Source organism: Mesorhizobium calcicola (assembly GCF_042682105.1).
GTDB classification, from domain to species: domain Bacteria; phylum Pseudomonadota; class Alphaproteobacteria; order Rhizobiales; family Rhizobiaceae; genus Mesorhizobium; species Mesorhizobium calcicola.
In genome coordinates this window covers 1-55,928 of record NZ_JBHUGY010000037.1, presented here as the reverse complement: position 1 = coordinate 55,928, position 55,928 = coordinate 1, and the positions used below count along the sequence as shown (strand labels likewise).

General features: G+C 63.6%; 54 protein-coding genes, 1 pseudogene and 1 riboswitch (1 of these 56 running past the window's edge). Of the genes and pseudogenes, 31 read left to right on the top strand and 24 right to left on the bottom strand.

The window, feature by feature from the left end; translation table 11 throughout:
- On the bottom strand, positions 1-63 hold the 5' end (the start) of the coding sequence (locus tag ACFSQT_RS24555) for a TRAP transporter substrate-binding protein (protein ID WP_379022993.1). 1,047 nt of this gene lie to the left of the window's left edge; the window shows 63 of its 1,110 coding nt (coding positions 1-63); the start codon lies at positions 61-63; its stop codon lies beyond the left edge, outside the window.
- A 244-nt stretch (positions 64-307) separates the two neighbouring features.
- Here ACFSQT_RS24555 and ACFSQT_RS24550 point away from each other — a divergent pair, with 244 nt between their 5' ends.
- A complete protein-coding gene (locus ACFSQT_RS24550) occupies positions 308-1,099 on the top strand; it encodes a gamma-glutamyl-gamma-aminobutyrate hydrolase family protein (protein WP_379022991.1) in 792 nt (263 codons plus the stop codon).
- Here the strand turns inward: ACFSQT_RS24550 and ACFSQT_RS24545 are convergent, their stop codons facing one another.
- From ACFSQT_RS24545 to ACFSQT_RS24525, 5 genes are all read right to left on the bottom strand, one after another.
- Positions 1,100-1,504 carry a hypothetical protein gene (locus ACFSQT_RS24545; protein ID WP_379022989.1) on the bottom strand — a complete coding sequence of 135 codons (405 nt, stop codon included), beginning with the start codon at positions 1,502-1,504 and terminating at the stop codon, positions 1,100-1,102. It abuts the gene before it with no gap.
- Between the two features lie 162 nt (positions 1,505-1,666).
- The gene (locus ACFSQT_RS24540) at positions 1,667-2,665 is read right to left on the bottom strand and encodes a 2-hydroxyacid dehydrogenase (protein ID WP_379022987.1); all 999 of its coding nucleotides are present in this window, start codon (positions 2,663-2,665) and stop codon (positions 1,667-1,669) included.
- Positions 2,662-3,684: a LacI family DNA-binding transcriptional regulator gene (locus ACFSQT_RS24535; RefSeq protein WP_379023185.1), complete on the bottom strand. Its 1,023-nt coding sequence runs from the start codon at positions 3,682-3,684 to the stop codon at positions 2,662-2,664. The genes ACFSQT_RS24540 and ACFSQT_RS24535 overlap by 4 nt, the downstream gene beginning before the upstream one ends.
- Before the next feature lie 125 nt (positions 3,685-3,809).
- Positions 3,810-4,694, bottom strand: coding sequence for a DMT family transporter (locus ACFSQT_RS24530; protein WP_379022985.1), 885 nt, complete (start codon positions 4,692-4,694; stop codon positions 3,810-3,812).
- 200 nt (positions 4,695-4,894) lie between these two features.
- Positions 4,895-5,302: a DUF2000 family protein gene (locus ACFSQT_RS24525; RefSeq protein ID WP_379022983.1), complete on the bottom strand. Its 408-nt coding sequence runs from the start codon at positions 5,300-5,302 to the stop codon at positions 4,895-4,897.
- 52 nt (positions 5,303-5,354) lie between these two features.
- Between ACFSQT_RS24525 and ACFSQT_RS24520 the strand changes: the two genes are divergently transcribed.
- Positions 5,355-6,227: an AraC family transcriptional regulator gene (locus ACFSQT_RS24520; protein ID WP_379022981.1), complete on the top strand. Its 873-nt coding sequence runs from the start codon at positions 5,355-5,357 to the stop codon at positions 6,225-6,227.
- Between the two features lie 14 nt (positions 6,228-6,241).
- Here the strand turns inward: ACFSQT_RS24520 and ACFSQT_RS24515 are convergent, their stop codons facing one another.
- On the bottom strand, positions 6,242-6,715 hold the full coding sequence (locus ACFSQT_RS24515; RefSeq protein WP_379022979.1) for a MarR family winged helix-turn-helix transcriptional regulator: 474 nt from the start codon (positions 6,713-6,715) through the stop codon (positions 6,242-6,244).
- 217 nt (positions 6,716-6,932) lie between these two features.
- A complete protein-coding gene (locus tag ACFSQT_RS24510; protein ID WP_379022977.1) occupies positions 6,933-7,694 on the bottom strand; it encodes an intradiol ring-cleavage dioxygenase in 762 nt (253 codons plus the stop codon).
- Between the two features lie 204 nt (positions 7,695-7,898).
- On the opposite strand from ACFSQT_RS24510, the gene ACFSQT_RS24505 reads away from it, so the two are divergent.
- Both ACFSQT_RS24505 and ACFSQT_RS24500 read left to right on the top strand, forming a co-directional pair.
- A complete protein-coding gene (locus tag ACFSQT_RS24505; protein WP_379022975.1) occupies positions 7,899-8,957 on the top strand; it encodes a CobW family GTP-binding protein in 1,059 nt (352 codons plus the stop codon).
- 249 nt (positions 8,958-9,206) lie between these two features.
- Positions 9,207-10,181: a WD40 repeat domain-containing protein gene (locus ACFSQT_RS24500; RefSeq protein WP_379022973.1), complete on the top strand. Its 975-nt coding sequence runs from the start codon at positions 9,207-9,209 to the stop codon at positions 10,179-10,181.
- A 154-nt stretch (positions 10,182-10,335) separates the two neighbouring features.
- On the opposite strand, the gene ACFSQT_RS24495 is transcribed toward ACFSQT_RS24500, so the two are convergent.
- Positions 10,336-10,788 (bottom strand): hypothetical protein, encoded by a 453-nt coding sequence (locus ACFSQT_RS24495; RefSeq protein WP_379022971.1) that lies wholly within the window; start codon positions 10,786-10,788, stop codon positions 10,336-10,338.
- 283 nt (positions 10,789-11,071) lie between these two features.
- Here ACFSQT_RS24495 and ACFSQT_RS24490 point away from each other — a divergent pair, with 283 nt between their 5' ends.
- From ACFSQT_RS24490 to ACFSQT_RS24480, 3 genes are read left to right on the top strand one after another with little or no spacing between them, the layout of a single operon-like run.
- Entirely contained in the window at positions 11,072-12,454 is a 1,383-nt protein-coding gene (locus tag ACFSQT_RS24490) for an aspartate aminotransferase family protein (protein WP_379022969.1), read from the top strand.
- 46 nt (positions 12,455-12,500) lie between these two features.
- Entirely contained in the window at positions 12,501-13,886 is a 1,386-nt protein-coding gene (locus ACFSQT_RS24485; protein WP_379022967.1) for a glutamine synthetase family protein, read from the top strand.
- 58 nt (positions 13,887-13,944) lie between these two features.
- Positions 13,945-14,625, top strand: coding sequence for a UdgX family uracil-DNA binding protein (locus ACFSQT_RS24480; protein ID WP_379023183.1), 681 nt, complete (start codon positions 13,945-13,947; stop codon positions 14,623-14,625).
- A 96-nt stretch (positions 14,626-14,721) separates the two neighbouring features.
- On the opposite strand, the pseudogene ACFSQT_RS24475 reads toward ACFSQT_RS24480, so the two are convergent.
- Positions 14,722-14,941: pseudogene (locus ACFSQT_RS24475) on the bottom strand (DUF4147 domain-containing protein); the annotation flags it as partial.
- 84 nt (positions 14,942-15,025) lie between these two features.
- On the opposite strand from ACFSQT_RS24475, the gene ACFSQT_RS24470 reads away from it, so the two are divergent.
- On the top strand, positions 15,026-15,883 hold the full coding sequence (locus ACFSQT_RS24470) for a hypothetical protein (RefSeq protein ID WP_379022965.1): 858 nt from the start codon (positions 15,026-15,028) through the stop codon (positions 15,881-15,883).
- 100 nt (positions 15,884-15,983) lie between these two features.
- Here the strand turns inward: ACFSQT_RS24470 and ACFSQT_RS24465 are convergent, their stop codons facing one another.
- The 4 genes from ACFSQT_RS24465 to ACFSQT_RS24450 all read right to left on the bottom strand — a co-directional run bounded on the left by ACFSQT_RS24465 (position 15,984) and on the right by ACFSQT_RS24450 (position 20,370).
- Entirely contained in the window at positions 15,984-17,258 is a 1,275-nt protein-coding gene (locus ACFSQT_RS24465) for a glycerate kinase type-2 family protein (RefSeq protein WP_379022963.1), read from the bottom strand.
- Positions 17,255-17,758 carry a heme-degrading domain-containing protein gene (locus ACFSQT_RS24460; RefSeq protein WP_379022961.1) on the bottom strand — a complete coding sequence of 168 codons (504 nt, stop codon included), beginning with the start codon at positions 17,756-17,758 and terminating at the stop codon, positions 17,255-17,257. Before ACFSQT_RS24460 ends, ACFSQT_RS24465 begins: the two co-directional genes overlap by 4 nt.
- A gap of 79 nt (positions 17,759-17,837) precedes the next feature.
- On the bottom strand, positions 17,838-19,151 hold the full coding sequence (guaD, locus tag ACFSQT_RS24455; protein WP_379022959.1) for a guanine deaminase: 1,314 nt from the start codon (positions 19,149-19,151) through the stop codon (positions 17,838-17,840).
- Position 19,152: 1 nt separating this feature from the next.
- On the bottom strand, positions 19,153-20,370 hold the full coding sequence (locus ACFSQT_RS24450; protein WP_379022957.1) for a urate hydroxylase PuuD: 1,218 nt from the start codon (positions 20,368-20,370) through the stop codon (positions 19,153-19,155).
- A gap of 136 nt (positions 20,371-20,506) precedes the next feature.
- Here ACFSQT_RS24450 and ACFSQT_RS24445 point away from each other — a divergent pair, with 136 nt between their 5' ends.
- From ACFSQT_RS24445 to ACFSQT_RS24435, 3 genes are all read left to right on the top strand, one after another.
- Positions 20,507-21,427 (top strand): LysR family transcriptional regulator, encoded by a 921-nt coding sequence (locus ACFSQT_RS24445; RefSeq protein WP_379022955.1) that lies wholly within the window; start codon positions 20,507-20,509, stop codon positions 21,425-21,427.
- 140 nt (positions 21,428-21,567) lie between these two features.
- Positions 21,568-22,572 (top strand): LLM class flavin-dependent oxidoreductase, encoded by a 1,005-nt coding sequence (locus ACFSQT_RS24440; RefSeq protein WP_379022953.1) that lies wholly within the window; start codon positions 21,568-21,570, stop codon positions 22,570-22,572.
- Positions 22,573-22,589: 17 nt separating this feature from the next.
- The gene (locus ACFSQT_RS24435; RefSeq protein ID WP_379023181.1) at positions 22,590-23,852 is read left to right on the top strand and encodes an LLM class flavin-dependent oxidoreductase; all 1,263 of its coding nucleotides are present in this window, start codon (positions 22,590-22,592) and stop codon (positions 23,850-23,852) included.
- On the opposite strand, the gene xdhC is transcribed toward ACFSQT_RS24435, so the two are convergent.
- The 4 genes from xdhC to uraH form a co-directional block, all read right to left on the bottom strand.
- Positions 23,849-24,736 carry a xanthine dehydrogenase accessory protein XdhC gene (gene xdhC / locus ACFSQT_RS24430; RefSeq protein ID WP_379022951.1) on the bottom strand — a complete coding sequence of 296 codons (888 nt, stop codon included), beginning with the start codon at positions 24,734-24,736 and terminating at the stop codon, positions 23,849-23,851. The two genes, ACFSQT_RS24435 and xdhC, sit on opposite strands and share 4 nt — an antisense overlap.
- 63 nt (positions 24,737-24,799) lie before the next feature.
- Positions 24,800-27,151 (bottom strand): xanthine dehydrogenase molybdopterin binding subunit, encoded by a 2,352-nt coding sequence (gene xdhB / locus ACFSQT_RS24425; RefSeq protein WP_379023179.1) that lies wholly within the window; start codon positions 27,149-27,151, stop codon positions 24,800-24,802.
- Entirely contained in the window at positions 27,151-28,632 is a 1,482-nt protein-coding gene (gene xdhA, locus ACFSQT_RS24420) for a xanthine dehydrogenase small subunit (protein WP_379022949.1), read from the bottom strand. The genes xdhB and xdhA overlap by 1 nt, the downstream gene beginning before the upstream one ends.
- 3 nt (positions 28,633-28,635) lie before the next feature.
- Positions 28,636-29,010, bottom strand: coding sequence for a hydroxyisourate hydrolase (uraH, locus tag ACFSQT_RS24415; RefSeq protein WP_379022947.1), 375 nt, complete (start codon positions 29,008-29,010; stop codon positions 28,636-28,638).
- A gap of 203 nt (positions 29,011-29,213) precedes the next feature.
- On the opposite strand from uraH, the gene puuE reads away from it, so the two are divergent.
- The 13 genes from puuE (at position 29,214) to ACFSQT_RS24350 (ending at position 43,722) form a co-directional block, all read left to right on the top strand.
- Positions 29,214-30,632, top strand: coding sequence for an allantoinase PuuE (puuE, locus tag ACFSQT_RS24410; protein WP_379022945.1), 1,419 nt, complete (start codon positions 29,214-29,216; stop codon positions 30,630-30,632).
- A gap of 10 nt (positions 30,633-30,642) precedes the next feature.
- The gene (locus ACFSQT_RS24405) at positions 30,643-31,506 is read left to right on the top strand and encodes a bifunctional allantoicase/(S)-ureidoglycine aminohydrolase (protein ID WP_379022943.1); all 864 of its coding nucleotides are present in this window, start codon (positions 30,643-30,645) and stop codon (positions 31,504-31,506) included.
- A complete protein-coding gene (locus tag ACFSQT_RS24400; protein ID WP_379022941.1) occupies positions 31,503-32,006 on the top strand; it encodes an ureidoglycolate lyase in 504 nt (167 codons plus the stop codon). The genes ACFSQT_RS24405 and ACFSQT_RS24400 overlap by 4 nt, the downstream gene beginning before the upstream one ends.
- Positions 32,006-32,599, top strand: a complete 594-nt coding sequence (locus ACFSQT_RS24395) for a nucleoside deaminase (RefSeq protein WP_379022939.1) — start codon at positions 32,006-32,008, stop codon at positions 32,597-32,599. Before ACFSQT_RS24400 ends, ACFSQT_RS24395 begins: the two co-directional genes overlap by 1 nt.
- Before the next feature lie 82 nt (positions 32,600-32,681).
- Positions 32,682-34,667, top strand: coding sequence for a CocE/NonD family hydrolase (locus tag ACFSQT_RS24390; protein WP_379022937.1), 1,986 nt, complete (start codon positions 32,682-32,684; stop codon positions 34,665-34,667).
- Positions 34,668-34,821: 154 nt separating this feature from the next.
- A complete protein-coding gene (locus tag ACFSQT_RS24385) occupies positions 34,822-36,408 on the top strand; it encodes an ABC transporter substrate-binding protein (RefSeq protein ID WP_379022935.1) in 1,587 nt (528 codons plus the stop codon).
- 16 nt (positions 36,409-36,424) lie between these two features.
- Positions 36,425-37,384 (top strand): ABC transporter permease, encoded by a 960-nt coding sequence (locus tag ACFSQT_RS24380; RefSeq protein ID WP_379022933.1) that lies wholly within the window; start codon positions 36,425-36,427, stop codon positions 37,382-37,384.
- 12 nt (positions 37,385-37,396) lie between these two features.
- Complete coding sequence (locus ACFSQT_RS24375) at positions 37,397-38,224, top strand: ABC transporter permease (RefSeq protein ID WP_379022931.1); 828 nt, start codon at positions 37,397-37,399, stop codon at positions 38,222-38,224.
- Entirely contained in the window at positions 38,224-39,879 is a 1,656-nt protein-coding gene (locus tag ACFSQT_RS24370) for an ABC transporter ATP-binding protein (RefSeq protein WP_379022929.1), read from the top strand. Before ACFSQT_RS24375 ends, ACFSQT_RS24370 begins: the two co-directional genes overlap by 1 nt.
- Positions 39,880-39,944: 65 nt before the next feature.
- Positions 39,945-40,784, top strand: a complete 840-nt coding sequence (locus tag ACFSQT_RS24365; protein WP_379022927.1) for an alkaline phosphatase family protein — start codon at positions 39,945-39,947, stop codon at positions 40,782-40,784.
- 277 nt (positions 40,785-41,061) lie between these two features.
- A complete protein-coding gene (locus ACFSQT_RS24360; RefSeq protein ID WP_379022925.1) occupies positions 41,062-41,628 on the top strand; it encodes a sigma-70 family RNA polymerase sigma factor in 567 nt (188 codons plus the stop codon).
- The gene (locus ACFSQT_RS24355; protein ID WP_379022923.1) at positions 41,625-42,293 is read left to right on the top strand and encodes an anti-sigma factor; all 669 of its coding nucleotides are present in this window, start codon (positions 41,625-41,627) and stop codon (positions 42,291-42,293) included. The genes ACFSQT_RS24360 and ACFSQT_RS24355 overlap by 4 nt, the downstream gene beginning before the upstream one ends.
- A complete protein-coding gene (locus tag ACFSQT_RS24350) occupies positions 42,283-43,722 on the top strand; it encodes a S8 family serine peptidase (protein WP_379022921.1) in 1,440 nt (479 codons plus the stop codon). The genes ACFSQT_RS24355 and ACFSQT_RS24350 overlap by 11 nt, the downstream gene beginning before the upstream one ends.
- Before the next feature lie 148 nt (positions 43,723-43,870).
- Here the strand turns inward: ACFSQT_RS24350 and ACFSQT_RS24345 are convergent, their stop codons facing one another.
- A complete protein-coding gene (locus tag ACFSQT_RS24345) occupies positions 43,871-44,371 on the bottom strand; it encodes a hypothetical protein (RefSeq protein WP_379022919.1) in 501 nt (166 codons plus the stop codon).
- Positions 44,372-44,597: 226 nt separating this feature from the next.
- Here ACFSQT_RS24345 and ACFSQT_RS24340 point away from each other — a divergent pair, with 226 nt between their 5' ends.
- Positions 44,598-45,506, top strand: coding sequence for a LysR family transcriptional regulator (locus tag ACFSQT_RS24340; protein WP_379022917.1), 909 nt, complete (start codon positions 44,598-44,600; stop codon positions 45,504-45,506).
- Between the two features lie 58 nt (positions 45,507-45,564).
- Here the strand turns inward: ACFSQT_RS24340 and ACFSQT_RS24335 are convergent, their stop codons facing one another.
- Positions 45,565-46,587, bottom strand: a complete 1,023-nt coding sequence (locus ACFSQT_RS24335; protein ID WP_379022915.1) for a LacI family DNA-binding transcriptional regulator — start codon at positions 46,585-46,587, stop codon at positions 45,565-45,567.
- A 363-nt stretch (positions 46,588-46,950) separates the two neighbouring features.
- Between ACFSQT_RS24335 and ACFSQT_RS24330 the strand changes: the two genes are divergently transcribed.
- From ACFSQT_RS24330 to ACFSQT_RS24310, 5 genes are all read left to right on the top strand, one after another.
- A complete protein-coding gene (locus ACFSQT_RS24330; protein ID WP_379022913.1) occupies positions 46,951-48,306 on the top strand; it encodes an ABC transporter substrate-binding protein in 1,356 nt (451 codons plus the stop codon).
- Between the two features lie 250 nt (positions 48,307-48,556).
- Positions 48,557-49,570, top strand: a complete 1,014-nt coding sequence (locus ACFSQT_RS24325; protein ID WP_379022911.1) for a carbohydrate ABC transporter permease — start codon at positions 48,557-48,559, stop codon at positions 49,568-49,570.
- A gap of 1 nt (position 49,571) precedes the next feature.
- Positions 49,572-50,726: a carbohydrate ABC transporter permease gene (locus ACFSQT_RS24320; RefSeq protein WP_379022909.1), complete on the top strand. Its 1,155-nt coding sequence runs from the start codon at positions 49,572-49,574 to the stop codon at positions 50,724-50,726.
- 4 nt (positions 50,727-50,730) lie between these two features.
- Entirely contained in the window at positions 50,731-52,395 is a 1,665-nt protein-coding gene (bglA, locus tag ACFSQT_RS24315) for a beta-galactosidase BglA (RefSeq protein ID WP_379022907.1), read from the top strand.
- A gap of 41 nt (positions 52,396-52,436) precedes the next feature.
- On the top strand, positions 52,437-53,549 hold the full coding sequence (locus ACFSQT_RS24310; protein WP_379022905.1) for an ABC transporter ATP-binding protein: 1,113 nt from the start codon (positions 52,437-52,439) through the stop codon (positions 53,547-53,549).
- Between the two features lie 82 nt (positions 53,550-53,631).
- Here ACFSQT_RS24310 and ACFSQT_RS24305 read toward each other — a convergent pair whose 3' ends face one another.
- The 4 genes from ACFSQT_RS24305 to ACFSQT_RS24290 all read right to left on the bottom strand — a co-directional run bounded on the left by ACFSQT_RS24305 (position 53,632) and on the right by ACFSQT_RS24290 (position 54,695).
- A complete protein-coding gene (locus ACFSQT_RS24305) occupies positions 53,632-53,868 on the bottom strand; it encodes a DUF680 domain-containing protein (RefSeq protein WP_379022903.1) in 237 nt (78 codons plus the stop codon).
- A gap of 78 nt (positions 53,869-53,946) precedes the next feature.
- Entirely contained in the window at positions 53,947-54,153 is a 207-nt protein-coding gene (locus tag ACFSQT_RS24300) for a DUF680 domain-containing protein (protein WP_379022901.1), read from the bottom strand.
- Between the two features lie 70 nt (positions 54,154-54,223).
- Positions 54,224-54,424, bottom strand: coding sequence for a DUF680 domain-containing protein (locus ACFSQT_RS24295; RefSeq protein WP_379022899.1), 201 nt, complete (start codon positions 54,422-54,424; stop codon positions 54,224-54,226).
- Between the two features lie 70 nt (positions 54,425-54,494).
- Positions 54,495-54,695, bottom strand: coding sequence for a DUF680 domain-containing protein (locus ACFSQT_RS24290; protein WP_379022897.1), 201 nt, complete (start codon positions 54,693-54,695; stop codon positions 54,495-54,497).
- Between the two features lie 504 nt (positions 54,696-55,199).
- Positions 55,200-55,401, top strand: a riboswitch (cobalamin riboswitch).
- Between the two features lie 114 nt (positions 55,402-55,515).
- Here ACFSQT_RS24290 and ACFSQT_RS24285 point away from each other — a divergent pair.
- Positions 55,516-55,928 (top strand): aromatic ring-hydroxylating oxygenase subunit alpha (locus tag ACFSQT_RS24285; protein ID WP_379022895.1); only part of this gene is annotated, 413 nt, incomplete at its 3' end.

The window sequence follows — 55,928 nt, the reverse complement described above, 5'->3', positions numbered from 1 at the left end:
CGCCGCCGCCGCGACACCGACGCCTGTAACACCAGCCTTGCGAATGAATGAACGACGATCCATGAAGCTCCTCCCTTTTGGACCCAGACCGATGTTCGGGAAATCCTCGATTCCCGTATCGGTTCGCGCGAAACAATACACGGGCAAGAAGTCGAGTCCAGCGCCGCGGCGCGATTTGACGGCGAAGCCCAGCTGCCCTGCAACTATAGTCTAACGGACGATTGCGTGGCCCATGCGACACGCTGAAACTTGCCATGGAAAAATACTGGCGGATCGCCTATTTTGTGGGCAGGAACCCCTTGCCCACATGGAAACCAGAGCCAAAATGCATCAGCCGCTCGTCGCCATATCGACCGACGTCCGTCAGTTCGACAACTACACCTGGCATGCCGCCCCGCAGCAATATCTGGAGGCTGCGATTGTCGGCGCCGGTGTGTTCCCGGTGCTGGTGCCATCGTTCGGCGACCGGCTCGACTTCGATGAACTCCTGTCGTCGGTCGACGGCGTCATGGTCACCGGCTCGAAATCCAATGTGCACCCCTCGCGCTATGGCGGCGACGCCAGCGAGGCCAATGGCCCCTATGACCAGGCGCGCGACGCCACCATGCTGCCGCTGATCCGCAGGGCGATCGAGCGCGGCGTGCCGCTGCTCGCCATCTGCCGCGGCATCCAGGAGATGAACGTGGCGCTGGGCGGCACGCTGGGCACCGAGATCCAGGAGCGCGAGGGTTCGTTCGATCACCGCGCGCCGGTGAGCGACGATCAGGACGAACGCTTCGCCATCCACCAGACCGTTTCGATCAAGCCAGGCAGCTGCCTGGCCGGCGTGTTCGGCGCCGGCGACATCAAGGTCAATTCGTTGCACCGCCAGGCGATCGACCGGCTCGGCTCGAAACTGCAGATCGAGGCGGTCGCCGGCGACGGCACGGTCGAGGCGGTTTCGGTGCGCGACTCACGCGCCTTCGCCGTCGGCGTGCAATGGCATCCGGAATATTGGGTGAAGTCGGACAGCAACTCGGTCAAGATTTTCCGTGCCTTCGGCGATGCCGTGCGGCTGCACGCCGCGGCGAAAGCCGGTGTGCGCGCCGCAGCCGAGTAATCAGTCAGCAGGCTTCCCGTCACCGGCGGCCGCCAGCGACAGCAATGGCGCGGCCGGGGCATAGGATTCGTAACCGTCACCATCCGCGACAGCGAAGGTGACGATCGGATCGACACCATTGGCGCTGAAGGTGACAGTGCCATCCTGTTTTTCGCGCCAGAACTTTGCTCGCTCGATGCCGGGCAGCAGCCGGCGGCAGTTCGGCGCCACCGTCAACAGCGACAGGTCGTCCGAAACCGAAGCACCGCGCGTGACCGCGCAGTTGCCTTCGTCGCCATTGGCCACCAGCCTGAAGCTGTTGGACGGCGCGACCTCATCGGCGGCACTTTCCCAACTGCCGTCATGAAGCAGCTGAAAGCCGCCAAACAGCGCGGCGGCGGCGATCACCAGGGAAAGCGTTTTCATCATTCTTCATTCCCGAACACGGACAGGATGAAGAATGATTTCGAAGGGTTAAGCGGGCGTTAATAAGTGTGGCGACCTGCCACTCTATCGGGACGGAAAAGCGCTTCACACTTCCCTGGAATTGCCGCTTCTTCTTGGCGCAATTCCGGACGGAAAACCGTTTCACACTTTTCCTGGAATTGCTTTGGCCTTCACATTCACCGTCTCCGGCACCGGCGTCAGCGGCCGCCGCCCGGTGAACCAGGAGACCAGATTGTCGACGCACAGATCCGCCATGGCGCGGCGTGTATGGTCCGAGGCCGAGCCGACATGCGGCAACAGCGAGGCGTTCGGCGCGTCGAGCAGCGCCTTGGGCACGTTCGGCTCGTCGGCGAAGACATCAAGCCCGGCAGCGGCGATGGTGCCGTTGGCAAGCGCTGCCGCGAGCGCGGCCTCGTCGACCGTGCTGCCGCGACCGATGTTGACGAACACGCCGTTGGCGCCAAGTGCCGACAGGATTTCGGCATTGACCGCCCTCTCCGTCGAGGCACCGCCTGGCGCCACCGAAATCAGCGTATCGACCGCTTCGGCGAGACCTTTCAGCGTCGGATGGTACTGATAGCCCAGGCCTTCGACCTGGCGCCGGTTGTGATAGGCGACCGGCAGGCCAAAAGCCTCCAGCCGACGGGCAATGGCTTTTCCGATGCGGCCCATGCCGAAAATGCCGACGCGGCGCCCGCGCAGGGTCAGCCGGCTCAGCGGATAGTTGCCCTTGCGCACCCAGCTGCCGTCACGCAGCCATCTCTCGGCGTTGTACAACTCGCGCACGGTGTTGATCAAAAGGCCGATCGCGGTGTCGGCGACCTCCTCGGTCAGCACGTCGGGCGTGTTGGTGACCATGATGTTTTTCGCCGCCGCATGGCCGACATCGACCGAATCATAGCCAACGCCGAAGGAGGCGACGAGTTCGAGATTGGGCAATGCATCCATCATCGCCGCATTGATGCCGGCGAACGAAGCGATGGCGCGCACGTTGCTGCGCATCTCGTCGGTGACCAGCGTCGGATCGGCACGTTCGATTTTGATCCGCCTGAAAGTGTGTTCGATGCGGTCGACCGCATGATCATTGAAATCGCCCGGCACCAGTATGGCGACGGTCTGCAAGTGTTCGGCCTTGGTCATGCACGCTCCACAGGCTTGCCGGTCGACTGGCGCACGTGCAGTTCCGGCTTGATCAATTCCTGCGAGGGCCGCACCGTCTGTCCGTTGAGCTTGTCCAGCAGCGCGCTGGCGGCGCGGCGGCCAACCTCGCGCTGGCCATTCCAGACTGTGGTGAGCGCCGGTGTTGCGATTGCCGCCTCCTCGAGATCGTCATAGCCGGTGACCGAAATGTCGGTGCCCGGCACCAGGCCGGCACGGGCAATGCCGTTCATCAGGCCGATGGCGACCAGATCATTCCAGCAGCAGGCGGCGGTCGGCTTGTCTTTCAGCGCCAAAAACTGTCCAGCCGCCTCGAATCCGCCCTGCTTCGTGCGCGGCCCGGCAATGCGCCAGGACGGCCTGACCTCAAGCCCGGCAGCCTCCATGGCGTTGACGTAACCCTGGTAGCGATCGCGGCCGGTCGAGGTCTGGTCGGTGCCGCCGATCATGGCGATGCGCTTGTGGCCGAGCGAAATCAGATGGTTGGTGGCGAGCCCGGTGCCATAGGCATCGTCGCCGCGAAACACCGGCACGTCGGCGCCCTCGACGGTGCGCGCGATCAGCACCGCCGGCAGCCCGTTCTCCTCGGCCATCAGGATGTCGGAAGCCGGTGTGCCGATGGCCGGCGACATGATGACGCCGTCGGCGCCGAGCTGCAAAAGCGTGTCGATGAAGGTCCGCTGCTTCTCGAGCTGGTCGTAGTGGTTGGACAGGATGAAGGTCTGCCGGCTGCGGTCGAGCTCGCTTTCGATCGAGCGCAGGATCTCGGCGAAGAACGGGTTCATGATGTCGTGGACGACGACACCGACAATGCCCGAACGCGAGGTGCGCAGGCTGGCGGCGCGGCGGTTGTAGATATAGCCGATGGCGCGCGCATGTTCCTTGATGCGGTCGCGGGTGGCGCCGGCGACCAGCGGGCTGTCGCGCAGCGCCAGCGACACCGTGGCCGTCGACACGCCGAGCGCGTCCGCGATCGTCGATAGCTTGATCTTCTGTGCCAGCGACCTGTGCTCCCCGACCGGCTTCAACCCTTATGCATGTCGTTGTCCCGAAACCGGTTCCCACTTTTGGGGCGACATGCATTAAACAGTTTAAAGGCGGCGTTATGCCACCGATCGAGGGCAAATCAAAGTTTTTTTGCCAGAGCTTCCGCCTCGACATCCGAGGCCGCACGGCTCTGCAGCCGAAGCTGGTGCTCGCGATGGACGATGTAGAGGCCGCTGGCGACGATGATTGCGGCTCCGACCAGTGTCCAGCGGTCGGGAAACTGCTTGAAGACGATCCAGCCGGAAATGATCATCCACACCATCTGTGAATAGGGGTATGGCGCCAATGCCGTGGTCGTCGCCAGTCGGTAGGCCTGGACCAGCAGCCAGTGACCGACGCCGCCGAACACGCCGAGCATGAGCAGGACGAACCAGTGCCAGCCGTCATGCGGCAGGGAGAACGAAAACGGCAGCAAGGGCAAAAGCAGCACCGCCGGCGCCAGCGCCGCAAACAGGATGAGGCTTTCCGACGTCTCGCTCGCCGACATGCGGCGCGTCATGATGACGTAGAAGCAGTTCGACAACATCGAGCCGAGCGCGAAGAGATGCCCGATGCCGAAGACACCGACGCCTGGCCGGGTGATGATCAGAACCCCGGCGAAGGCAGCCAGGATCGCCAGCCAGCGCCGCCAGCCGGCCCATTCGCCAAGCAACGGTCCGGCGAGCGCCGTGATCACCATCGGCCCGAAGAAATAGATCGAGGTGGTCTCGGCCAGTTGCAGGGACCTGAGCGCCAGGATGTTGAACATGGTCGATCCGAACAGGAACAGGCCGCGCAGGACATGTGCCGGCAGGTTGACTGGGCGAAACCGCACCGGTTGGCGCCAGCCGCGCAAAAGCGTGCCGACCAGCACGACATGCACGGCAAAGCGCACCCAGGCGACGATCAGTACGGATACGCCGGCAAGGACGAGATATTTGCTTGAGGTGTCGAGGAAGGTGAAGAAGACGTAGGTGGAAAGCATGCAGAGAATCGCCACCGGGGGCGTCGCGCTTTCTGGATGTCGTTGGGGAGCACTCACTTGCAGGCCGGGTGGGAAGCTGGGCTGGAGCCCACCTTTGCGGGAAATGCCGCTTGCCGGCAAGCCAATTGTCGCCGGCCGCCACGCCAAAGCCGGCTGGCATAACAACAGCCGCCGGCAGGCTTAGTCCATGCTCCTGGATGCTAGGCGTGCATGCGGGCACCCTTGGTGATCTTGTCGACCACCTTCTTTTCGGCGCGAAGCGCGATACCGACCACCTTGGCGTCTTCAGGCGCGAATTCGGCGAAGACGGCGCGGTTGGCCGCATCAAAGCCGGTCGAAAACATCTCCTCGACATAGAGCGAAGTCGTCACGCCGCGCTCCAGCGTGCGCCGGTGGATCGTGCCCAGCATTGCTTGGTCGGTGGACAGCACGATGACCGGCTGGACCGACAGCGGATTGTAGAGATTGCCGGCGCGATCGCGATAAGGTTCGCCGATGATGTCTGGAGACTGGGCGACGATGCCGCTGGTGAGGAAGGCGGTGACATTGAGTTTCTGCCAGACCGGCAGATCCTCCCTGAGCACGATTGCAAATTTCGTATCGAACATGAGAAAATAGCCCATTCGAGGTTGCGCCCCGGTTTCGAGGCTGAAGGAGACAATGTCGCTCGAATTAGACCGCCAGGCCTTCGAGGGTCTTGGACGTTTGTGCGTCGACGCGGCGGAGAACTGCATCATCTCCGCCTCCGACCCCGCCGGCATGGAGCGGATCGAGGCGCGCTTCCATGGCAGCGCCTTCGATCTGCATCGCCACGACACCTACGCCATCGGGGTGACGCTGCACGGCGTGCAGACGTTCCGCTACCTCGGCGCGACACGCCACAGCCTGCCCGGCCAGGTCATCGTGCTGCATCCCGACGAATTGCATGACGGCGGTGCCGGCACCGAGGAGGGGTTGCGCTACAGGATGCTCTATCTGGAACCGTCGCTGATGCTCGACTGCCTTGGCGGCGTGTCGCTGCCGTTCGTCAGGGACGGCGTGCTGACGGACGACAGCTTCTGCGCAACGCTGCTTTCGGCGCTGGGGCCGCTGGAGGAGGAACTCGACGAGCTGTTCGTTGCCGACTTCCTCGCCCAGCTGATGCAAAGCCTGGCGCGGCATGCCGGCCAGCCGGCGAAGCCGATTGCCAGAACGGCATGGCGAGCGGCGGCGCTGGCGCGCGATTATCTCACGGAGAATTCCGGCCGCCTCGTCCGTTCGGGCGAATTGGAGGCGATCACCGGGCTCGACCGCTATGCCCTGTCACGACATTTCCGCGCCGCCTTCTGCACCAGCCCGCATCGCTTCGTGGTGATGCGCCGGCTTCAGAGCGCGCGGCGGATGATCGCTGCCGGCGAGCCCCTGGCGCAGATCGCCATCGAGGCCGGCTTCAGCGACCAAAGCCATTTTATCAGGCAATTCAAGAAGGCGTTCGGCATGACGCCGGGGCGCTGGTCGTCGCTGATCCAACGCGCTGCCGCGGCGGCGGCTTGATCGTTGCGCCGGGATCAGGCGTCGTCCGTCTCGGCGTCGTCGTCGATCAACACCAATTCCTCGTTCGAGAGATTGGCCTCGATGCGGGCAAGCAGCTTGAACAGCGCCTTCTGGTCCTTCTTGTCGAGGCCCTTCAGCGCCTGCTTTTCGGTCTTCTTCACCGATTTCTCGATGGCGTGGATGATGTCGCGGCCTGTATCGGTGAGGAAAATATGCGCCTGGCGTGCATCGGCCGACGAGGCGCGCTTTTCCAGAAAGCCCTGCGCCTGCAGCCGGTTGATGGTCTTGGTGATGGTCGGCGGGCGCACGCCGAGGCGGCCGGCCAGATTGCCCGGTGTCTGGCCGTCTTCACGGTCGAGCGCCAGCATGATCTGGTCCTGGCCGGCATAGAAGCCGTGCGCCAGAAGCCGCGCCGCGAGCGCGGTTCTTGCCAGCCTTGCCGCCGAATGCAGCCGGCTCATTGTCGCAGTCTTGTCCGCCTTGGCCATGGTCATCCCTCTTCGGCCGTACCGGTGCGGTCAGCATAGACACAGCCGGCCGGTTGGCAATCGACGATCAAAAAGATTCCGGCATTCCAAACAGCTTTGCCGGCAAGCATTGCGGTGTCCGCCGTGGCTAATGCCAGATGTTTATTTCAGTTAGATGACAAACGACTTTTCGCGAGCGGAGTTTTCGCCGCGGGCCGCGTGCGTGAGGGAATGTCGCTCAGCCGGGCTTCACCGCGACGATCATCAGCGCCTGGTAGGCATCCTCCACCTCACGCAGTGCGGCCTGCGACAACGCTCCCGCCTGCCTGGCGATACCGTCGCTGGCGTTCGAGGTGTCGCGTTTGCCGGGTCGGTCATTGTATGGCGCGACTGTCGTGAATATCTGCTCGCTGAGACTGTCGGGGAAAAACAACTGGCCGGTCATCACCGAACTGTCGTCGGGGAAGACCTTGAAATGGATATGGGTGGTGCGGCCACGATACCAGCCGGGATAGATGGTGGCGAAGGAAACGATGCCGCTTGCATCGGTCTTCTGCCAGCCACGCAGGAAGGTCTGGCCCGACGTGTCGACATCGCGGCCGTCACCTTGTCTTGGATAGCCCGAATAGGCACCTTGCGCGTCGCAATGCCAGATGTCGACGCGGGCGCCGACAAGCGGGCGGCAGGCCGCGTCGACAACCTGCAGCCTTACATCGAGGGCAAGGCCCTTCTTGCCTTCGGTGACATCGGCACGTTCGAGTTTCGGGTCGAAATAGAATGGCCCTTCGGTCACCTCGGGTGTGATGGAGCAGACGCCGGCGCCAGTTTCAAACAGGGCCAGTCCGGCATAGGACGAGGTCTTGGCAGCCGAAGACCTGGTGGCCGAAGATTGGGCGGCCATTGCGGCGGCCGGCAGGAAGGCACCACCGCCGGCTGTCACCGCGATCAAGCCGAGCGCCTTGCGCCGGCTCAACGGGAATGAGGATGGCTTGCCGGACATGTCATGCCTCGCGAATTGGCCTCCCGCGTCCTGATCCAGGCCGTGATGGCGGCTCTCGCCAGTGAAAATCCGGTCATGCCGGCGAGCCGGTTTGGACCATCGGTTTGCCTCGTGCAAAAGCCCGGCACACATCCTATATGGAGCCGACAATCCCTTTTTCGAGGCCCTGGATTCTTCAAAGGCCCATATTCTTCGAGGCAAGTGATGAGCGACGCACAGATGCAGATCCCCGTAACCGTTCTGACCGGCTATCTCGGCGCCGGCAAGACGACGCTGCTCAACCGCATCCTGTCGGAAAACCACGGCAAGCGTTACGCCGTCATCGTCAACGAGTTCGGCGAAATCGGCATCGACAATGAGCTGATCGTGGAATCCGACGAGGAGATCTACGAGATGAACAATGGCTGCGTCTGCTGCACGGTGCGCGGCGACCTGATCCGTGTCGTCGAGGGCCTGATGCGCCGGCCGGGCCGTTTCGACGCCATCGTGGTCGAGACCACCGGCCTCGCCGATCCGGTGCCGGTGGCGCAGACCTTCTTCATGGACGACGACGTGCGCTCCAAGACCAGGCTCGACGCGGTGGTGGCGCTGGTCGATGCCAAGCATCTGCCGCTGCGGCTCAAGGATTCCAGGGAAGCCGAGGACCAGATCGCCTTCGCCGATGTCGTCGTGCTCAACAAGACCGATCTCGTCACCTCCGAAGAGCTCGCCAAGGTCGAAGCGACGATCCGCGCCATCAATCCGGCGGCGAAGATCCATCGCACCACCCGCGCCGGCGTCGCCCTGTCGGAAGTGCTCGACCGCGGCGCCTTCGATCTTTCAAGGGCGCTGGAGAACGACCCGCATTTCCTCGAAGGTCATGACGATCACGACCATCATGACCACGACCACCACGATCACGATGGCCACCATCACCATGATCATGACGGGCACGACCATCACGACCATCCTTCCGACATCCATGACGTGACGGTGCAGTCGGTGTCGCTGCGCGGCGGCGAGATGGACCCGAAAAAATTCTTCCCTTGGATCGAGAAGATCACCCAGATGGAAGGCCCCAACATCCTGCGGCTGAAGGGCATCATCGCGCTCAAGGGCGATGACGAGCGCTATGTTATCCAGGGCGTGCACATGATCATCGAGGGCGACCACCAGCGCGCCTGGAAGGACGGCGAAAAGCATGAGAGCCGGCTGGTGTTCATCGGCCGCGAACTCGACGCCGAACGGCTGAAGAAGAGTTTTGAGGCCTGCCAGGCGGCTTGATTTCCCAATCAATTTATGGCGCTAGCGCTGGCCTTCCTTCTCCCCTTGTGGGAGAAGGTGGCCAAGCGAAGCTCAGTCGGATGAGGGGTGTTCCAGCTTGGCAAACCGCATTCCGTCCAGCACCCCTCAACTGTCTTGGCGCTGCGCGCCAATCCACCTTCTCCCACAAGGGGAGAAGGAAACGAGCGCGGCCGCCTCTGATGAGACGCTGAGAGGCGCAAGCAGAAATCTCGAATGGAATGGTCTTATATGCCCACAGTCGCCCCGCTTGATCTCGAAGGCCATTGCGTCGCCGCCGTCTTCCTCGGCGACGTGCCGCATTTCGCGATGGCCGACGGCACCGTCCATCGGCTCGACCATGGCCACAAGACGGTGCAGGCCAATGACGGGCTGCTCGCGGCTTTCCACGATGCGGCCAATGACCGGCTGATCACCGGCGGCGAGGATGGCAAGATTTTCTCCGTCACCGCAGGCGGCAACGTCAAGGAGCTGGCGAGCGCCGGCAAAAAATGGATCACCAGCGTCGCCGGCGGACCGCAGGGTGCCATCGCCTATGCGACGGGCAAGACAGCCTTCGTGCGCTTCGCCGACGGCAAGACCAGGGAATTTGTCCATCCGCGTTCGGTCGAGGGGCTGGCGTTCTCGCCCAAGGGCATGCGCTTCGGTGTTGCCCGCTACAATGGCGCGACGCTGCATTTCCCGGCCGCCGAGGGCAAGCCGGTCGAGCTCGAATGGGCCGGCGCCCATACCGGCATCACCTTCTCGCCCGACGGCGCCTTCCTCGTCACCACCATGCAGGAAAACGCCCTGCATGGCTGGAAGCTCGCCGACGGCAAGCACATGCGCATGACGGGCTATCCCGGCAAGGTCAAAAGCCTGTCGTGGAGCGTGAAAGGCAAGTGGCTGGCGAGTTCCGGCGCACCGGCGGCGATCGTCTGGCCGTTTTCAGGCAAGGACGGGCCGATGGGCAAGGCGCCGCTGGAACTCGGCACGCGCGGCAACGCCATGGCGACGGCGGTCGCCTGCCACCCGAGCCAGGATGTCGTCGCCGTCGGCTATGACGACGGCATGGTGATGGCCGTACGCTTCTCGGACGCCAAGGAAGTGCTGCTGCGGCGACCGGGCAAGGGCGCCGTCACCTCGATGATGTGGGACAAGGAAGAACGCCGCGTCGCCTTCGGCAGCGCGGCCGGCGACTGCGGCGTCATCGACATCACGGCGTAAGGTGTGTTGATATTCAGGTGAGGCCGGCCTGCAAACGACGGCTCTGAGCGCTTCCGGTGCTCACGGACCCGAATGTCCGCTCCGCTCCGGTTCTCGAAAGCCATCATTTTCGGCTCGGCCTGACCTGAATCTCAGCACAGCTTTAGTCTGGGATTTATTCGGCGCCGCAGGAAACCTTGCCGGTCAGATCGGCGGTCTTGCCATCGCCATCCTTGTCGGCCGTGCTGTCATAGACGGCAAGCGTATACTGCCCGTCATAGATGCCTTCGTCGCTGGCCTTGGTCAGGATCGTCAGTTCGACATAGTTATAGGCATTTGCGACCTGATTCTCGTGGTAGATGTTCAGCCGCAGCTCCTTGTCGTCGAGCCAGTACTGGGTCAGGTTGGAATCCTCGAACGCGGTCTTGTGCAGATGGTCGTCAACGGGCCTTGCCTTGATTTCAAGGTCGCCGCGAAAGTTGAAAGTCGGGCCGCCCATGCCTCTGGTGACGCCGGCACCGACATCGAATGTGACAGCCGCATCGTCGACGTTGCACCAGATGCCGCCGGAGGCGACGGCTGTGCCGGCCGACAGGAACAGCGCCGCTGCGCCGATGATCGTCCGCATTTTTTCCCCCACGTCGCCCATTGCCGTCCGCATTGGCGCTGACTTCGGTATCTGCGTCAAGCATTGCAATTCGCGGCTGAGCCAATGCAGGGCAGACGCGCGGCCGATTGCAGTCGCGGACATGGATTGGCTAAGAGGGACCAACCAGAGCGGTTCATCGTTTCACGGAAACGCAGAACCGCTCTGTCTCTTTGTCTTGCGCAATTCCCTGAGGGAAAGCGCTATGCGCTTTCCCGGGAAAACCGTTTCGCACTTTTCCTTGGAATTGCTCTAGGGGGTTTTCATGCACAGTAGCGACACTTCAAGGACGTCCATCGGCGGCATTGATCGCGACCGCATTGCCGATCTGCGCGAGACCGAGGCGGCAGCCTTCCGCAAGGCGCGGCCGCAATCGCAAGCCAAGGTCGGCAATGGCCTGCCCGGCTTCTTCGGCGGTGTGCCGATGCACTGGATGAACGACTGGCCGACGCCGTTTCCGATCCTGGTCGACAGCGCCAGGGGCGCCACCATCACCGACATCGACGGTATCAGGCTCGACGATTTCTGCCTTGGCGACACCGGCTCGATGTTCGGCCATTCGCCGCCGCCGGTAGCGCGCGCCATACGCCGCCAGGCCGGACGCGGCCTGACCTATATGCTGCCTTCGGAAGACGCGCTCGCCATCGGGCCGCTGTTGCAGCAGCGTTTCGGCCTGCCGTTCTGGCAGATCGCGACGACGGCGACAGATGCCAACCGCTTTGCGCTGCGGGTTGCCCGCGCCGTCACCTCCAGGGAAAAGATCCTGGTCTTCAACGGCTGCTATCACGGCTCGGTCGACGAGACGATGGTGCGGCTGGTCGACGGTATCCCTGTCAACCGGCCGGGGCTGGCGGGCGAATTCCGCGACCTGACCCGTACGGCCAAGGTCATCGAGTTCAACGACGTCGCCGCCCTGGAGGCCGCGCTTAGGGACAAGGATGTCGCCTGTGTCATCGCCGAGCCGGTGCTGACCAATTCCTGCATGGTGCTGGCCGATCCAGGCTTCCATGACGCGCTGCGCAGGCTGACGCGGGAAGCCGGTACGATGCTTCTGATCGACGAGACGCATACGATCTCGACCGGCCAGGGCGGCTACACCAGGACACACGGCCTGGAGCCGGACTTCTTCGTGCTGGGCAAGCCGATCGCCGGCGGTGTGCCGGCAAGTGTGTGGGGCATGAGCGACGATGTCGCCTCGCGCTACGCCGCCTACAACAGGGAGAAGGAGCCGGGTTATTCCGGCATGGGCACGACATTGTCGGCCAATCCGCTGCAGTTCGCGGCGATGCGCGCCACGCTCGAAGAGGTGATGACCGAGGACAATTATGCCCGCATGGATCATCTGGCGCGGCGGCTCGACGCCGGACTGACCGGCGTGATCGACCGCTACCGCTTGCCCTGGCATGTTGCCCGCGTCGGCGCCCGCGTCGAGTTCATCTGTGCACCCGGCCCCTTGAGAAATGGCGCCGAGGCGGAAACGGCGCATGCGCCGGAACTGGAGGCAGCCATCCATGTCGCGCTGGTCAATCGCGGCGTGCTGATCGCACCTTTCCACAACATGATGCTGATCTCGCCGGCGACCACCGGAGCCCAGGTCAACCGGCTGATCACCGCCTTCGGCGTGGTTGCGGCAAAGCTTGCGGCATGAGACAAGCGGCTAACAAATGGGCGCGCCAAGCAAAGCCGGACAGATCATGACCTCACCTTCGGGCTCGACGCCCACCGAGGCGCAAGCCTTTCTCGACGCCCACCCCGAGATCGAAGCCTTCGATATCGTGCTGACCGACGCCAATGGCGTCGGCCGCGGCAAGATCGTGCGCCGGCATGAGCTGAAAGGCATCTTCGAGGGCGGCCGCCATATGCCGATCTCGATTCTGGGCCTCGATATCACCGGCGAGGACGTGCACGAGACCGGGCTGATCTGGACCACCGGTGACGGCGACCTCAGGGCATGGCCGATCCCCGGCACGCTGGTGCCGCTCTACGGCACAAACCCGCCGCGCGGCCAACTGCTGATGGCGATGCATCACCTCGACGGCCAGCCAATGTCGTCGGATCCGCGGCTGGCGCTGGCCCGGCAAGTGGAGATACTGGCGGCCAAGGGTCTTTATCCCGCCGGCGCCTTCGAGCTGGAGTTCTTTCTGCTGGCCAATGAGCGCGACGCCGAAGGCAAGGTGCAGCCGGCGCGCGCCGTGCTCGACGGCCGCGTCTCCGGCAAGACGGAAGTCTATTCCGTCGATCATCTACACGGCATGGAGCCGCTGTTCTCCGACATCTATGCGGCGGCCAAGGCGCAAGGCATTCCTGCCGAGACGGTGATTTCCGAATACGCGCCCGGCCAGTACGAATTGACGCTGAACTACCGCAAGGACGTGATGCGGGCGGCCGACGATCTCGTCATGCTGAAACGGCTGGTGCGAGCACAGGCACGCCGCCATGGCGTCACCGCTTGTTTCATGGCCAAGCCGATCGAGAAATATGCCGGCTCGGGCATGCATTTCCATGTCTCGCTGCTGGACAAGGCGGGCCGAAACGTCTTTGCCGAAGCCGGTGGCGAGAGCTGGTCGCTGCCGCTGTTGCGCGGTCTCGGCGGCCTCATCCAGACGATGGCCGAATCCATGCTGGTGTTTGCGCCGCACGCCAACTCCTGGCGGCGCTTCGTTTCGCAATCCTATGCACCGGTGGCGCCGACCTGGGGCGTCAACAACCGCTCGGTAGCACTGCGAATACCGGCGGGCGACGCGAAGAACCGGCGCATCGAGCACCGGCCGTCGGGCGTCGATGCCAACCCCTATCTGATCGCCGCGACCGTGCTTGCCGGCATCGTCAAAGGCCTCGACGAAGGTCTCGACCCCGGCCCGGAAACCACCGGCAACGGCTATGAAGCGGCGGTGACGCGCACGACGATGCCGGTCGACTGGCGCGCCGCCATCGAGGCCGCGCGGGCATCGAGCTTCCTGAAGGGCGCGCTCGGCGAAGACCTGCACCGGACCTTCGTGGCGATCAAGCAGGCCGAATATCTGCGCGTGGCGCGCACGGTCAGCGAGCTGGACTACCACCTCTATCTGCACGAGGTTTGAGGAAAGGAACCATCGTTCGCCTCGTCCATTTCAATATCGAACCGGACGAGGCAGGATGATGGCGACCACGGGCCTTCCGCGTGAGGCGAAGATGCCAGACCGGCGCGTTTCTGTGCCACGCGCCGAGTTGATATCAGCCGAGACCAATGCCAACTCGGTCACGGAACTGCGCGAGGCGGCACAAGGTTGCCGTCGCTGTCCCCTGTGGGGCAATGCAACACAGACCGTCTTCGGTGAAGGGCCCGATAACGCCAAGGTGATCTTCGTCGGCGAACAGCCGGGTGATCAGGAGGATCTCGCCGGAAAACCGTTCGTTGGCCCGGCGGGCAAGGTCTTCGATGCCATACTGGACGACGCAGGGGTCGACCGGCAGAAAGTCTACGTCACCAACGCGGTCAAGCACTTCAAGTTCGAACCGCGCGGCAAGCGTCGCATTCATTCCAAGCCGAATGCCGGCGAGGTTCAGGCCTGCCGCTGGTGGCTCGACAAGGAGTTCGAGTTGATCAAGCCAAATCTTGCTGTCGCGCTTGGCGCAACGGCGGCGTTGTCGCTGCTGGGCAAGGCAACACCGGTGATGAAGATGCGCGGCGAGGTGATCAAGCGCGACGACGGACTGCGCGTGTTCATTACCATCCATCCCTCCTTCATCCTGCGCGTCCGTGAAGCCGCAGACAAGGAAGCCGAACGCGAGCGGTTCCTGCACGACATGAAACAGGTGAAACGGCTGATGGCGGCTTAAGGTTACTTAACGAGGATTGCTCTCAGGTCGTTGACATTCTTGCCTGTCGAGCCGGGCGCGAAAAGATCGCCGACGGCATTGAACGCCGCGACTGCCGCTGTATGGAACGGTCGGTCCGGAGGCGACCAGCGCTGGGATTGTCGCCGGGAATATCGGAGACAACCAGCGACACCACTTTGGCCGGCCAGGCGGCTGCCGCCAGCCGGCCACCCTTGATGGTGGAGACATGCTTGCGGATGGTGTTCATCGCCGCGATCGGTGCGCCGGAAGCGAGCAGCGCCTCGTTGACGGCGATCTCGTCGGCCAGCGTCAGGCCGGCGGCTACTCCGCGCCTGAGATTTCATTGGACAGACCATAGTGACTGTATGAGTGTGAACGCATGATCCATGTGGGGGGCATCATGGTGCTGGTTCGGTCGTTGGTGTCGCGTTTTGTACCTGTGCTTTGCGCGCTTCTGCTTGCCTCCCTTTCACCGGGGATCGCAACAGCGCAACAAGCCGATGTCGTGCTGGCTGTCGGCACCATCACCACCGACAACTATCCGGGCCAGGAGTTTGCCGGCAACGGTCTGAGCGAAGCGATTTTGCACGCTGCCGTCAACATGTTGGATGACGGTGGGCAATTTGCCTGGTGCGCTGGACGGGTCGTTGAGTGGCGGCGAATCGACGAGGTGAACAAGGAACAGAAGTTCCAGCAGACGGAGTATGTCGACCAGGCCACCGCGATCAAGAAACTGGGTACTATCGCGGCAGACTATCTGATTGGCGGCAGCATCAAGTTCGGCGCCGGGAAAGCCGATTGGACCATTGAGATCAGAACCAACCCCGGCGGCGCGCTTGTTGACAGCTTCACCGGCTTTGCCAAGGACGATGCGGTGGCGGACGAGGCCGGCCGCATCGCCGAACACGTGCTGGACAAGATTTGCCCTGGCCCCTGGACAGTCACCGGCGGCGGCGCGCGGATCGTGGTGACCGGGACCGTGATGAAGCTAGACGAGCCGTTCAAGGTGGTTGGCAAGTTCCCTGGTGGCACTGCGAATTTCGTATACTCGCCGACGTCGCGCGCGGGCGGGACAGTAGACTATGTGCTTGCCGGAAGCGGTGTTTCGGGCGCTGGCAGCGGCACCTATGCTATCGGTCCGTCGGGCGACAGCTTCACCATGACGATCCGGCAAACCACGAAGGGCTGCATCACCGGAATACCGAACTCCTGCAAGACCAACAGCGAAGTCCTGACACTGACCCCGATTTCGCACTGAAGGGTCTGCTCCATGCCCAGGTCATGCCGCCCTGGCTGACCCAGGTCATGCCGCCCTGGCTGACCTGGCCGAACAACCGTCCCCGGCCAGCATCACGGCGTCAGCGGATCAATATCGCCCTGAGATCGTTGACATTCGTGCCGGTCGGGCCGGGGACGAAGAGATCATCAATCGAATGGAACGCCGTCCAGGCATTGTTGCCGGCCAGCATCGCCTTGGCGTCCACGCCGGTTGCACGCATGCGCGATACCGTCGAGCCGTCGGCGAAGGCACCGGCATTGTCTTCCGAACCGTCGATACCGTCAGTGTCGGCGGCCAGCGCGTGGATGCCTTGCGTACCGTTGATGCCGATGGCGAAGGCGAGCAGGAATTCCGAGTTTCGGCCGCCCTTGCCCCTTATGCCGTTAGTGGGCGCGCGCAGCGTTACTGTAGTCTCACCGCCGGACAGGATGACAACCGGCTTTGGGAATGGCCGGTTGCGAGTGGCCACTTCGCGCGCGATGGCCGCATGGACGCCACCGACCTCGCGCGCTTCACCTTCGATGGCATCGGAAAGGATGACCGCCTCGATGCCTTGGCGTTTGGCCTCCACGGCTGCCGCTTCCAGCGAGACGCCGGCCGAGGCGATCAGATGCACCTCGTTGCGCGAAAAGCGCTCATCCCCAGGGTTTGGCGCATCGGCGGCCGGCGAGTTGATGTGCGCCATCACCGCGGCCGGCAGTTTCATGCCATAGGCTGATATCGACGCCAGCGCGTCTTCGCGGCTGCCGGTGTCGGGAACGGTCGGTCCGGAAGCGACCAGCGCCGGATTGTCGCCGGGAATATCGGAGACAACCAGCGACACCACTTTGGCCGGCCAGGCGGCTGCCGCCAGCCGGCCACCCTTGATGGTGGAAACATGCTTGCGGATGGTATTCATTGCCGCGATCGGCGCGCCGGAAGCGAGCAGCGCCTCGTTGACGGCGATCTCGTCGGCCAGCGTCAGGCTGCCGGCCGGCGATGGCAGCAGCGCCGAACCGCCGCCGGAGATCAGCGCCACGACCAGATCGTCCGAGGTCAGCCCCTGGACCTTGGCGAGCAGACGGCGCGAGGCTTCAAGCCCTGCGGCATCCGGCACCGGATGCGCCGCCTCGATGATCTCGATGCGCTCGCAGGTCGCGCCATAGCCGTAACGCGTGACGACCAGCCCCTCGATAGGGCCATCCCAGGCTTTCTCGAAGGCCGCCGCCATCTGCGCCGAGCCTTTTCCCGCGCCAATGACGATGGTGCGGCCCCTCGGCTTCGCCGGCAAATGATCCCGGATGGTGCGCTCCGGATCGGCGGCGGCGACAGCGGCGTTGAAGATGGAGGTGAGGAAGGCCTTCGGATCGCTCATTTTGCTTCCGGCGGCAGCGCGAGCTCGCGCCCGTTGATGCCCAGGTGCTTGCACAGTGCCTCGACCACGACGCCGTGATCCTGGCGCTCCGGCAGACCGGAAACGGCGATCACACCAATGACGCCGGCGCCCTTCACCGTGACCGGGAACCCACCGCCGGCCAGCACATAATCAGCAATATCCAGCCCCTCACCGATCTTGAAGGAGCGGTCGGGGCGCTGCTGTTCCAGCACCATGCGGTAGGTGCTTTTCAGGAACCGCTTCACGACATTGATCTTGCGCCGCGCCCAGTCGGGGTTGGAGGCGTTCGAACCGGGCATCGCGGCGTAGAACAGCGGCCGGTCGAAGGTCCTGATGTCGACGATAACAGGCAGGTTTTCGGCCAAAGCTCGATCGCGGATGGCCGAACCGATCTTGAAGGCCACAGCCTCATCGAAGGCGGGAAAGACAAGAGCCTCTTCCTGTCTCTTGATCAGAGCGATGTCGTCAGCAACGGCCATGTCGTTCCCCTGTCAACTTCGCCGCACGGTTTGACCGATGGCCGCCGCCGGGTCAAGCAAGGAACACATCGGAGCGTGCCTAAATCGCCAAGTCGGTCTTGGCCGCCCGTCCCGCGACATAGACCTCGCGCACGGCGCGGTCGTCGCCCAGGGTCTGCAGGAGAAACAGCTCCTGCGCCAGCGTCTCGACCGTTTCCATCCTCAGCCGCATCGCTGGCGTCGCCCTGGCGTCGAGCACGACGATGTCGGCATCGGTGCCTTCGTCCAGCGTGCCGATCTTGTCCGCCACCGACAGCGCCTCGGCATTGCCGCGCGTTATCTGCCAGAAGGACTGGAAAGGATTCAGTTTCTCGCCGTTCAGCGCGATCACCTTGTAGCCCTCATCCATGGTGCGCAGCATCGAATAGTTGGTGCCGCCGCCGACATCGGTGGCGGCGGCGATACGGATCGGCTTTTCGCGGTGGCGAAAGCGCTGGTAGTCGAACAGGCCAGAGCCGAGGAAAAGGTTCGAGGTGGGACAGAACACCGCCACCGAGCCCGTTTCCGAGAGCGCGTCCGCCTCGCGTTCGGACAGATGGATGCAGTGGCCGAACAGGCTCTTCTTGCCCAGCAGCCCGTAGTGCTCGTATACGTCGGTGTAGTCGCGCGACCGCGGATAGAGGTCCTGCGTGAGGGCGATCTCGGCGTGGTTTTCCGACAGATGCGTCTGCATGTGCAGGTCGGGATGCTCGCGGCAGAGCGCACCCGCCATCTCCATCTGTTGCGGCGACGAGGTGATGGCAAAGCGCGGGGTGATGGCATAGTGCTGGCGGCCCTTGCCGTGCCATTCCCTGATCAGCGCCTTGCTGTCGTCATAACCGGATTGCGGCGTGTCGAGCACGCCGTCGGGCGCGTTGCGGTCCATCATCACCTTGCCGGCGATGTTGAGCATGTTGCGGTCATGCGATTCGGCAAAGAAGGCTTCGGCCGACGCCTTATGCACCGAACAGTAGGCGGCCACCGTCGTGGTGCCGTGGCGCACCATCTCGTCGAGGAACAGCCGCGCGATGCGGCGGCCGTGCTGCGCGTTGGCGAACTTCGTCTCCTCCGGGAAGGTGTAGGTGTTCAGCCAGTCGAGCAGTTCGGCGCCATAGGAGGCGATGACCTGCATCTGCGGGAAATGCACATGCGCGTCGATGAAGCCCGGCAGCAGCAGATGCGGCCGGTGGTCGATCTTCTTCGCGCCCTCGCCTGCCTGTTTCTCGACTTGCGTATAGGCGCCGGCGGCGACGATCCGGCCATCGCGGATCAGCAGGCCGCCATCCTCCTCGTAGCGCCAGGCGGAATGATCATCGATGGTTTGCGGCCAGCGCACAAAGGACAGCGTGCGGCCGCGCAGAAGTGTCGAGGTCATGCTATTTCCCCGCGCCTTCGAACCAGGCCACCAGCAGCGCCCGTTCCTTGTCGGTGATCTGGGAGACGTTGGCCGGCGGCATGGCGTGGCTGCGACCGGCCTGCAGATAGATCTCGCGGGCGTGGTTGGCGATGTCGGCGTCGGTGTCGAGCATCACGCCCATCGGCGCATGATAGATGCCCTCATAGACCGGCTCCGCCGCGTGGCACATCGAGCAGCGGCCGAGCACGGTGTCGCGCACGGCCGGGAAATGCACCGATGCGACATAGACCTGCGCAGCCGCCGATTCCTTCGATTCGCCGGTCAGCACCTTCGGCGCGGTCGACAGCCAGATGATGATGATAAACAGGACGAGCGCCGCCAGCCAGGTCCAGGTCGGGTTGCCCTTGCGCGCATGGACGCTGTTGAAATAGTGCCGGATCAGCACGCCGATGATGAACACCAGCGAGGCGATGACCCAGTTGAACTGCGTGCCGAAGGCCAGCGGATAGTGGTTCGACAGCATCAGGAACAACACCGGCAGCGTCAGGTAGTTGTTGTGCAGCGAGCGCTGCTTGGCGATCTTGCCGTATTTCGGATCGGGCTTGCGGCCGGCGATGAGGTCGGCGACGACGATCTTCTGGTTGGGGATGATGACCATGAAGACGTTGGCCGACATGATCGTCGCGGTGATGGCGCCGAGATGCAGGAAGGCGGCGCGACCGGTGAACAGATGGGTGAGCCCCCAGGCGATGAACACCAGCACGCAATAGAGCACCAGCATCAGGCCGGTGTCGCTTTTTCCCAGCGGCGAGCGGCACAGAAGATCATAGACCACCCAGCCGACGCCGATCGTTCCCAGCGACAGCAAGATGCCAGCCGGCACCGACATCGGCAGCACATTGGGATCGATCAGAAACAGGTCGGCTCCGGCATAATAGACGACGCACAGCATGGCGAAGCCGGACAGCCAGGTGGCGTAGGATTCCCATTTGAACCAGGTCAGGTGCTCGGGCATTTCGGCCGGCGCCACCAGATATTTCTGGATGTGGTAGAAACCGCCGCCATGCACCTGCCATTCCTCGCCGAAGGCGCCGACCGGCAAGCCCGGACGCTGGCGCAGGCCGAGATCGAGCGCGACGAAATAGAAAGACGAGCCGATCCAGGCGATGCCGGTGATGACGTGCAGCCAGCGCACGGCGAAGCTCAGCCAGTCCCAGAAAATCGCGAAATCCATCATCGAAGTCGTCCCTGCCGATGACGCGACTTTACGGTGTGGCGCGCAAACGGAAAGAGGCGAGGTGTGCGATGACTTTCAAAAAAAATGGAAAATACTAGGTTGGCCTGACGCAGCCGCATGAAAGCCACGTAACCGCATGGCCTATCTCGACAACATCGCCGTCTTCGTTCGCGTCGTCGAACTCGGCAATCTTTCGGCGGCGGGGCGCGACATGCGCATTTCGCCGGCGGTCGCCTCCAACCGCATCAAGGAGCTGGAGAAGCATCTCGGCGTGCGGCTGTTCAACCGCACCACTCGGCAATTGATGCCGACCGAGCATGGCACGGTGTTTTATTCGGGCGCCAAGCAGGTGCTGGAGGCGATCACCGAAGCGGAAGCCGCGGTCTCGGCGCTGTCCGGCCAACCACGCGGCACCATCCGGGTCACCGCACCCTTGGGCCTCGGCCGCCGGCTGGTGGCTTCGGGCATCCCCGATTTCCACGACAAATATCCTGATATCGAGGTGCGGCTCAGGCTCTCGGACCATAATGTCGACATCATGAAGGAAGGCATCGACGTCGCCTTCCGGCTCGGTATCATCGAGGATTCCAGCCTCAGGATGCGCGGCATCATGGAATGCGAACGCGTGCTGGTGGCGGCGCCGAAATATCTGGAGGCGCGCGGCGAACCGATCGAGCCGCAGGAGCTGATCGGCAAGAAGCACGACTGCCTGATGCTGCGCTATTCCGGTGCGCGCGAATATGTGTGGACGTTGCAGACCCCCACCGGTCCGCAGAAATTCGAGGTGCACGGGCCTTACGACACCGACGATGGCGATGTGCTGACGGGCTGGGCACTGTCGGGGCGCGGCATCATCAACAAGCCGCGCTTCGAGGTCGAGCCGTTCATCCGCGACCGGCGGCTGCAGGTCATCCTGACCGGCACGCCGCCGACGCCGGTGCAGTTCGCCGCCGTCTATCCGCACAAGAAGCTGCAGGACCCCAAGGTGCGGTTGCTGCTCGACTTCATGGCCGAGCGCTGCCAGCGGCTGATCAAAGATATTCTCGCCGGCAAATAAGCACTGGCGGGAAAGAGCTGGCTGGCCGGCAAGTGATGGTTGGCTGGCAAGTGAGTGGCGGTTGGCCCAGCGCCAGCGGTTGCCATCGCCAGATGTGACGAACATAGTTGCGGTGGTATTTCGTCCTGCAGGGGCCATCGATGGACAACGGCGCCACAATGCATCTTGCCGTTTCGCCGTTTCCGGGAACCGCCGATGCATCGCCTGAGCCGGACTTCAGCCGTCTGGCGCGGTTTGTGCAAAAGGCCGAAGCTGCCGGGCTGGACATGGTGATTTTCGCCGATTCAGCGCCGGCTTCCGTCAGCGATGCCGCGACGGTGCCCTTCGAAGCGACGACCTTGCTGGCTGCGCTGGCGACGGTAACGAGCAGGATCGGCCTGGTCGCCGCGGCCTCGACGGTCGCCCACCAGCCCTACAATCTGGCCCGCCGTTTCGCCTCGCTCGACATCATCAGCCATGGCCGCGCCGGCTGGAACGCGACCATGGCGCAGGATCCGCGTGAAGCGGCCAATTTCAGCCGGCCGGACGGATTTTCCAGCGACGACTTTCGCCGCCGCAGTGAGGAATATATCGGCATCGTCGAGGGCTTGTGGCAGGGCTGGGATGCCGACGCGCTCAAGTTCGACAAAAGCGGCGGCCGCTTCCACGATCCCGAAAAGATGCACCTGCTCGACCACAAGGGTGCGTTCTTTTCCGTCCGTGGACCGTTGAACGTCGCGCGATCGCCGCAGGACAGGCCGGTGCTGATGCTGTCAGGCGTGTCGGTACCGGACATGGATATTGCCGCCCGCACCGCCGATGTCGTCCTGCTGGACGACGGACCGAACGAGAGCACGAAAGCCCGTTATGACGACCTGAAGCGGCGCGTCATTGCGTGCGGACGCGACCCTGATGCCGTGAGGGTGCTGGTGAATGTCTCGCCGGTCACTGATGGCCAGCCGGGTGTTACCGCCGAGAGGCTTGAAGAACAGTTCCGGGCGAAAAGCTGCGACGGGTTCAACATTCTGATGCCGGCGCCGCTTTCAGCGCTCGACGATTTCATCGATCTTGTTTTGCCGACGCTGCGGCGGCGTGGCCTGTTTCGACAGAGCTATCGCGGCGCAACCTTGCGCTCGCATCTTGGGCTGACGGCGGGAGCAGCGTGACCGCCGCTCCCCGCGAGATGAAGCTCGGCGCCTTCCTGTGGGCGACGGGCCACCATATCGCCGCCTGGCGCCATCCCAAGGCGCATGTGACGGCCGGTATCGACATCGACCACTACATCGAACTGGCGCGCATAGCGGAGGCGGCGAAGTTCGACATGGTCTTCTGCGAAGATGCCGCCGGCTTGCGCGAAGCCAATGTCGCGATCGCCAGCCAGACGTCGCGGTCGATTGGCTTCGAGCCGATCAGCCTGCTTTCGGCGCTGGCCGTCCAGACCAGCCGCATCGGTCTCGTCTCGACGGCGTCGACGAGCTACAACGAGCCCTACGGGCTGGCGCGGACCTTCCTGTCGCTCGACCATCTGAGCGGCGGCCGCGCCGGCTGGAACCTGGTCACCTCGGCCAGTCCCATCGAAGCCGCCAATTTCGGCTCGACCGGCTTGCGTCCGCATGCCGAACGCTATGAGCGGGCGCGTGAGTTCGCCGAGGTGGTCACCGGGCTTTGGCGCGGCAAGCTCGACGGAGCTTCCGGCCATGACGGCCAGAGCTTTTCGGTTCGCGACCCGCTCGACCTGCCGCGTTCAGCGCAGGGCGCACCAGTGATGGTTCAGGCCGGCGCCTCGGATGTCGGACGCGACCTTGCCGCCCGCACCGCCGATGTGGTGTTCACCGCGGCGCAGACTTTCGAGGAGGCGAAGGCGTTCTACGACGATCTCAAGGGGCGTCTGGCGGCCTATGAGCGCGAGCCGGACGACATCAAGATCATGCCCGGCGTTGCGCCAGTGGTGGCGGAAACCGAGGCGCAAGCCCAGGAAAAATACGAGGCGTTGCAGGAGCTGATCCCCGACGATGTCGGCGTTGCGCTGCTGTCCAGCTATCTCAGCATTTCCGACCTGTGGCGCTATCCGATCGACGGGCCGCTCCCCGTACTGCCGGAGAGCGAGGGAATGAAAAGCCGGCAGGCGCTGGTCGTCGAGCAATCGCACCGCGATGGTCTTTCCATCCGCCAGCTTGCCCGCCACTTCGCCGGCGCGCGCGGCCATTGGCGCATCGTCGGAACGGCGGCCCAGATCGCCGACGAGTTGCAGGCGCGGTTCGAAGGCGGTGCCGCCGACGGCTTCAACGTCATGCCCGCATATTTCCTTGGCGAACTCGATGCCTTTGCCGCACTGGTCGTGCCGGAACTGCAGCGGCGCGGCCTGTTCCGCAAGGATTATGAGGGCCACACGCTTCGCGACCATCTGGGCTTGAAGCGGCCGGGTGTAGCTGCGACGCAAACTTAGCCGGCCATGACCTTGCGGCGCGAGGCCTGGTCGGCGGTTGATGCTGCGGCGTGGACAACCAGCGCCATCATGATCTCGGCAGCCGCAAGTGCGGCGATGACGGGCGGGCGCTTGTCCTTGACGGCATCGCCCCCGATCGGCGAGACGAGGCGGGCAAATTCCGTCTCGCTGCCATCCGCCGATTTCAGGAACCAGTTCTTGAACGTCGCTTTCTTGGTCTTCGAGCCGATCATGCCGACATAGGCGGTGTCGTCACGCTTCAGCGCTTCGGCGACGATCAGGAAATCAAGCGCGTGGTCGTGGGTGAGGATGGCGAAAGCGGTGCCGGCCGGAGCATCGCGCACCATCGCTTCGGGCATCGGCGTCAGCCGCGTCTCGACGGTTTCCGGCATGCCTTCCAGCGCCTCGGCCCGAGTCTCGACGACAACGCCGTGCACGGGAAGAAGGGCTATCGCCGACGCCAGCGCCTGGCCGACATGGCCGCCGCCGAAGATATAGACATGCGGCAGGAGCGCCTCCTCGACTTCCGCCGCCGCAACCACCTCGGCTGCCAGCGTCGCATCGACGAGCCGGATCAACACTTCGACGCGCCCGCCACAGCATTGGCCAATCTCGGGGCCAAGCGGCACGTCGAGGGTCGCGCAGACCTCGGCGACCTCGATGCGGGCATCCCTTGAGGGGGAGAAAAGCATCTGCCGCGCCTTGTCGATGGCCATGTACTCGAGCTGGCCGCCGCCGATCGTGCCGAACGTCGACGCTTGCGAGACGAGCATGAAGGCGCCCTTCTCGCGTGGCGTCGAGCCTTTGGTGCCGGCCACTTCGACCAGCGCAACACGGCCGGCGCTGCCGAGAAAGGCTTTCAGGCTTTGCACTTTCGAGTTCATTTCTCGCGTTCCCTGTTGGGAAACATAGAGTTTTTCGGCCTGAATTGCACGTTTTTGCTGGATTCAGGCGCTGGCCTTGACCTCGTTCTTCAGCCGTTCGATCGTCATCAGCACGCGTTCGGGCGTTGCAGGAGCATCGAGACGCGGACAGATCTTGTGGTCGGCAACGCTCGCCACCGCATCCGACAGCGCGTGCAGCACCGACATGCCGAGCGGGAACGGCGGCTCGCCGACCGCCTTGGAGCGATGGACCGTCGGCTCGCTTGCCTCCGGCCAGTCGGCCAAGGTAACGTTGAAGATCTTCGGCCGGTCCGACGCCAGCGGGATCTTGTAGGTCGACGGCGCGTGCGTGCGCAGCCGGCCCTTGTCGTCCCACCACAGTTCCTCGGTCGTCAGCCAGCCCATGCCCTGGATGAAGCCGCCTTCGATCTGGCCGATATCGATGGCGCGGTTCAGCGAGCGGCCCGTGTCATGCAATATGTCGGTGCGCTCGACCATGTACTCGCCGGTCAGCGTGTCGACCGAGACTTCCGAGCACGAGGCACCATAAGCGAAGTAATAGAAGGGGCGGCCTTCGCCCTTGTCACGGTTCCAGTGGATCTTCGGTGTCTTGTAAAAGCCCGCCGCCGAAAGCTGGATACGGGCCATATAGGCCTGTTTGACGAGGTCGGCGAAGGCGATCTCCTGGTTGCCGATGCGCACCCGGTTGGGCAGGAACAGCACCTGGTCGCGCGGCACCTGATATTTTTCGGCGGCGAAATTGGTCAACCGATCCTTGATCTGGCGAGCGCCGTTCTGCGCCGCCATGCCGTTGAGGTCGGAACCGGACGACGCTGCCGTGGCCGAGGTGTTCGGCACCTTGCCGGTCGTGGTCGCGGTGATCTTCACCTGATCGAGATCGATCTGGAATTCTTCCGCCACCACCTGCGCCACCTTGATGTAAAGGCCCTGTCCCATCTCCGTGCCGCCATGGTTCAGATGCACCGAACCATCAGTGTAGACGTGCACCAGCGCGCCCGCCTGGTTGTAGTGCGTGGCCGTGAACGAGATGCCGAACTTGACCGGCGTCAGCGCCAGACCACGCTTGATGAAACGGCTGTTGGCGTTGAAGGCCGATATCTCGCGCCGACGCCGCGCATAGCCGGCGCTCTGCTCAAGCTCGGCGACGATGCGCTGGATGATGTTGTCCTCGACCGTCTGGTGGTAGGGCGTGACATTGCGGTCGCTGGTGCCATAAAAATTCTTCTTGCGGATTTCGAGCGGATCCTTGCCGACGGCGAACGCAACCTCGTCGATAACGCGCTCGGCACCGACCATGCCTTGCGGACCGCCGAAACCACGGAAAGCGGTGTTCGACACGGTGTTGGTGTAGAGCGGCGCCGACTGGGCATGCACCGCCGGCCAGAAATAGGTGTTGTCGCAGTGGAACAGCGCGCGATCGGTCACCGGACCTGACAGGTCCGAGGAGAAACCACAGCGCGCCGCGAACATGAAATCGACGCCGAGAATGTTGCCCTCGTCATCGAAGCCGACTTCGTAGTCGACGAGGAAGTCATGGCGCTTGCCGGTGGCGATCATGTCGTCGTCGCGGTCGGGCCGGATTTTCACGGCGCGGTGGTGCTTTTTCGCGGCAATGGCTGCCAATGCCGCAAACTGGTTGCCTTGCGTCTCCTTGCCGCCGAAACCGCCGCCCATGCGGCGGATTTCCACCGTGATGGCGTTGCTCGGCACGCCGAGCGCATGGCTGACCATGTGTTGGACTTCGCTCGGATGCTGGGTCGAGGAATAGATGGTGACGTCCTCGTCCTCGCCGGGCACGGCCATGGCGATATGGCCCTCGAGATAGAAATGCTCCTGGCCGCCGACGCGCATCTGCCCTTTGAGCCGGCGGGGCGCGGCCTTGATCGCCGCCGCGGCGTCGCCGCGCTTAAGGGTCAGGGGCGGCGTGACCAGCCTGTCCTTGCGGGGATCGAGTTCGCCGATGTCGGTGACGAAAGGCAAATCCTCGTATTCGACCTTGGCCAGCCTGGTGGCGCGGCGTGCCTGCTCGCGCGTCTCGGCAATGACGCAGAAGATCGGCTGGCCGTAGAATTGCACCTTGCCGTCGGCCAGCACCGGTTCGTCATGGCGACCCGTCGGCGAAATGTCGTTTTCACCCGGCACATCGCTGGCCGTCAGCACGTCGACGACCCCCGGGGCAGCGCGCACCGCCGACAGGTCCATGCTGGTGATGGTGGCATGGGTGGCAGCCGAAAGCCCAAGGCAGCCATGCAGCGTGCCGGCCGGTTCCGGCATGTCGTCGATGTAGACGGCGGTGCCGCTGACATGCTTGTGGCCAGAATCATGCCGCTGGTCGGTGGCGACGCCGCCGGTGATCTTTTCAGCCCTGAGATTGGGGGTGGCGTGCTTGTTCATCATGCCGCCTCGTTCCTTGAAACCTGGATCGGCTCCCTGGTGCCGCTGGTCTCGGCGAAGAAGCGCAGCAAAAGATTGCGCGCCGCCAGGGCGCGATACTCGGCCGAGGCCCGCATGTCGGTCAGCGGAGTGAAATCATCAGCGTACTTCGCCATCGCCGCCTCAATCGTCTGTTCGGTCCACGGCTTGCCGAGCAGCGCTTTTTCGACAGCCGACGCCCGCTTCGGCGTCGCCGCCATGCCGCCATAGGCGATGCGCACGTCCGCGACCGTGCCATCCTTGGCCAGCGTCAGGAAGAAGGCGCCGAGGGCCGCCGTGATGTCCTCGTCGCGGCGCTTGGTGATCTTGTGGACGGCGAATTTCGTGCCCTTAGCGGGGATGGGAACGTGCACGGCTTCGACGAATTCGCCTGATAGCCGATCCTGCTTGCCATAGGCGATGAAGAAGGTTTCCAGCGGGATCGTGCGCCGCTTGTTGCCCTTGCGCAGCGTCAGCCGCGCGCCGAGCGCGATCAAGGGCGGCGGCGTATCGCCGATCGGCGAACCGTTGGCGATATTGCCGCCGATGGTGCCCATGTTGCGCACCTGTTCGCCACCGATGCGATCGAACAACGGCCCCAGCGCCGGGATGCGCTTGGCGAGCGTCGAGAACGCCTCGGTGTAGGTGACGCCGGCGCCGATGGTGATGACGCCCTTGTCCTCGGCGATGGTGCAAAGCCCGTCGAGATCGCCGATGAAGATCACCGGCGAGATATCGCGCATGTGCTTGGTCACCCACAGGCCGACATCGGTCGAGCCGGCGACGATGGTGGCGCCAGGTTCCTTGTCCAGCACCGCGGCGAAATCGTCGACGTTAGCCGGCACGATCAGCCGCTCCTTACCGGCGCCGATCTCGACCCGTGCGCCGTCATGCATGGCTTCGAGCCTTGCCATGATCGCCTTGCGCTCGACCGCCAGCGGGTCCTTCGCCGCCTTGCCGTAGCTGGAGATGGCGTGCGCGGCGCGCATGATCGCCTCGTAGCCGGTGCAGCGGCAGAGGTTACCTTGCAAAGCCTTTTCTATTGCCCCATTCGACGGGTGGGGCGACCTCATCCACAGGCCATAAAGCGACATGACGAAGCCCGGCGTGCAGAAGCCGCATTGCGAGCCATGGAAATCGACCATCGCCTGCTGCACCGGGTGCAAATGACCGGGAAGGCCGCGCAGGTGCTCGACCGTCACGACATGAGTGCCGTCCAGCGAGCCGAGGAAGCGGATGCAGGCGTTGACGCTTTCATAGACCAGCCCGCCAGCCGAGAGCTTTCCAACCAATACGGTGCAGGCGCCGCAATCGCCCTCGGCGCAGCCTTCCTTGGTGCCGCGCAGCGAACGGTCGAGCCGCAGCCAGTCGAGCAAGGTCGCGTCTGGCGCCACCGACGAAAGCACGACATCCCTGCCGTTGAGAATGAAACGGATCCCGTTGCGGACCCTGACCTTGGCCATGCTTCAGCTCCCCCTGTAGGTCGAATAGCCGTAGGGCGAGACGAGCAGCGGCACGTGATAGTGCACCGGTTCGGCCATGCCGAAACGGATCGGCACGATGTCGAGGAATGCCGGGCTTGGCAGCTTTGTGCCCTGGCGCCGCAGATAATCGCCGGCGGCGAAGACCAGTTCGTATTCACCGGTGCGGAACTCGGCGCCGGCGAGCAGCGGCGCGTCGCAACGGCCATCGTCATTGGTGACAACGGTCTTCAGATGTGTCCGCGCGTCGCCCTCGAGGTGATAGAGCGCAATCGACAGTCCCGCCGCCGGCTTGCCGGTCGCCGTGTCGAGGACATGGGTCGTCAGACGCCCGCCATCGGCTATCGACGTTTCTGCCACTGGCCGCCTCCCATTTCCCAATGCCAACGAATTGGCCGGTGCAATCGAACGTTACCGATGAATTGTGCGCCAATTAAAGGCGATGCATAAGTCCCGGTCGAGCGGAGCGCGACAAAAACACTTTCAAAAATTTTCGGGGGAATGCACGGGCAGCCCTTTCGATATCCTGATCATAGTTCGGGCGATGCCCGGCAGGAGGGACGATGCGTTACATCAGAGACATGCGCGGCTATGGAGCCAATCCGCCGGATCCGAAATGGCCTGGCGGCGCGCATGTCGCCGTGCAGTTCGTCGTCAACTATGAAGAGGGCGGCGAGAACTGCGTGCTCCACGGCGACAAGGCTTCGGAGGCCTTCCTGTCGGAGATCGTCGGCGCGGCACCCTGGGTGGGCCAGCGCCACTGGAATATGGAATCGATCTACGAATACGGCGCCCGCGTCGGCTTCTGGCGGCTGCTCCGGCTGTTCACCGGGGCCGAGGTGCCGGTGACCTGCTACGGCGTCGCCACCGCGCTGGCCCGCTCGCCCGATCAGGTCACGGCGATGCAGGAAGCCGGCTGGGAGATCGCCTCGCACGGGCTGAGATGGATCGACTACCGCGACCACAGCGCCGAGGACGAGCGCCGCGACCTCGAAGCGGCGATCCGCCTGCACTACGAGGTGACCGGCCAGCGCCCGACCGGCTGGTATACAGGCCGCACTTCGGTCAACACGGTGCGGCTGGTGGCTGAAGAAGGCGGCTTCGACTACGTGTCGGACACCTATGACGACGAACTGCCCTACTGGTTCGAGCATGAAGGCGGCACACAGCTCATCATCCCCTATACGCTCGATGCCAACGACATGCGTTTCGCCACGCCGCAAGGGTTCAATTCGGGCGACCAGTTCTTTGCCTATCTGAAGGACAGTTTCGACACGCTCTACGCCGAGGGCAAGGCCGGCCGGCCGCGCATGATGAATATCGGCCTGCATTGCCGTCTCGTCGGGCGGCCGGGCCGGGTGGCGGCGCTGAAGCGCTTCGTCGACTATGTCAAGTCGCACGACAAGGTCTGGCTGGCGCGGCGCATCGATATCGCCAGGCATTGGCAAGAGAACCATCCCTATCGGCCGGCGACACTCAGGCCATCGAAGATGGAGTTCGAGACGTTCGTCCACACTTTCGGCGGTGTCTTCGAACATTCGCCATGGATCGCCGAACGCGCCTACGAGCTGGAACTGGGTCCGGCGCATGACACGTCAGGCGGCCTGCACAACGCGCTTTGCCGCGTCTTTCGCGCCGCCAGCGAGACCGAGCGGCTTTCGGTGCTCAACGCGCATCCCGACCTTGCCGGCAAACTGGCCAAGGCCAAGCGGCTGACGGCCGAATCGACCAGGGAGCAGGCTTCGGCCGGCCTCGACGCGCTGACGGACAAGGAGCGCGAGCTGTTTTCCAAGCTCAACGCCGCCTATGTCACCACCTTCGGCTTCCCTTTCATCATCGCGGTGAAGGGCAAGACCAAGGAGGAGATCCTGGCGGAATTCGAGGCGCGCATAGGCAACGGCCGCGGCGTTGAATTCGAAACCGCCTGCAAGCAGGTCGAGCGCATCGCGCTGCTCCGCCTCAGGGACATGCTTCCGCAATAGGTTTAAACCCATGGATACGATCAGGATGCCCGACCGAACCTATTATGCGCCGCATGGCGGCCACCCCGGCCAGAACGAGCTTCTGACCGGCCGCGCCGTCTTCACCGAAGCCTATGCCGTCATCCCCAGGGGCGTGATGCAGGACATCGTCACCAGCGCCCTGCCGTTCTGGGACAAGACCCGCGTCTGGATATTGTCGCGGCCGCTGTCCGGTTTTGCCGAGACGTTTTCACAATACATCGTCGAGGTCGCGCCCGGCGGCGGCAGTGAACGGCCGGAGCCCGATGCCGGCGCCGAGGGCGCCCTGTTCGTGGTCGAGGGCGAACTGATGGTTCTGTTTGCCGGCAAGAAGCATGTGTTGCGACCGGGCGGCTTTGCCTTCCTGCCGCCGGCAAGCGGCTGGACGGTTCGCAACGAAAGCAAGACCGAGGTCCGCTTCCACTGGATTCGCAAGGCTTACGAGGCGGTCGACGGTCTCGATGCGCCGGAAGCCTTCTTCACCAACGAACGGGACATCGCGCCGACGCCGATGCCGGGCACCGACGGCCGCTGGGCAACGACGCGTTTCGTCGATCCGGCCGATTTGCGCCACGACATGCACATGACCATCGTGACGCTGGAACCCGGCGCGGTCATTCCCTTCGCCGAGACCCATGTCATGGAGCACGGGCTCTATGTGCTGGAAGGCAAGGCGGTCTACCGCCTCAACCAGGACTGGGTCGAGGTCGAGGCCGGCGACTATATGTGGCTGCGCGCCTTCTGCCCGCAGGCCTGCTATGCCGGCGGCCCGGGCAAATTCCGCTACCTGCTCTACAAGGACGTCAACCGCCACGCCAAGCTCGGCGGCGCCGGCATTGCAAGGCGGGCGCCGTGACCCGCATCGTCGCGCGGCCGCTGACCCGCGAGAGCTTTGCCGCCTTCGGCGACGTCATCGACATGGGTGGCGACAACCACTACCCGATCAATGGCGGCAAGGCCGAACGCTACCACGACCTCGCCACCGCAGAGGCCGCGGGGCCGAACGCCCGCGTGTTGATCTCGATGGTGCGCGGCACGCCTTACGAATTGCCGCTGAAGCTGACCATGGTCGAGCGGCACCCCTTGGGCAGCCAGGCTTTCATTCCGCTGTCGCCGCGCCCCTTCCTGGTCGTCGTGTGCCATGATGGTGATGAGGGGCCAGGCGAGCCGCTCGCCTTCATCACCGCGCCCGGACAAGGCATCAACTATTCCCGCAATCTGTGGCATGGCGTGCTGACGCCGCTCGGCGAGGCGCAGGATTTCCTGATCGTCGACCGTGGTGGCGACGGCTCCAACCTCGAGGAATTCCATTTCTCGCACGCCTACGAGATCCATCTCCGCGACGAGAGCCTGTGATGACCGACATTTCCCTGATCGACCGCCTGCTCGATGTCATCGAGCACGACATCGTGCCGAAGACGGCAGAAGGCATTGCCCATGGCAACAAGCTGTTCGGCGCGGCGATCCTGCGCAAGGACGACCATTCGCTGGTGCTGGCCGAGACCAACAACGAGATGGAAAACCCGCTCTGGCATGGCGAGGTGCATTGCCTGAAGCGCTTCTACGAAATGCCCAAGGCCGAGCGCGTCGATACGAAAGACGCCATCTTCATCGCCACGCACGAACCCTGCTCGCTGTGCCTGTCGGCGATCACCTGGACCGGCTTCGACAATTTCTACTATCTGTTCAGCCATGAGGATTCGCGCGACAGCTTCGCCATCCCGCATGATCTCAGGATTCTGAAGGAGGTCTTCACCCTCGATCCCGGCGGCTACAATGCCGAGAACGCCTACTGGAAGAGCTTTTCGATCCGCAGGCTGGTGCGGTCGCTACCCGAGGCCGAGCGCCAGCGGCTGGAAACGCGCATCGGCAGGATCTCGGCACGCTATGACGAATTGTCCGGTGCCTACCAGGCGAGCAAGGGCGACAACGACATTCCGCTGAATTGACGCGGATTGACCAGCCGAATTCGTCGGCTGGCCCACGACGCGGTCCCACCGGCTCCATCATCTGGCGATCTTGGAGTCCCGCATGAAAACCGTCACCGAATTTCCCCGCAAGGTCGTCGAATTCCCGGACATGGGAATCGTCATGCCCGACGGCTGCCGGCTGTCGGCGCGGGTATGGATGCCGGAAGATGCCAGCGACGATCCGGTGCCGGCGATCCTCGAGCACCTGCCCTATCGCAAGCGCGACGGCACGATCTTTCGCGATCAGCTGACGCATCCCTATTTCGCCGGCCATGGCTACGCCTCGATCCGCGTCGACATGCGCGGCAATGGCGATTCCGAAGGGCTGATGGACGACGAATATTCCGAGCAGGAATTGCAGGATGCCTGCGACGTCATCGCCTGGGCGGCATCGCAGCCCTGGTGCAACGGCAATGTCGGCATGATGGGCATATCCTGGGGTGGCTTCAACTGCCTGCAGGTGGCGGCCAAGCGACCGCCGGCGCTGAAGGCGGTGATCAGCCTGTGTTCGACCGTCGACCGCTATGCCGACGACATCCACTACAAGGGCGGCTGCCTGCTGATCGAGAATTTCGGCTGGGCCTCGACCATGCTGTCCTATTCGTCGCGGCCGCCGGATCCGCTGCTGGCGGGCGACGTCAGGTGGCGCGATCTGTGGCTGACCCGGCTGGAGAACCAGCCTTTCCTGGCGCCGCTGTGGCTGAAGCACCAGCACCGCGACGCCTACTGGAAACGCGGCTCGATCTGCGAGGATTTTTCCGCCATCCAGGCCGCGGTGCTGTCGATCGGCGGCTGGCATGACGGCTACCGCAACACGATCTCGCACCTCGTCACCAACATCCAGTCTCCGGTGAAGGGTATTGTCGGGCCGTGGATCCACAAATACCCACATTACGCAGCACCCAGGCCTGCCATCGGCTTCCTGCAGGAGGCGTTGCGCTGGTGGGACCGCTGGCTGAAGAATGTCGACACCGGCGTCGAGGCCGATCCGGCCTACCGCGCCTATGTGATGGACAGCGTCCGTCCGGCGCGCTGGCATCCCGACCGGCCCGGCCGTTGGGTGGCGGAGCAGGAATGGCCGTCGCCCGCCATCAGGACGCAATCGATCGAGCTTGTAGCCAAGGGCGGCAAACCCGCCATCGTTGCCTCGCCGCAAATCTGCGGCCTTGCCGGCGGCGAATATTTTCCGTTCACCTTCGGCCCCGAACTGCCCGGCGACCAGCGCCCCGACGACGCTTTGTCGGTGTGTTTCGACCAGCCGGAACTCAGTGAGGCGATCGACATCGTCGGCGCGCCCGAAGTCGAGGTGCGGCTATCCTCAGACCGTCCGCAGGCCAACATCGCGATCCGGTTGTGCGACGTGCATCCCGATGGCGCGTCCGAGCTGATCTCCTATGGCGTGCTCAATCTGACGCATCGCAATTCGCACGAACTTCCCGAGGCGCTGGTGCCGGGCGAAACCGTGTCGGCGCACGTGGCGCTCGATCAATGCGCCTATCGCGTACCGGCCGGTCACCGCCTGCGTATTGCGGTGTCGAACGCCTATTGGCCGATGATCTGGCCGTCGCCGGAGCCTGTCAGGCTCACCTTGTCGGCCGCGACGCTGTCCTTGCCGCTGCGGCCGCTGGCGACAGGCAACGAGGTGACGTTCGCCGAGCCGGAAGGCGCCACTCCCTGGGCAACAGAGACGATCCGCGCCGCCAATTCCGAGCGTCATGTCGAGCGCGACGAGAAGACGGGAATTGTCACGCTTTCCATAACGGACGATTTCGGCGAGGTGCGCGATCTTGCCCACGGCCTGGCCAATGGCAGCATTGCCCGCGAGACCTGGACGATCCACGCCGATAGTCCGCTGTCGGCCTCGGGAAAAACCCACTGGACGCAGACGCTGTCGCGAAATGGATGGTCGGTGCGCACCGAAACATCAGCCGAAATGCGGTCGGACGCGCAAAACTTCATCGTCAGCGCCCGAATTGAGGCCTTTGAGGGCGAAACTCTCGTTTTCGAACGAAATTTCGAGGAGAGGGTGCCGCGCGCGCTCCTTTGAGCACCGATCTTGTTCGCCCAAATGCGACGTACGATTTACGCCACGGCATGTCGCATTCGGTCTTGCTTACCGCTTTCCCTTGCGGTCATTATTCTCCTCACAAGAAACAAGAAGAACGACCGCAGAGTCGAACCAACAGAGTGAGGAACTCAACATGTCAAACGAACTGGAATTCCTTAGCCGGCGCGTCGCGTCCGGCAAACTGAGCCGTCGCGATTTTCTCGGCCGGGCGGCAGCGCTCGGCGTCACCGCGACCTTCGCCAACTCGCTGCTTTCCAGTGCGGCGCGCGCGGCGGGTCCGGTCAAGGGCGGAGCGCTGAAGGCCGGCCTGGTCGGCGGCGAATCCACCAACAGCCTCGACCCGGCGCTGATGATGACGCAGGTGCCGTTCGCCTTCGGCAAGTGCTGGGGCGAAATGATCGTCGAGCTGTCGCCCGAGGGCAAGCTCGAGAACCGCATCGCCGAGGAGATCGGCTCGTCCGACGACGCCAAGGTCTGGACACTAAAGATCCGTGACGGCGTCGAATTCCACAACGGCAAGACCGTGACCGCCGAGGACGTCGCCGCGACGCTCGAGCGCCATTCCGACGAGAAGTCGAAATCCGGCGCTCTGGGCTACATGAAGGGCATCGAGAGCATCAAGGCCAGCGGCAAGGAAGTGGTGCTGACGCTGAAGGAAGCCAATGCCGACCTTCCCTACCTGCTCAGCGACTATCACCTGATCGTGCAGCCCAACGGCGGCAAGGACAAGCCCGATGCCGGTATCTCGGCCGGACCTTACGTGGTCAAGACCAACGAGCCCGGCGTGCGCCATGTAGGCGAGCGCTTCGCCAATTACTGGCAGGGCGACAAGATGGGCCATGCCGACCAGATCGAGGTTGTCGTCATCAACGATGCGACGGCGCGCACGGCGGCCCTGCAGGGCGGCCAGGTCAACATGATCAACCGCGTCGAACCGAAGATCGTCGACCTGATCAAGCGCGTGCCCGGCGTCACCATCCGCAACCATGCAGGCCCCGGCCACTACGTGTTCATCATGCATTGCAACACGGCGCCGTTCGACAACAACGACCTCAGGATGGCGCTGAAGCTGGCCATCGACCGCGAGGAGATGCTGAACAAGGTGCTGCGCGGCTACGGCTCGCTCGGCAACGACTTCCCGATCAACGCGTCCTATCCGCTGTTCACCGAGATCGAGCAGCGCAAGTACGATCCGGACAAGGCCAAGTTCCACTACAAGAAGTCCGGCCATGACGGCTCGATCCTGCTCCGCACCTCGGACGTCGCCTTCCCCGGCGCCGTCGATGCCTCGCAGCTCTATCAGCAGAGCGCGGCCAAGGCCGGCATCAAGCTGGAGATCAAGCGCGAGCCGGGCGACGGCTACTGGAACGAGGTTTGGAACAAGCAGCCCTTCTGCGCCTCCTACTGGGGCGGCCGCTCGACCCAGGATCAGATGTACTCGACCGCCTATCTGTCGACGGCCGACTGGAACGACACCCGCTTCAAGCGTCCTGATTTCGACAAGATGGTGCTGGCGGCGCGCGCCGAGCTCGACGAGGCAAAGCGCAAGGCGATGTACCACGACATGGCTGTCATGGTGCGCGACGAGGGCGGCCTGATCCTGCCGATGTTCAACCAGTTCATCGACGCGACCGGCGCCAAGGTCGGCGGCTGGGTGGACGATCCGCATCAGGAATTGATGAACGGCTACGCCTTGGCGAAGTGCTGGCTCGAAGCCTGAGCCCGGCTTTGCGGATATGTCTTCACCCATCCTGAAACTGATTGCCCAGCGCGTTGCGCTGGGCATCGTGCTGTTGCTGGCCGTTTCGGTCCTGATCTTCGCCGGCACCCAGATCCTGCCCGGCGACGTCGCGCAAGCCATCCTCGGGCAATCGGCGACACCGGAGTCGCTCGCCAATCTGCGCGAGCAACTCGGCCTCAACGATCCGGCCTATATCAGGTATTTCCACTGGCTGGGCGGCGTTTTGACCGGCGACCTCGGCACCGCGATGTCGAGCGGGCAGGATATCGCGACGTCGATCAAGGACAGGCTGTGGAACACGCTGTTCCTGGCCTTCTGGGCGGCGATCGTCGCTGTGCCGCTGGCGATCATCCTCGGCCTGATCGCTGTGCGCTACCGCAACGGCTGGGTCGACAAGCTGATCTCCGGCCTGGCGCTCGCCTCAACGTCGTTCCCGGAATTCTTCATCGGCTATGTGCTCGTCTTCTACTTCGCCGTTCAGCACCAATGGTTCCCGGCCATCTCCACCGTCTATGACGGCATGCCGTTCGGCGAGCGCATGCAGGCCATCGCTTTGCCGGCGGCGGCGCTGACGCTGGTGGTTCTGGCCCACATGATGCGCATGACGCGCGCGGCGATCCTCAACGTCATGCAGTCGGCTTATGTCGAGACCGCCGAGTTGAAGGGCCTGTCGGCCTTCGCCGTCATCCGCAAGCATGCCTTTCCGAACGCGATCGCGCCGATCATCAACGTCGTCATGCTCAACCTCGCCTATCTCATCGTCGGCGTTGTCGTGGTGGAGGTGATCTTCGTCTACCCGGGCATGGGACAGTATCTCGTCGACCACGTCACCAAACGCGACGTGCCGGTGGTGCAGGCGGTCGGCCTGATCTTCGCCGCCGTCTACATCAGCCTGAACATCATCGCGGACATTGCGGCGATCGTCGCCAATCCGCGGCTCAGGCATCCGAAGTAGGAGGGGGCGGACATGCAGAATATCAAACGCATCCCCCTCCCGGCATTGATCGGTATCGTGCTGACGACGCTGTTCGTGCTGGCGGCAGTGTTCGCGCCATGGATCGCACCGCACGGCAATGCCGAGATCGTCAGCGACGTCCCTTGGGACCCAATGTCGTCGGCGCATTGGCTGGGCACCGACAATCTCGGGCGTGACCTGCTGTCGCGCATGATCTACGGCGCCCGCATCACGCTGTTCATCGCGGTGCTCGCGACAGCCCTTTCCTTCTCGCTCGGCTCTATTCTGGGCTTTTCGGCGGCGGTGTTCGGCGGCTGGTTCGACACGCTGCTGTCGCGCCTTGTCGATCTGCTTATGTCGATCCCGACGCTGATCATGGCTCTCGTGGTGCTCTCGGTGCTGCCCTCCAATCTGGTGACGCTGATCCTGGTGATGGGCGTTCTCGACTCGACCCGAGTCTACCGTCTGTCGCGCGCGGTGGCCGTCGACATCAACGTCATGGACTATGTCGAAGCGGCGAAGCTGCGCGGCGAAGGCAGCGCCTGGATCATCTTCCGCGAGATCCTGCCCAACGCGCTGTCGCCGCTGGTTTCGGAACTCGGCCTGCGCTTCATCTATGCCGTGCTGTTCCTGTCGACTCTGTCCTTCCTCGGCCTAGGCGTGCAACCGCCGGATGCCGACTGGGGCGGCATGGTCAAGGAAAACAAGGACGGCATCGTCTTCGGCATCGGCGCCGCACTCATTCCGGCGGCGGCGATTGCAGCGCTGGCAATCTCGGTCAACCTTGTTGCCGATTGGATCCTCAATCGTACGACAAGCCTGAAGGGAGGACGCGGGTGATGGCCGACAGCAAAGCGAACCCTGGCCTGCTGCTCGACATCCGCAATCTGCGCATCGAGGCCACCGTCTTTCCGCCTGGCGAGCCGCCGAAGAATATCGTGCTGGTGCACGATGTCTCGCTGACGCTGCAAAAGGGCAAGGTGCTTGGCCTGATCGGCGAATCCGGCGCCGGCAAGTCGACCATCGGCCTGTCCTCGATGGGCTATGGCCGCGGCGGTGTGCGCATCACCGGCGGCGAGGTGATCCTCAACGGCCGCGATATCCTCAAGGGGGGCAAGGACGGCTTCCGCAAGCTGCGCGGCCGCGAGGTCTGCTATGTCGCACAGTCGGCGGCGGCTGCCTTCAACCCGGCGCACAAGCTGATGGACCAGGTGGTGGAAGCCACCCTGCTGCACGGCACTGCGACGCGTGCCGAGGCCGAGAAGCGCGCCGTTGCGCTGTTCAAGAAGCTCAGCCTGCCGAACCCCGAAACCATCGGCGAGCGCTTCCCGCACCAGGTCTCGGGTGGCCAGCTGCAGCGCGTGATGACGGCGATGGCGCTTTGTTCCGAGCCGGACCTGATCGTCTTCGACGAGCCGACCACGGCGCTCGACGTGACGACGCAGATCGACGTGCTGGCGGCGATCAAGGATGCCATCCGCGACACGCATGTCGCCGCGCTCTACATCACCCACGACCTTGCGGTCGTCGCCCAGGTCTCCGACGAGATCATGGTGCTGCGCCACGGCCGGTTGGTCGAATGGGGCGGCACCCGCCAGATCATCAAGGAGCCGCGCCAGGAATACACCAACGCGCTGGTGTCGGTGCATGAGATCGAACATGCCGAGCAGAAGCCCGGCACGACGCCGTTCCTGTCGGTGAAGAACGTCACCGCCGCCTACGGCCGCAGCCACATCAAGGTGCTGAAGAACGTCTCGGTCGACATCTATCCGGGCCAGACGCTGGCCGTCGTCGGCGAATCCGGCTCCGGCAAGTCGACGCTGGCGCGCGCCATCACCGGGCTTTTGCCACCCGAAGAGGGCACGGTGACCTTCGACGGGCGTCCGCTGGCAAACCGGCTCGCCGACCGGCCGAAAGAAGACCTGCGCCAGCTGCAGATGATCTACCAGATGGCCGATGTGGCGATGAACCCACGCCAGACCGTCGGCACCATCATCGGCCGGCCGCTCGAATTCTATTTTGGCATACGCGGCCGCGAGCGCGACAGACGCGTCGCCGAACTGCTCGACAAGATCGAGATGGGCAAAGGCTTTTCCGACCGCTATCCGGCCGAGCTTTCCGGTGGCCAGAAGCAGCGCGTCTGCATCGCCCGCTCGCTCGCCGCCAAGCCGAAGCTCATCATCTGCGACGAGGTGACCTCGGCGCTCGATCCGCTGGTCGCGCACGGCATTCTCGAGCTGCTGCTCGAGCTGCAGAAGGAGGAGAACGTCGCCTATCTGTTCATCACCCATGACCTTGCCACGGTGAAGTCGATCGCCGATTCGATCGCGGTGATGTATCGCGGCGAAGTGGTGCGCTATGGGCCGAAGAGCAAGGTGCTGAGCCCGCCCTTCGACGACTATACCGACCTTCTCCTGTCATCCGTCCCCGAGATGGAGATCGGCTGGCTGGAAAAGGCGATCAAGGGACGGCGCATGGCCAGCGCGGGGAACTAGCGACCCATTGGTCGGGCCCGGGACCTCATCCCTGCCCTCTATGACAAGACTGCATGGAGCAGCCCGTGGCGCTCAAATCCAAGCTTTTGCTGATCATCCTCGACGGCGTCCCTTACCGGAACTGGCGGCGGCTGATGGGCAATCTCGAAGGCTGGGTGCAATCGGGCGAGGCGAGCGTCTGGAAGATGCGCTCCGTGCTGCCGTCGACTTCGGCCTGCTGCTACGCCTCGATCCACACCGGCGTATCACCCCAGGTGCACGGCATCCTGTCCAACGAGAACCGGTTCCGCGTCGAGCAACCCGACATCTTTTCCGAAGTCAGCAAGGCCGGCGGCAAGACCGGCGCCGTGACCCATTCCTACTGGTCGGAATTCTTCCGTGCCTATCCGTTCGATCTCGTCGAGGACATGGAATTCGACGAGCCAAGCGGGCCGATCACGCATGGCCGGTTTCACACCATGACCGGCTACAATGCCCGCAACCAGATGACGCCGAGCGATGTCGACCTGTTCGCGACGCTGACCATGCTGACCAGGCGCCACGGCATCGACTACGGCATCCTGCATACCTGCACGCTCGATTCGATGGGCCATCGCTTCGGCCATGACTGCCATGAGATGGATCATGCCGTCTATGCGATGGACGGCATGCTGGCCGCCTTCCTGCCGGGCTGGATTGAGGCCGGCTACGAGGTGATGGTCACCGCCGACCACGGCCAGACCGATCGCGGCCATCATGGCGGCCATGACGACGAGATGCAGGATTTCGCGCTGTATTATTTCGGACCCGGCAAGGGACCGCAGGCCGACACGCTGCTCGACCAGTTGCAACTGGCGCCGACCATCTTGAGCCGCCTCGGCGTGCCGATGCCGGCGACGATGAAGGCGAAGGCTTTCCTGGACTGAAGGCGTGGCCGCGACGTTGTCGTCCCCCTCTCCCCGTCCTTTACGGGGAGAGGGTAAGGGTGAGGGGCTGCGCCAACATCGAATATGAATAGCGGAACGCTCGCGCCGCCCCTCATCCGCCTACCCGGCACCTTCTCCCCGTATAGGGACGGGGAGAAGGGATGCTCTGGCAACCGCCCCGCTCTTCGGTTAGCCTCCGCAAATTCCTTGGCGGAGGATGAACCTTTTTGGCCCGATCAGCGACAGAGCAGACAGGAGCCAGGCGGCTCGACCGGCCATGACGGCAGCGACGGAGACCGATCGCGCGCTTGTCGACCGGGTCGCGAAGGGCGACCGTGCCGCCGTGCGGCTCCTGTTCATGCGTCACCACGCGCGGGTCTATCGCTTCGTGGCGCGCCAGACGGGATCGGAAATGATGGCTGACGATATCGCGAACGAGGTGTTCCTCGAACTGTGGCGGCAGGCGCCCGGCTTCGAGGGACGTTCCGAAGTCTCGACATGGCTGCTCGGCATCGCCCGGTTCAAGGCGCTGTCTTCGCTGCGCAAGAAAAAGGAAGACTGGATCGACGACGAGGCCGCCGCCGCGGTGCCCGACAGCGCCGACACGCCGGAAGTCGTCACCATGAAGGAAGACAAGGCTGCCGCCTTGCGACGCTTCGTCGACGCCTTGCCGGAAGAGCACCGCACGGTGATCGATCTTGCCTATTATCATGGGCAGTCTGTGAGCGAGATCGGCGAGGTGCTCGGCATTCCGGTCGCGACCGTCAAGACCCGGATGTTCTACGCCCGCAAGAAACTCGGCGAGGCCCTCAAGGCCGCCGGTTACGACAGGGGGTGGCCATGAGTGCCGCTGAAAAGATGTCGCGCCGCGACGAAATGGAAACGCTGCTGCCGTTCTATCTGAACGGCTCGCTGGAAGGCTCGGACCTGGAAGCCGTCGAGGAATGGCTGGCCAGCGATCCGGCGGCGATGGCAGCCCTTGGCGAGGCCGAAGCCGAATTCTCCGGCACGACAGCCGCCAATGAAGCGATCCGCCCGCCGGCCGATGCGCTGAGCCGCTTCGCCAAAGCGTTCGACGCCGAGGCCGGACCTGCGCGCGCGCCGGCAAGCTCGTCCTGGCTGGCGCAGGCCTGGGGGCGCTTCATGGCGGTGCCGGTCGGTGTCGCCTGGGCGGCGGCCGCGGTTCTGCTTGCCTTGATTGTGGTGCAGTCGTTGGTGCAGCCCGGTGGCAAGGGCAAGGATTTTGAGATTGCCGCCGCGGAAGACGATCTGGCGAAAATGCCGTTCGCCCTGGTCAAGTTCAAGCCGGACGCGAGGATGTCGGACATTTCGGGCTTTCTCGGCAAGAACGGACTGAAGATCGTTGGTGGACCGACCGCCGACGGCGTGTTCCGGCTTGGCATTCCCGCCGCCAACGCAGCCGACTACACCAAGCAAATCGGCCTTATTGCCGCCCAGCCTTTCACCGAGACTGTGATCGAGGGAAGGAAACCGGTTGATGGCGGCTGAGGCGGTCATTCGATATGCGGCAATCCTGGCGGCGGCGATGACAATCGCCGCCGTGCCTGCGTCGGCGCAGACCAACAACGCCAATCCCGACGGCGCGAAAATCGACTGCGGCAATGCGACCAATGCGGCAGGCGCCGACTGCGCCAAGGACGACGCTGACACAAAGGGCGGATCGGGCGCGTCACAGCCCGGCGCTGTCTTTCTGCCGGCCCTGATCGTCGACCTGTTCCCCAATCCGGTCGTCCCCCCGGCACCGCTGCCGACGCCACGGCCAGACCCAGCAACGCCGCCCGCCAACAATCAGGCCGGCCCCCCACCTGGCGGCCCGATCGTCTCGCCGACCGATCTCATCGCCGTTCAGCCGCCGCGCGCCGTGGTCGGCGATTTCGTGCCCGACGAGGTGCTGGTGACGGTCGACGGCGATGCCGGCGCCGTGCAGCAGATCGCCGCGTCCTTCGGCCTCGAGGTGCGCTCGCAGCGCCAGTCGCGGCTGCTTGGCACCACGCTGGTGCGCTTCGGCATTCCCGACGGCCGCCTGGTCGGCGTCGTGCTGGCGCAGCTGGCCGCCGACGGCCGCACCCAGCGGCGCGAGCCCAACCATGTCTATTCGCTGCAGCAGGCCGCCGGCATCGTCAACTATGCCTTCGACTGCATCGCGCTCGACTCCAAACAGGCCAGCGGCGAGAACGTCCGTATCGCGGTGATCGACACCGGCATCGACGGCAGCAATCCGGCGCTGGCTGGCGTCATAGCCGGGCAGTTCGATGCCATGCCCGGCGTGCCGATCGAAAAGCGCGATCATGGCACTTCGGTCGACGGCCTGATCGCCGGTGTCGGCACGCTGGAGGGCATGGCGCCGGGCGCCAGGATCTACCACGCCCGCGCCTTCGAGGGCGGCAAGTCGACCATGGACGTCATTCTGTCGGCGCTCGACTGGGCGGCGGAACAGGACGTCCGCATCATCAACATGAGCTTCGTCGGGCCGAAGAACGACCTGCTCGGCGTCGCCTGCCGCAATGCAAGGGCGCTCGGCATCGTGCTGGTCGCCGCCGCCGGCAACAACGGACCGAAGGCACCCTATGGCTATCCGGCCGCCTTCGACGGCGTCATCGCGGTGACCGCCACCGATGCCAGGGACGGGCTGATGCCGCAGGCCAATCGCGGCGCCTATGTCTTCATCTCGGCGCCCGGCGTGGAGATGGTGGCGCCGAGTGGCGCCGGCTCGGACGTGGTCACAGGCACTTCGTTCGCGGCGGCGATCGTGACCGGCGCCATCGCCAATCTCATCCATGCCGCGCCGGACCGCTCGGCCGACGGCATCGAGAAGGCGCTGGCGGCAACAGCGAAAGATCTCGGCCCCAAGGGGCGCGACAATGATTTCGGCTATGGTCTGCTGGATATCAAGGCGGCCGCGGCGGCGAAGGAGTAGTCCGCGACGGTGCGGGCGCCGAAGCGGTCGGACAGGGCGCCCCAGGCGAAGCCGCCGAGGCCGCTCAAGTCACGGTTTGCCTAGAGCGGTTCATCGTTCCAAGGAAACGCCGACCCGCTCTCTCTTTGTTTTGACGCGGAAAACCGTTTCACACTTTTCCTGAAATTGCTCCAGGACGTACCAGAAAATACAATGCGACGATGTGCGTGATCATCAGCAGCGGTACGTAGATGATCGGGATCGCGTAGGTGGCGCCTAGTTCCCCCGCGCGTTGGGGAAGGCCGACCTGGATGGCGTGGTAATAGTCGACGATGAGGTCGGCCATCCCGACGAGGTTGAACGCGACGACGAACGGCCAGAAGAGCTGCGGTATCCTCACCGTGAGCAGCGCCAGCATGGCCAGCACCCCTGTCGCAAAGTCGCCATAGGCGGCGGTCACGGCGAAGCTGGCGGGCAGATTGGGGCTTACGACGCCCGGAAGGATGAAGACGAGCCCGAAGAAGCGGAAGCTGTGCAGAGTGGCGATGGCGCGATGCGCCGCGAACCGGTCCATCGAGCTCAGCCACGGCAGACCGTAGGCACCGAAGCAAAGCAGCCACGCGACATAGCCCAGAACAAGATGGGTTTGGAACAGGACTTCCGTGGGCATCTGGCCTCCTCTCAACGGTTGGGTCACGCGGCCTCGAACACCGCGCTGGGGACGCCGAGGCGGTTCTTCAAGAGGAACCGTCCCTGGTTGGCGGAAGGCTACCCGCAGTCCTGTCCCACGCCGGGATCTGGCGAAGGCCGCAGGCTCGGCAACCGGTCCGTCAGGCCTCAATCGATATCTAACCCCGCTTCCATAATTCGGCTATCCGCTGTAATCACAACAACCCATGAAGCAGAACTACACAGTCCGGCACGGTGCGCTGGAGGGCGTCGAGGCGTTCCTGGCTGTCGCCAGGCACCGCAACTTCCGCCGAGCCGCGGCCGAACTCGGCGTGACACCGTCCGCCGTGAGCCAGGCGGTGCGCGCGCTTGAGGCGCGCATGGGCACGGCGCTGTTTGCCCGCACGACGCGGAGCGTCGGCTTGACCGAGCCTGGCCAGCGGTTCCTCGACCGTGCCGGCCCTGCTTTCGAGGAACTGGTCGCGGCCGGCGAGGCCGTGCGTGATGCCGGCCAACGGCCGACCGGTCTGCTACGCCTGTCCGTGCCGCGCGCCGTCGTGCCGTTGATCCTGGAGCCGATGATCGCCTCGTTCTGCCGGGCCTATCCCGAGATCGAACTGGAGATCGCCGCGAGCGACGAGATGGTCGACCTCGCGACCGGCGGGTTCGATGCCGGCATCCGCCTCGGCCAGTTCATCGCGGCCGACATGGTCGCGGTGCGGCTCACCCCGCCGTTCGCGTTCGTGGTCGTCGGCAGCCCTGACTATCTCGAGCGCCACGGCCGCCCCGAACGTGTCGACGATTTGCGCCACCACGCCTGCTTGCGCTTGCGCCGTTCGAACGGCGCCATCGCGCCCTGGTCCTTCGTCGACGACAATGGGGCGATCGAGGCGATGGTCTCGGGCCCGCTGATCGCACACGACTATCCGACATTGCTCGGGGCCGCCATGCAGGGCGTTGGGCTGGCGCAGACGCCTCGACCCGTCGCCGAAGGTCCGATAGCCCAGGGAAAACTCGAGGTGGTGCTGGACGGCATCGCCGCCACGACGCCGGGCGTCTTCCTCTATCATCCCGGCAGGCGCCAGGTGCTGCCGAAGCTGCGCGCCTTCATCGATCACCTCAAATCGGCGGGCTGAGGAGCCTCTAGACGCAATTGCGGACGGAAAACCGTTTCACACCGTTCCTGGAATTGCTTCAGGCCGGCGCGCCGGCGACCGATCCCCTGACCACCAGGTCGACGGGCCAGACCTCGCCGCGGGCGCCCTCCTCCAGCCCCGATATCCGTGCCGCCAGCCGCTCGGCGACGCGCGCGCCGGCGAGACGGATGGACGAGCGCGTCGTCGACAGCGGCACCGAGAAATTCTCCGGCCGCAACCAGGGAAAGACGTCGTCATGGGCGATCAGCGACACGTCGCCGGGAATGGTCAGGCCGAGGTCGCGCACCGCGCGCACGACGCCCAGCGCCATGATCAGGCTGGAGCAGGCGATCGCCGTCGGCGCGTCGCCCGCTTCGAGCAGGCGCCTGGTGGCGCGATAGCCGTTCTCTTCGGTCATCACCACCGAGCAGACATGACTGTCGCCCAATGGCAGGCCGCTCGCGGCGAGCGCCCGACGAACGCCGCGCTCGCGATGGATGGCAAAGGTCTCGCGGTCGTCGCCGTTGATCAGCGCCAGCCGCCGGTGGCCGAGCTGGATCAACAGCCGCGCCGCCTCGTGAAAGGCACCCTCATTGTCGATGTCGGTGAAGGGATAGTCGAAATCGAAGCCTTCGCTGCGGCCATGGACGATGAAGGGAATGCCGAGTGTGTTGACCAGCGCCACGCGGCGGTCGGCGGGCCTGGGCGAGGAGATATAGACGGCGTCGACCTGGCGGTTGGCGACGATGCGCCGATAGGTCGTTTCCTGGTCGTCGGCGTCGGCCGGCGACAGCACCAGGTCGAGCTCATGCGAGCGGGCATAGTCGCCGAGGCCGGACAGGAACTCGACGAAATGCGGATCGATATCGACGGACGCACCGGTCGGCAGGACATAGCCGATCATGCCGGTCTTGCCGGTCGCCAGCCGGCGCGCGCTGGGGTTGGGGCGATAGCCGTGACGCTTGGCGGCGTCCATCACGCGCCGGCGCGTTTCCTCGTTGACCTCGGGATAGCCGTTCAGCGCACGGCTTACCGTGGTCTGCGACAGCGACAGCATATGGGCGAGCTGCTTGAGGTTCACAGGAGGCCTCCCAGCCTCAAAGCGCTTTTAATTCGACTGGGTCTGAGCGCCAGGAGGGCGCGCAGCGATGTCAAGACGAGCATAGGCGCGCTTTGAACGAGTTTGAAACAAAAATTACTGCTGCACTGCCATAAATACATGCTGCAGCGCACTTTTCGCGCGACACAAGCTCAAAATTAAATCGATTAGCCGGCCGCCCTCTTGACTTCCGAGCGATTCAATGGCGAGATCAAAAAAGCCAAAGCGCTTTGGAAGACTCTTCGAAAGGTTGCGGTTCCTTTCTGACTGAGTCACAGTCCTGCGGCATCGGCGGGCGGAATGGAGGTTCCGTCCGGTGTTTGTGACCCACTGGGAGGAATACCGATGAAGAAAATGCTTTTGCTGGGTGCTGCGTTTGCCACGCTTGCCCTGAACGCGCCCGCGCATGCCGAACTGAAGTTCAAGCCGGGCGAGGATCCCCGCTTCAACTGGGCGAACTACGAAGAGCTCAAGAAAGTCGATCTCAAGGGTGAGACGCTGTCGATCTTCGGACCGTGGCGCGGCGAGGACGAAGGCCTGGTGCGCGGCGTTCTTGACTATTTCTCGGAAGCCACCGGCGTCGAGATCAAATACTCCTCCTCGGAGAATTACGAGCAGCAGATCGTCATCGACACACAGGCCGGCAGCCCGCCCAATATCGCCGTGCTGCCGCAGCCGGGCCTGATCCAGGACCTGGCATCGAAGGGCCTGCTGACGCCGCTGGGCGACGACACCGCCAAATGGATCAAGGACAATTACGGTGCCGGCCAGTCATGGGTCGACCTCGGCACCTTCAAGGACAAGGACGGCAAGCCGGGCTTCTTCGCCTTCCCCTACAAGGCCGACGTGAAGTCGCTGGTCTGGTACTCGCCGGATAATTTCGAGGAAGCCGGCTACAAGGTACCGAAGACGCAGGAAGAACTCGCCGATCTCGAAAAGAAAATCATCGCCGATGGCGGCAAGCCGTGGTGCATCGGCCTCGGCTCCGGCGGCGCCACCGGCTGGCCGGCGACCGACTGGGTCGAAGACCTGATGCTGCGGACCCAGACGCCCGACGTCTACGACAAATGGGTGAAGAACGAGATCCCGTTCAACGATCCCGCGGTGGTCAACGCCATCGATATCTTCGGCAAGATCGCGACCGACGACAAGATGGTCGATGGCGGCGCCAAGGCGGTTGCGGCGACCGATTTCCGCGACAGCCCGAAGGGCCTCTTCTCGGTGCCGCCGAAATGCTACCTGCACCATCAGGCGTCGTTCATCCCGACCTTCTTCCCCGAAGGCACCAAGGTCGGCCAGGACGCGGACTTCTTCTACTTCCCGCCCTATGCCTCCAAGCCTGAACTGGGCACGCCCGTGCTCGGCGCCGGTACGCTGGCGATGATCACCAAGGACTCAAAAGCCGCACGCGCCTTCATCGAATTCCTGAAGATGCCGCTCGCTCATGAGATCTGGATGGCCGAGGGCGGTTTCGTGACGCCGTTCAAGGGCGTGAACAAGGCTGCCTATGCCAGCGACGCGCTGAGGAAGCAGGGCGAAATCCTCGCCAATGCCTCGACCTTCCGCTTCGACGGTTCCGACCTGATGCCGGGCAAGATCGGCGCCGGCGCGTTCTGGACCGGCATGATCGACCTGGTCGGCGGCAAGTCCGCGCAGGATGTCGCCACCGACATCCAGAAGAGCTGGGACGCGATCAAGTAGCACGCGAGCAAGCAGGCGGCCGGCCGGCTGAAACGGCCGCGCCCACCATTCTCGCACTGGATCCGGGCCCTGCCGGCCCGGATCCGATAGCGGCCAGTGCCGCAACCTTTCGTCATGAGCGCATAGACATGAAGCGCGATCGGCATGGGAACAGGTTTCCGCCGCCGATGACGCTCCAAGCAACTGAATCGGCGCCTGGTCCCGTCACCAAGGTCATTCCTTGTCGGGTCATGCGCAGGGGGAGGGACCCATGGCGACTCAGATCTTCTCGGCCATATTCGTCATCATCGTCGGCGTCGGCGGTTGCGTTGCCTATTTCTGGGGCGCCAACAAGCTGGTCGACCTGATATTCCCGTCGCGCGGCGTCGCCGGCGCCGCGGCCATCGACAATCTGCGCCGGCAAGGGCTGGTCCGGCCTTGGCTGTTCGTCGGCCCGGCGATGATCATCCTGACCATCTACCTGATCTACCCGGTGGCCGAGACGCTGCGGCTGTCCTTCCTCGATCGCGGCGGCGGCAATTTCGTCGGCTTCGCCAATTATGAATGGGCGTTCGGCGATCGCGAGTTCCGCAACTCGATCCTCAACAACATCGTCTGGCTGGCGGTGGTGCCGGCCGCCTGCACCTTCCTCGGGCTGATCATCGCTGTGCTCACCGACAAGATCTGGTGGGGCACGATCGCCAAGAGCCTGATCTTCCTGCCGCTGGCGATCTCCTTCGTCGGCGCCAGCGTGATCTGGAAGTTCATCTACGAATACCGCGGCGAGGGCCAGACGCAGATCGGCATCCTCAACGCCATCATCCAGCATTTCGGCGGCCAGCCGCAGGTCTGGATATCGCTGCCGTTCTGGAACAATTTCTTCCTGATGGTGATCCTGATCTGGATCCAGACCGGCTTTGCCATGGTCATCCTGTCTTCCGCCTTGCGCGGCATTCCCGAAGAGACGCTGGAGGCCGCGGTCATCGACGGCGCCAATCCATTCCAGATATTCTGGAAGATCATGGTGCCGCAGATCTGGGGCACCATCGCCGTCGTCTGGACGACGATCACCATTCTGGTGCTCAAAGTGTTCGACATCGTGCTGACCATGACCAACGGCCAGTGGAACAGCCAGGTGCTGGCCAATCTGATGTTCGACTGGATGTTCCGCGGCGGCGGCGATTTCGGCCGCGGCGCCACCATCGCCATCATCATCATGATCGCGGTCATTCCGATCATGGTCTGGAACATCCGCCAGGCGAACAAAGAGACGGGAGGACATTGAGATGGCCGTTGCGACCGGAAATTCCTTCGCCAGCCGCTTTGGCGTCCACATTGCCGTCCTCGTCTTCGTCGCCATCTGGACCATACCGACGCTTGGCATCCTGGTCTCGTCGCTGCGCGTCAAGGACCAGATCATCGCCTCGGGCTGGTGGAATTCGTTCTCCAGTTCCACCCAAACGGAAGCCGGCCGTCTGCCGGCCGCCTCGACGCAAGTCGAAAAGGACGGCAAGTTCGTCCTCGAGGCCAACATCTTCGGTGACGGTGTTGCCCGCAACATCAGCGCCTTCGGCGTCAAATCGGCGGCGCCGACGCAGTATCCCGCCGGCACATCGGCCGATCTCGGCGACGGCGTGACCTTGCAGCTCAACGCCGACGGCAGTTTCGTCATGCAGTCGCCCAAGGCGTTCGAAGGCGATCGCGGCCAGCGCATCTATTATGCCTCCTCGGCGCCGCCGAAATTCACCACCGACAACTACAAAACCGTGCTGTTTTCGGAAGGCATCGGACGGTCGTTCATGAACTCGCTGACCGTCACCATTCCGGCGACCGTCATCCCGATCCTGATCGCCGCCTTTGCCGCCTATGCACTGGCCTGGATGCGCTTTCCCGGCCGTGCGCTGCTGATCGCGGTCATCATCGGCCTGCTGGTGGTGCCGCTGCAGATGTCGCTGATCCCGCTGTTGAAGCTCTACAACGGCGTCGGCGCTTTCTTCGGCATGCCGTCGAAAACCTATCTCGGCATCTGGCTGGCGCATACCGGCTTCGGCCTGCCCTTCGCCATCTACCTGCTCAGGAGCTACATTGCCGGCCTGCCGCGCGAAATCATGGAATCGGCGCGCATCGACGGCGCCAGCGATTTCGAGATCTTCGTCAAGATCGTGCTGCCGCTGTCGTTCCCGGTGCTGGCCTCGTTTGCCATCTTCCAATTCCTGTGGGTATGGAACGATCTGCTGGTTGCGATGGTTTTCCTGGGTACGGAGGCAGACCAGATCGTGCTGACCGCCAAGCTCAACGCGTTGCTGGGCTCACGCGGCGGCGACTGGGAGATTCTGACGACGTCGGCTTTCGTGACCATCATCGTGCCGCTGATCGTGTTCTTCTCGCTGCAGCGCTATTTCGTCCGCGGGCTGCTTGCCGGCTCGGTGAAAGGAGGCTGAGACAATGCAATCCGCTTTGAAAGCCAATTCGAAGCCCGACCTCGCCATCGATCGCGACTGGTGGCGAGGTGCGGTGATCTACCAAATCTATCCGCGCAGCTACCAGGACTCGAACGGCGACGGCATCGGCGACCTGAAAGGCATCATCGGCCGCCTCCCCTACATTGCGGGGCTGGGTGCGGACGCCATCTGGATTTCGCCGTTCTTCAAGTCGCCGATGAAGGATTTCGGCTACGACGTCACCGATTACTGCGACGTCGATCCGATGTTCGGCACGCTGGCCGACTTCGATGCGCTGACCGCCGAGGCACACAGGCTGGGCTTGAAGGTGATGATCGACGAGGTGCTGTCGCACACCGCCGACAATCATCCCTGGTTCAAGGAAAGCCGGTCGAGCCGCAGCAACCCGAAAGCCGACTGGTATGTCTGGGCCGACGCCAGGCCGGACGGCACGCCGCCCAACAACTGGCTGTCGATCTTCGGCGGCTCGGCGTGGCAATGGGACACCAGCCGCCAGCAATATTACCTGCACAACTTCCTCGCCGAGCAGCCGGACCTCAATTTCCACAACACGCAAGTCCAGAACGCGCTGCTCGATGTCACCCGCTTCTGGCTGGAACGCGGCGTCGACGGTTTCCGGCTCGACACCATCAATTTCTACTTCCACAGCCAGGGCCTGGAAAACAATCCGCCGCTGCCGCCGGAGCAGCGCAACGACCAGACCGCACCCGCGGTCAACCCCTACAACTACCAGGACCACCTCTACGACAAGAGCCGTCCGGAAAACCTCGGCTTCCTCGAACGCTTCCGCGCCCTGCTCGACGAATATCCGGCAACCGCCGCAGTCGGCGAGGTCGGCGATTCGCAGCGCGGGCTGGAAGTGGTGGCGGCCTATACGGCCGGCGGCAAGCGCGTGCACATGTGCTATTCCTTCGACTTCCTGGCGCCGGAAAAGATCAGTGCGGCCAAGGTCCGCGCGGTGCTGGAATCCTTCGGCAAGGTCGCCAGCGACGGCTGGTCGTGCTGGGCCTTCTCCAATCATGACGTGATGCGCCCGGCGTCACGCTGGGCGGCCGGCGAAGCCGATCCGACCGCCTATCTCAAGGTCATCTCGGCGCTGCTGATGTCCCTGCGCGGTTCGGTCTGCATCTACCAGGGCGAGGAGCTCGGGCTCGGCGAAGCCGACCTCCGCTTCGAGGATCTGCAGGACCCCTACGGCATCCGCTTCTGGCCGGAATTCAAGGGCCGCGACGGCTGCCGCACGCCGATGGTGTGGGACGGCAGCGCCAGGAATGGCGGCTTCTCCTCGGCAAAGCCCTGGTTGCCGGTGCCGGCCAAGCATCTGTCGCAAGCGGTCAATGTGCAGCAGGGCGACGAGACCTCGCTGCTCGAGCACTACCGGCGCTTTCTCACCTTCCGCCGCGCCCATCCGGCGCTGGCCAAGGGCGACATCACCTTCATCGAAAGTCAGGGTGACACGGTCGCCTTCACGCGCCGCGCGGGCAACGAGCAGATCGTCTGCGTCTTCAATCTGGGAGCCGGGCCAACCAAGGTTGACCTTGGCAACCGATCGCTGCACCCTTTGCCCGGGCACGGATTTTCGGGGCAGGCGAGTACCGGTTCCATACAGCTCGGCGGCTACGGCGCCTGGTTCGGGCGCATCGACTGAATTTCAAATCACTTGAATTTCATATCACTGGGAGGAAACCAATGGCCGATGTCACGCTAAGGCAAGTGAAGAAGTCCTACGGCAATCTGAACATTCTCCACGGCATCGACCTCGATATTAAATCGGGCGAGTTCATCGTCTTTGTCGGCCCGTCGGGCTGCGGCAAGTCGACATTGCTGAGATCGATCGCCGGGCTCGAGGAAATCACCTCCGGCGAGCTCAAAATAGCCGGCGAGGTCGTCAACGACGTGCCGCCGTCGAAGCGGGGCATCGCCATGGTGTTCCAGTCCTACGCGCTCTACCCGCACATGACCGTCTACGACAACATGGCGTTCTCGATGAAGATCGGTAAGGAGAACAAGGCCGAGATCGACCGCCGCGTAAAGCAGGCCGCCGAAATCCTGCAGTTGACCAAATATCTCGACCGCCTGCCCAAGGCGATGTCGGGCGGCCAGCGCCAGCGCGTCGCCATCGGCCGCGCCATCGTGCGCAATCCGAAAGTGTTCCTGTTCGACGAGCCGTTGTCGAACCTTGACGCGGCGCTGCGCGTGGCCACCCGCATCGAGATCGCCAAGCTCAAGGAATCGATGCCCAACACGACCATGATCTACGTCACCCACGACCAGGTCGAGGCGATGACGCTGGCCGATCGCATCGTGGTGCTCAAGGAAGGCCATATCGAGCAGGTCGGCACGCCGATGGATCTCTACAAGAAGCCTGGCAATCTGTTCGTCGCCCAGTTCATCGGCTCGCCGGCCATGAACATCCTGCCGGCGACCATCGACAAGACCGGAAACCCGACCGTCGTCAGCCATGTCGGCGGGCGCAAGGCAACCGTGCCGATCGCGACGCCTGCTTCGGCAAAGGGTGCCGCGGTGAGTTTCGGCGTGCGGCCGGAGGATCTGATCATCGCCAACGGCGCGGACTATCTGTTCGAGGGAACGGTCGACTATGTCGAGCAGCTCGGCGAGGTCCAGCTTGTCTATGTCGACATCGGCCGCGCCGACCTGCCGCTGGTGACCAAGCTGCCAGGCAATGTCGAGGTCAAACGCGGGGCGACTCTGCGGCTGAGCGCGGACGCCAACGACCTTCACATCTTCGATGCGGACGGGCACTCCTTCTCGCTCCGTCAGCCGGAAGCAAAGGCGGCCTGAAGTCAGGACATCCGAGGACGTATAAGAAACAAAAAGCGGCGGGCAAAGGCCCGCCGCTCTTGTCTGGAATCAGCTTCGGCTGTTAGCGGCCGAAGAGGTTCCGGTCACTGCCCTGAGGGGCGGACTTCTGTACGTCGCCCGACGAATTGAGCAGCTTGTAGACAACCGATTCGCTGTTGCGGATCGAGCCCGTATGCGAGGTGTCGACGTTGACGGCCGCCTGCTTGTTGATGTCGGTGCCACCAACATTGTCGTTGCGGGCATAGGCGCCGCCGGCGGCAATCAGAAGAGCGGCGGCAGTAAGAATAATCTTTTTCATTTTTGATACTCCGGTATTTTCAAACTTCAGGCGGCGGGATCACCCGCCGCCTCGCTGTCGGATGTCAGTTTCGGATGTTTAGTTGTTGCCGAACAGGTTGCGGTCGCTGCCATGGGTGACAGGCGTCTGCGCAGCCGGCTCAGACTTGTTGATGGAAGCCGTGTAGGAGCTGTCGACCGAAACGGCAGGCTGGTTGGCGCCGTTGGAGCCAAAGTTGTCGCTGGCGGCGAGAGCACTGCCGGAGAGGGCCAGAATGGCGGCGGCACCAATAAGCATCTTGTTCATTTTAGTCTCCTGAATTTTAGAGCCTCTCCAAGGCGGCGGGACGGACCCGCCGCTCGCTTGGAATTGGCTGTTAGTGGCCGAAGAGGTTGCGGTCGCTGCCTTGGGCGGGCGTCTGAGCAACCGGTTCCGACGTCTTGGTGGAAGCCGTGTACGACTGGTCAACCGCGGCTGCAGGCTGGTTGGCGCCGTTCGAACCATAGTTGTCGCTGGCGGCGAAGGCGCTTCCGGAAATGGCCACAACGGCGGCGGCAGCAATAAGGATCTTGTTCATTTTAGCTCTCCTGAATTTTTCGAATTTTGCCAGGGCGGCGGGCAACCCGCCGCTGCTGGGAATCGGCTGTTTAGCGGTTGCCGAAGAGATTACGGTCGGCACCCTGGACAGGCGTCTGAGCAGCCGGTTCCGACTTCTTGATCGAAGCGGTGTACGAGCTGTCGACGGCGGCGGCTGCCGGGGCGTTCGAACCATAGTGGTCGCTACCGTTAGCGAAGGCGCTGCCAGAAATGGCCAGAAGGGCGGCGGCAGTGAGAACAATCTTTTTCATTTTAGGTACTCCAGTATTTTCCCGTCCGTCTAGCGGCGTGTCTTGGGAGGAAATCGCGTCGTTCGGACCGCCCCGATGTGGGAAAACCATCCAACCATTTCCAATCACGAAGTTGTTCCGCGTGGACCAAGAATCTGCCACTTGAAATTGTGCCAAGAGCTTCTACACTCGATATTTTTATCAATTGAATCAATTGGTTGAGTGAAACAGGCGCCCAGTTCACCAACTGTGTCGGAGGCCCAGCGTTCACACCGTCCTGCACGCACCGTCAACAGAAACGAACCGTTCGGTTCGATTTTAGAGGGTGCTAATAGTCACTTTTCGAAACCGCTAGCCTTTTTTGGTCCCTGGCAAGGGGCCGGATTCGCGGAGATTGCAGGCGGCGATGGCTGCCGAAGAGATAGGGGTTTCGGCCCTCGATCGCCAACCGGAGCGTTTCGCACGCGTGTCGCGCCGCATGGATACGATGTCGTTTTCATGCCGATGACACGCCCGCGATCGTGATTAGATCATGTCATCTCAGGTGCTGCTTCGTGACGATGAAGCGGAGAATTGGGAAGCCGGTCAGAATCCGGCGCTGCCCCCGCAACGGTGGTGGAGTTCAAGTCGCAACGGGAGACCACTGGGCAATTGCCTGGGAAGGTGTCGCGATGGTCCGCAAGGACAACTCCAGAGCCCGGAAACCAGCCCGAGATCTCTAGGCTCGACTGATCGCGGTGGGCGGTCAAGAGGTGGATCGTGCATGTTCGGCGCATCGCCGGCCTGCGTCCAATCCTTCCTCCATCACCACCAGTTCAGTCCTTAGAAACGAGGACAGGACATGGATGCTCGCAACGACATGCTGAGGCTCTTGAATGGCCGCCGGCAAGGCTTTTCACTAGAACAGCCCTTCTACACCGATCCAGACTATTTCAAGCTCGACATGGAGCTGATCTGGTACCGCGATTGGCTGTTCATCGGTCATGATTGCGAGCTGCCGAAGCCGGGCAGCTACATCACCGCGCAGATCGGCGACTATCCGGTCGTGCTTGTCCGCGACCAGCAAGGCAAGATCAACGCCTTCCACAATTCCTGCCGGCATCGCGGCAGCCGCGTCTGCAATTCCGACAAGGGTACGGCGGCAAAGCTGGTCTGCCCCTATCACCAATGGACCTATGAGCTGGACGGCAGGCTGTTGTTTGCCCGGCAGATGGCGGATAGTTTCGACAAGAGCCAGTTCGGCTTGAAGCCTGT

Excerpts from the sequence above, each read along its gene's own strand:
- ACFSQT_RS24550 (WP_379022991.1), top strand. The coding sequence starts at position 308 with ATGGAAACCAGAGCCAAAATGCATCAGCCGCTCGTCGCCATATCGACC.
- ACFSQT_RS24545 (WP_379022989.1), bottom strand. The coding sequence starts at position 1,504 with ATGAAAACGCTTTCCCTGGTGATCGCCGCCGCCGCGCTGTTTGGCGGC.
- ACFSQT_RS24540 (WP_379022987.1), bottom strand. The coding sequence starts at position 2,665 with ATGACCAAGGCCGAACACTTGCAGACCGTCGCCATACTGGTGCCGGGC.
- ACFSQT_RS24530 (WP_379022985.1), bottom strand. The coding sequence starts at position 4,694 with ATGCTTTCCACCTACGTCTTCTTCACCTTCCTCGACACCTCAAGCAAA.
- ACFSQT_RS24525 (WP_379022983.1), bottom strand. The coding sequence starts at position 5,302 with ATGTTCGATACGAAATTTGCAATCGTGCTCAGGGAGGATCTGCCGGTC.
- ACFSQT_RS24520 (WP_379022981.1), top strand. The coding sequence starts at position 5,355 with ATGTCGCTCGAATTAGACCGCCAGGCCTTCGAGGGTCTTGGACGTTTG.
- ACFSQT_RS24515 (WP_379022979.1), bottom strand. The coding sequence starts at position 6,715 with ATGGCCAAGGCGGACAAGACTGCGACAATGAGCCGGCTGCATTCGGCG.
- ACFSQT_RS24510 (WP_379022977.1), bottom strand. The coding sequence starts at position 7,694 with ATGTCCGGCAAGCCATCCTCATTCCCGTTGAGCCGGCGCAAGGCGCTC.
- ACFSQT_RS24505 (WP_379022975.1), top strand. The coding sequence starts at position 7,899 with ATGAGCGACGCACAGATGCAGATCCCCGTAACCGTTCTGACCGGCTAT.
- ACFSQT_RS24500 (WP_379022973.1), top strand. The coding sequence starts at position 9,207 with ATGCCCACAGTCGCCCCGCTTGATCTCGAAGGCCATTGCGTCGCCGCC.
- ACFSQT_RS24495 (WP_379022971.1), bottom strand. The coding sequence starts at position 10,788 with ATGCGGACGATCATCGGCGCAGCGGCGCTGTTCCTGTCGGCCGGCACA.
- ACFSQT_RS24490 (WP_379022969.1), top strand. The coding sequence starts at position 11,072 with ATGCACAGTAGCGACACTTCAAGGACGTCCATCGGCGGCATTGATCGC.
- ACFSQT_RS24485 (WP_379022967.1), top strand. The coding sequence starts at position 12,501 with ATGACCTCACCTTCGGGCTCGACGCCCACCGAGGCGCAAGCCTTTCTC.
- ACFSQT_RS24480 (WP_379023183.1), top strand. The coding sequence starts at position 13,945 with ATGGCGACCACGGGCCTTCCGCGTGAGGCGAAGATGCCAGACCGGCGC.
- ACFSQT_RS24470 (WP_379022965.1), top strand. The coding sequence starts at position 15,026 with ATGGTGCTGGTTCGGTCGTTGGTGTCGCGTTTTGTACCTGTGCTTTGC.
- ACFSQT_RS24465 (WP_379022963.1), bottom strand. The coding sequence starts at position 17,258 with ATGAGCGATCCGAAGGCCTTCCTCACCTCCATCTTCAACGCCGCTGTC.
- ACFSQT_RS24460 (WP_379022961.1), bottom strand. The coding sequence starts at position 17,758 with ATGGCCGTTGCTGACGACATCGCTCTGATCAAGAGACAGGAAGAGGCT.
- guaD (WP_379022959.1), bottom strand. The coding sequence starts at position 19,151 with ATGACCTCGACACTTCTGCGCGGCCGCACGCTGTCCTTTGTGCGCTGG.
- ACFSQT_RS24450 (WP_379022957.1), bottom strand. The coding sequence starts at position 20,370 with ATGATGGATTTCGCGATTTTCTGGGACTGGCTGAGCTTCGCCGTGCGC.
- ACFSQT_RS24445 (WP_379022955.1), top strand. The coding sequence starts at position 20,507 with ATGGCCTATCTCGACAACATCGCCGTCTTCGTTCGCGTCGTCGAACTC.
- ACFSQT_RS24440 (WP_379022953.1), top strand. The coding sequence starts at position 21,568 with ATGGACAACGGCGCCACAATGCATCTTGCCGTTTCGCCGTTTCCGGGA.
- ACFSQT_RS24435 (WP_379023181.1), top strand. The coding sequence starts at position 22,590 with ATGAAGCTCGGCGCCTTCCTGTGGGCGACGGGCCACCATATCGCCGCC.
- xdhC (WP_379022951.1), bottom strand. The coding sequence starts at position 24,736 with ATGAACTCGAAAGTGCAAAGCCTGAAAGCCTTTCTCGGCAGCGCCGGC.
- xdhB (WP_379023179.1), bottom strand. The coding sequence starts at position 27,151 with ATGAACAAGCACGCCACCCCCAATCTCAGGGCTGAAAAGATCACCGGC.
- xdhA (WP_379022949.1), bottom strand. The coding sequence starts at position 28,632 with ATGGCCAAGGTCAGGGTCCGCAACGGGATCCGTTTCATTCTCAACGGC.
- puuE (WP_379022945.1), top strand. The coding sequence starts at position 29,214 with ATGCGTTACATCAGAGACATGCGCGGCTATGGAGCCAATCCGCCGGAT.
- ACFSQT_RS24405 (WP_379022943.1), top strand. The coding sequence starts at position 30,643 with ATGGATACGATCAGGATGCCCGACCGAACCTATTATGCGCCGCATGGC.
- ACFSQT_RS24395 (WP_379022939.1), top strand. The coding sequence starts at position 32,006 with ATGACCGACATTTCCCTGATCGACCGCCTGCTCGATGTCATCGAGCAC.
- ACFSQT_RS24390 (WP_379022937.1), top strand. The coding sequence starts at position 32,682 with ATGAAAACCGTCACCGAATTTCCCCGCAAGGTCGTCGAATTCCCGGAC.
- ACFSQT_RS24385 (WP_379022935.1), top strand. The coding sequence starts at position 34,822 with ATGTCAAACGAACTGGAATTCCTTAGCCGGCGCGTCGCGTCCGGCAAA.
- ACFSQT_RS24380 (WP_379022933.1), top strand. The coding sequence starts at position 36,425 with ATGTCTTCACCCATCCTGAAACTGATTGCCCAGCGCGTTGCGCTGGGC.
- ACFSQT_RS24375 (WP_379022931.1), top strand. The coding sequence starts at position 37,397 with ATGCAGAATATCAAACGCATCCCCCTCCCGGCATTGATCGGTATCGTG.
- ACFSQT_RS24370 (WP_379022929.1), top strand. The coding sequence starts at position 38,224 with ATGGCCGACAGCAAAGCGAACCCTGGCCTGCTGCTCGACATCCGCAAT.
- ACFSQT_RS24360 (WP_379022925.1), top strand. The coding sequence starts at position 41,062 with ATGACGGCAGCGACGGAGACCGATCGCGCGCTTGTCGACCGGGTCGCG.
- ACFSQT_RS24355 (WP_379022923.1), top strand. The coding sequence starts at position 41,625 with ATGAGTGCCGCTGAAAAGATGTCGCGCCGCGACGAAATGGAAACGCTG.
- ACFSQT_RS24350 (WP_379022921.1), top strand. The coding sequence starts at position 42,283 with ATGGCGGCTGAGGCGGTCATTCGATATGCGGCAATCCTGGCGGCGGCG.
- ACFSQT_RS24345 (WP_379022919.1), bottom strand. The coding sequence starts at position 44,371 with ATGCCCACGGAAGTCCTGTTCCAAACCCATCTTGTTCTGGGCTATGTC.
- ACFSQT_RS24340 (WP_379022917.1), top strand. The coding sequence starts at position 44,598 with ATGAAGCAGAACTACACAGTCCGGCACGGTGCGCTGGAGGGCGTCGAG.
- ACFSQT_RS24330 (WP_379022913.1), top strand. The coding sequence starts at position 46,951 with ATGAAGAAAATGCTTTTGCTGGGTGCTGCGTTTGCCACGCTTGCCCTG.
- ACFSQT_RS24325 (WP_379022911.1), top strand. The coding sequence starts at position 48,557 with ATGGCGACTCAGATCTTCTCGGCCATATTCGTCATCATCGTCGGCGTC.
- ACFSQT_RS24320 (WP_379022909.1), top strand. The coding sequence starts at position 49,572 with ATGGCCGTTGCGACCGGAAATTCCTTCGCCAGCCGCTTTGGCGTCCAC.
- bglA (WP_379022907.1), top strand. The coding sequence starts at position 50,731 with ATGCAATCCGCTTTGAAAGCCAATTCGAAGCCCGACCTCGCCATCGAT.
- ACFSQT_RS24310 (WP_379022905.1), top strand. The coding sequence starts at position 52,437 with ATGGCCGATGTCACGCTAAGGCAAGTGAAGAAGTCCTACGGCAATCTG.
- ACFSQT_RS24305 (WP_379022903.1), bottom strand. The coding sequence starts at position 53,868 with ATGAAAAAGATTATTCTTACTGCCGCCGCTCTTCTGATTGCCGCCGGC.
- ACFSQT_RS24300 (WP_379022901.1), bottom strand. The coding sequence starts at position 54,153 with ATGAACAAGATGCTTATTGGTGCCGCCGCCATTCTGGCCCTCTCCGGC.
- ACFSQT_RS24295 (WP_379022899.1), bottom strand. The coding sequence starts at position 54,424 with ATGAACAAGATCCTTATTGCTGCCGCCGCCGTTGTGGCCATTTCCGGA.
- ACFSQT_RS24290 (WP_379022897.1), bottom strand. The coding sequence starts at position 54,695 with ATGAAAAAGATTGTTCTCACTGCCGCCGCCCTTCTGGCCATTTCTGGC.